The organism is Rhodococcus sp. MTM3W5.2, assembly GCF_001984015.1.
In the GTDB taxonomy this organism is placed as follows: Bacteria; Actinomycetota; Actinomycetes; order Mycobacteriales; family Mycobacteriaceae; genus Rhodococcus_G; species Rhodococcus_G oryzae.
Window position 1 is genome coordinate 3,137,672 of the sequence record NZ_CP019572.1, and the last position, 57,671, is coordinate 3,195,342.

Annotated in this window: 50 protein-coding genes, 1 tRNA gene and 3 pseudogenes (2 of these 54 running past the window's edge); 18 read left to right on the forward strand and 36 right to left on the reverse strand. The window is 68.9% G+C overall.

Going from position 1 to position 57,671, the window contains the following annotated elements; genetic code table 11:
* On the reverse strand, positions 1-349 hold the 5' portion of the coding sequence (locus tag BTZ20_RS14275) for a PIG-L family deacetylase (RefSeq protein WP_077043714.1). It extends 425 nt beyond the left edge of the window; the window shows 349 of its 774 coding nt (coding positions 1-349); the start codon lies at positions 347-349; its stop codon lies off the left edge, out of view.
* 60 nt (positions 350-409) lie between these two features.
* Here BTZ20_RS14275 and BTZ20_RS14280 point away from each other — a divergent pair, with 60 nt between their 5' ends.
* Complete coding sequence (locus tag BTZ20_RS14280) at positions 410-844, forward strand: protein-tyrosine phosphatase family protein (protein ID WP_077041824.1); 435 nt, start codon at positions 410-412, stop codon at positions 842-844.
* A 27-nt stretch (positions 845-871) separates the two neighbouring features.
* On the opposite strand, the gene BTZ20_RS28110 is transcribed toward BTZ20_RS14280, so the two are convergent.
* From BTZ20_RS28110 to BTZ20_RS14320, 9 genes and pseudogenes are all read right to left on the reverse strand, one after another.
* Positions 872-1,300: a hypothetical protein gene (locus tag BTZ20_RS28110; protein ID WP_223263337.1), complete on the reverse strand. Its 429-nt coding sequence runs from the start codon at positions 1,298-1,300 to the stop codon at positions 872-874.
* Entirely contained in the window at positions 1,204-2,061 is an 858-nt protein-coding gene (locus BTZ20_RS14285; RefSeq protein ID WP_223263338.1) for a hypothetical protein, read from the reverse strand. The genes BTZ20_RS28110 and BTZ20_RS14285 overlap by 97 nt, the downstream gene beginning before the upstream one ends.
* A gap of 105 nt (positions 2,062-2,166) precedes the next feature.
* Positions 2,167-4,902, reverse strand: coding sequence for a DNA polymerase I (polA, locus tag BTZ20_RS14290; RefSeq protein ID WP_077041825.1), 2,736 nt, complete (start codon positions 4,900-4,902; stop codon positions 2,167-2,169).
* A 52-nt stretch (positions 4,903-4,954) separates the two neighbouring features.
* Complete coding sequence (locus BTZ20_RS14295; RefSeq protein ID WP_083742680.1) at positions 4,955-5,734, reverse strand: ABC transporter ATP-binding protein; 780 nt, start codon at positions 5,732-5,734, stop codon at positions 4,955-4,957.
* Complete coding sequence (locus BTZ20_RS14300; protein ID WP_077041826.1) at positions 5,721-6,683, reverse strand: ABC transporter ATP-binding protein; 963 nt, start codon at positions 6,681-6,683, stop codon at positions 5,721-5,723. Before BTZ20_RS14300 ends, BTZ20_RS14295 begins: the two co-directional genes overlap by 14 nt.
* Positions 6,680-7,815: pseudogene (locus BTZ20_RS14305) on the reverse strand (branched-chain amino acid ABC transporter permease). The gene BTZ20_RS14300 and the pseudogene BTZ20_RS14305 overlap by 4 nt, the downstream one beginning before the upstream one ends.
* A 119-nt stretch (positions 7,816-7,934) precedes the next feature.
* On the reverse strand, positions 7,935-8,972 hold the full coding sequence (locus BTZ20_RS14310; RefSeq protein ID WP_077041827.1) for a branched-chain amino acid ABC transporter permease: 1,038 nt from the start codon (positions 8,970-8,972) through the stop codon (positions 7,935-7,937).
* A gap of 95 nt (positions 8,973-9,067) precedes the next feature.
* On the reverse strand, positions 9,068-10,267 hold the full coding sequence (locus BTZ20_RS14315; protein WP_223263339.1) for a branched-chain amino acid ABC transporter substrate-binding protein: 1,200 nt from the start codon (positions 10,265-10,267) through the stop codon (positions 9,068-9,070).
* Between the two features lie 318 nt (positions 10,268-10,585).
* A complete protein-coding gene (locus tag BTZ20_RS14320; protein ID WP_077041829.1) occupies positions 10,586-11,197 on the reverse strand; it encodes an ANTAR domain-containing response regulator in 612 nt (203 codons plus the stop codon).
* A gap of 106 nt (positions 11,198-11,303) precedes the next feature.
* Here BTZ20_RS14320 and BTZ20_RS14325 point away from each other — a divergent pair.
* The 3 genes from BTZ20_RS14325 to BTZ20_RS14335 all read left to right on the forward strand — a co-directional run bounded on the left by BTZ20_RS14325 (position 11,304) and on the right by BTZ20_RS14335 (position 12,409).
* A tRNA-Leu gene (locus tag BTZ20_RS14325) sits at positions 11,304-11,380 on the forward strand.
* Between the two features lie 402 nt (positions 11,381-11,782).
* Positions 11,783-12,070 carry a hypothetical protein gene (locus BTZ20_RS14330; protein WP_077041830.1) on the forward strand — a complete coding sequence of 96 codons (288 nt, stop codon included), beginning with the start codon at positions 11,783-11,785 and terminating at the stop codon, positions 12,068-12,070.
* A 99-nt stretch (positions 12,071-12,169) separates the two neighbouring features.
* Positions 12,170-12,409 carry a hypothetical protein gene (locus tag BTZ20_RS14335; protein ID WP_077041831.1) on the forward strand — a complete coding sequence of 80 codons (240 nt, stop codon included), beginning with the start codon at positions 12,170-12,172 and terminating at the stop codon, positions 12,407-12,409.
* Positions 12,410-12,476: 67 nt separating this feature from the next.
* Here BTZ20_RS14335 and BTZ20_RS28115 read toward each other — a convergent pair whose 3' ends face one another.
* From BTZ20_RS28115 to BTZ20_RS14350, 4 genes are all read right to left on the reverse strand, one after another.
* Positions 12,477-12,638 carry a BBE domain-containing protein gene (locus tag BTZ20_RS28115; RefSeq protein WP_223263340.1) on the reverse strand — a complete coding sequence of 54 codons (162 nt, stop codon included), beginning with the start codon at positions 12,636-12,638 and terminating at the stop codon, positions 12,477-12,479.
* The gene (locus BTZ20_RS14340) at positions 12,617-13,873 is read right to left on the reverse strand and encodes an FAD-binding oxidoreductase (protein ID WP_223263341.1); all 1,257 of its coding nucleotides are present in this window, start codon (positions 13,871-13,873) and stop codon (positions 12,617-12,619) included. Before BTZ20_RS14340 ends, BTZ20_RS28115 begins: the two co-directional genes overlap by 22 nt.
* A 63-nt stretch (positions 13,874-13,936) precedes the next feature.
* On the reverse strand, positions 13,937-16,780 hold the full coding sequence (locus BTZ20_RS14345) for an ATP-binding protein (protein ID WP_077041832.1): 2,844 nt from the start codon (positions 16,778-16,780) through the stop codon (positions 13,937-13,939).
* A gap of 76 nt (positions 16,781-16,856) precedes the next feature.
* Positions 16,857-17,948, reverse strand: a complete 1,092-nt coding sequence (locus BTZ20_RS14350; protein WP_077041833.1) for a phosphatidylinositol-specific phospholipase C domain-containing protein — start codon at positions 17,946-17,948, stop codon at positions 16,857-16,859.
* Positions 17,949-17,976: 28 nt separating this feature from the next.
* Here BTZ20_RS14350 and BTZ20_RS14355 point away from each other — a divergent pair, with 28 nt between their 5' ends.
* Positions 17,977-18,525: an SRPBCC family protein gene (locus tag BTZ20_RS14355; RefSeq protein WP_317616038.1), complete on the forward strand. Its 549-nt coding sequence runs from the start codon at positions 17,977-17,979 to the stop codon at positions 18,523-18,525.
* A gap of 15 nt (positions 18,526-18,540) precedes the next feature.
* On the opposite strand, the gene BTZ20_RS14360 is transcribed toward BTZ20_RS14355, so the two are convergent.
* A complete protein-coding gene (locus tag BTZ20_RS14360) occupies positions 18,541-19,473 on the reverse strand; it encodes an alpha/beta hydrolase-fold protein (RefSeq protein ID WP_077043716.1) in 933 nt (310 codons plus the stop codon).
* A 356-nt stretch (positions 19,474-19,829) separates the two neighbouring features.
* Here BTZ20_RS14360 and BTZ20_RS26750 point away from each other — a divergent pair, with 356 nt between their 5' ends.
* A complete protein-coding gene (locus BTZ20_RS26750) occupies positions 19,830-20,021 on the forward strand; it encodes a hypothetical protein (RefSeq protein ID WP_145982298.1) in 192 nt (63 codons plus the stop codon).
* Between the two features lie 9 nt (positions 20,022-20,030).
* Here BTZ20_RS26750 and BTZ20_RS14365 read toward each other — a convergent pair whose 3' ends face one another.
* The 12 genes from BTZ20_RS14365 to BTZ20_RS14420 form a co-directional block, all read right to left on the reverse strand.
* The gene (locus BTZ20_RS14365; RefSeq protein ID WP_077041835.1) at positions 20,031-21,890 is read right to left on the reverse strand and encodes an ABC transporter ATP-binding protein/permease; all 1,860 of its coding nucleotides are present in this window, start codon (positions 21,888-21,890) and stop codon (positions 20,031-20,033) included.
* Between the two features lie 168 nt (positions 21,891-22,058).
* Positions 22,059-22,955, reverse strand: a complete 897-nt coding sequence (locus tag BTZ20_RS14370; protein WP_077041836.1) for an acyl-CoA thioesterase — start codon at positions 22,953-22,955, stop codon at positions 22,059-22,061.
* 4 nt (positions 22,956-22,959) lie between these two features.
* Positions 22,960-24,378 (reverse strand): pyruvate kinase, encoded by a 1,419-nt coding sequence (pyk, locus tag BTZ20_RS14375; RefSeq protein ID WP_077041837.1) that lies wholly within the window; start codon positions 24,376-24,378, stop codon positions 22,960-22,962.
* Between the two features lie 95 nt (positions 24,379-24,473).
* Positions 24,474-25,979 carry a glutamate synthase subunit beta gene (locus BTZ20_RS14380; RefSeq protein WP_077041838.1) on the reverse strand — a complete coding sequence of 502 codons (1,506 nt, stop codon included), beginning with the start codon at positions 25,977-25,979 and terminating at the stop codon, positions 24,474-24,476.
* Complete coding sequence (gltB, locus tag BTZ20_RS14385; RefSeq protein WP_077041839.1) at positions 25,972-30,555, reverse strand: glutamate synthase large subunit; 4,584 nt, start codon at positions 30,553-30,555, stop codon at positions 25,972-25,974. Before gltB ends, BTZ20_RS14380 begins: the two co-directional genes overlap by 8 nt.
* A gap of 268 nt (positions 30,556-30,823) precedes the next feature.
* On the reverse strand, positions 30,824-31,831 hold the full coding sequence (gene lgt, locus BTZ20_RS14390; RefSeq protein WP_077041840.1) for a prolipoprotein diacylglyceryl transferase: 1,008 nt from the start codon (positions 31,829-31,831) through the stop codon (positions 30,824-30,826).
* Positions 31,828-32,649, reverse strand: coding sequence for a tryptophan synthase subunit alpha (gene trpA / locus BTZ20_RS14395; protein ID WP_077041841.1), 822 nt, complete (start codon positions 32,647-32,649; stop codon positions 31,828-31,830). The genes lgt and trpA overlap by 4 nt, the downstream gene beginning before the upstream one ends.
* Positions 32,646-33,905, reverse strand: coding sequence for a tryptophan synthase subunit beta (gene trpB / locus BTZ20_RS14400; RefSeq protein ID WP_077041842.1), 1,260 nt, complete (start codon positions 33,903-33,905; stop codon positions 32,646-32,648). The genes trpA and trpB overlap by 4 nt, the downstream gene beginning before the upstream one ends.
* A gap of 113 nt (positions 33,906-34,018) precedes the next feature.
* Positions 34,019-34,828 (reverse strand): indole-3-glycerol phosphate synthase TrpC, encoded by an 810-nt coding sequence (gene trpC, locus BTZ20_RS14405; RefSeq protein WP_077041843.1) that lies wholly within the window; start codon positions 34,826-34,828, stop codon positions 34,019-34,021.
* Between the two features lie 82 nt (positions 34,829-34,910).
* The gene (locus BTZ20_RS14410; RefSeq protein WP_083742937.1) at positions 34,911-35,621 is read right to left on the reverse strand and encodes a TIGR02234 family membrane protein; all 711 of its coding nucleotides are present in this window, start codon (positions 35,619-35,621) and stop codon (positions 34,911-34,913) included.
* Entirely contained in the window at positions 35,614-37,188 is a 1,575-nt protein-coding gene (locus BTZ20_RS14415) for an anthranilate synthase component I (protein WP_077043717.1), read from the reverse strand. The genes BTZ20_RS14410 and BTZ20_RS14415 overlap by 8 nt, the downstream gene beginning before the upstream one ends.
* Positions 37,189-37,237: 49 nt before the next feature.
* Positions 37,238-37,954 carry a hypothetical protein gene (locus tag BTZ20_RS14420; protein ID WP_077043719.1) on the reverse strand — a complete coding sequence of 239 codons (717 nt, stop codon included), beginning with the start codon at positions 37,952-37,954 and terminating at the stop codon, positions 37,238-37,240.
* An 81-nt stretch (positions 37,955-38,035) separates the two neighbouring features.
* Between BTZ20_RS14420 and BTZ20_RS14425 the strand changes: the two genes are divergently transcribed.
* Positions 38,036-38,509: a peroxiredoxin gene (locus BTZ20_RS14425; RefSeq protein WP_077041844.1), complete on the forward strand. Its 474-nt coding sequence runs from the start codon at positions 38,036-38,038 to the stop codon at positions 38,507-38,509.
* A 6-nt stretch (positions 38,510-38,515) separates the two neighbouring features.
* Here the strand turns inward: BTZ20_RS14425 and BTZ20_RS14430 are convergent, their stop codons facing one another.
* Entirely contained in the window at positions 38,516-39,298 is a 783-nt protein-coding gene (locus tag BTZ20_RS14430; protein ID WP_083742682.1) for a dioxygenase, read from the reverse strand.
* A 77-nt stretch (positions 39,299-39,375) separates the two neighbouring features.
* Between BTZ20_RS14430 and BTZ20_RS14435 the strand changes: the two genes are divergently transcribed.
* Positions 39,376-39,849 carry a MarR family winged helix-turn-helix transcriptional regulator gene (locus tag BTZ20_RS14435; protein ID WP_145982300.1) on the forward strand — a complete coding sequence of 158 codons (474 nt, stop codon included), beginning with the start codon at positions 39,376-39,378 and terminating at the stop codon, positions 39,847-39,849.
* 8 nt (positions 39,850-39,857) lie between these two features.
* Here the strand turns inward: BTZ20_RS14435 and BTZ20_RS14440 are convergent, their stop codons facing one another.
* The 3 genes from BTZ20_RS14440 to BTZ20_RS14450 all read right to left on the reverse strand — a co-directional run bounded on the left by BTZ20_RS14440 (position 39,858) and on the right by BTZ20_RS14450 (position 41,008).
* Positions 39,858-40,037 (reverse strand): tautomerase family protein, encoded by a 180-nt coding sequence (locus BTZ20_RS14440; RefSeq protein WP_027502040.1) that lies wholly within the window; start codon positions 40,035-40,037, stop codon positions 39,858-39,860.
* 66 nt (positions 40,038-40,103) lie between these two features.
* Positions 40,104-40,583 carry a hypothetical protein gene (locus tag BTZ20_RS14445; protein ID WP_077041847.1) on the reverse strand — a complete coding sequence of 160 codons (480 nt, stop codon included), beginning with the start codon at positions 40,581-40,583 and terminating at the stop codon, positions 40,104-40,106.
* A gap of 95 nt (positions 40,584-40,678) precedes the next feature.
* Complete coding sequence (locus BTZ20_RS14450) at positions 40,679-41,008, reverse strand: UBP-type zinc finger domain-containing protein (RefSeq protein ID WP_077041848.1); 330 nt, start codon at positions 41,006-41,008, stop codon at positions 40,679-40,681.
* 66 nt (positions 41,009-41,074) lie between these two features.
* Between BTZ20_RS14450 and BTZ20_RS14455 the strand changes: the two are divergent.
* The 4 genes and pseudogenes from BTZ20_RS14455 (at position 41,075) to BTZ20_RS14470 (ending at position 46,318) form a co-directional block, all read left to right on the forward strand.
* A pseudogene (locus tag BTZ20_RS14455) lies at positions 41,075-42,672 on the forward strand (Na+/H+ antiporter).
* A gap of 178 nt (positions 42,673-42,850) precedes the next feature.
* Positions 42,851-44,509 (forward strand): FAD-dependent oxidoreductase, encoded by a 1,659-nt coding sequence (locus tag BTZ20_RS14460; protein ID WP_077041849.1) that lies wholly within the window; start codon positions 42,851-42,853, stop codon positions 44,507-44,509.
* Positions 44,506-45,993, forward strand: coding sequence for an ATP-binding protein (locus tag BTZ20_RS14465; RefSeq protein WP_077041850.1), 1,488 nt, complete (start codon positions 44,506-44,508; stop codon positions 45,991-45,993). The genes BTZ20_RS14460 and BTZ20_RS14465 overlap by 4 nt, the downstream gene beginning before the upstream one ends.
* Positions 45,956-46,318 (forward strand): nuclear transport factor 2 family protein, encoded by a 363-nt coding sequence (locus BTZ20_RS14470; RefSeq protein WP_223263342.1) that lies wholly within the window; start codon positions 45,956-45,958, stop codon positions 46,316-46,318. The genes BTZ20_RS14465 and BTZ20_RS14470 overlap by 38 nt, the downstream gene beginning before the upstream one ends.
* Positions 46,319-46,361: 43 nt before the next feature.
* On the opposite strand, the gene BTZ20_RS14475 is transcribed toward BTZ20_RS14470, so the two are convergent.
* From BTZ20_RS14475 to BTZ20_RS14485, 3 genes and pseudogenes are all read right to left on the reverse strand, one after another.
* Positions 46,362-46,778 (reverse strand): DoxX family protein, encoded by a 417-nt coding sequence (locus BTZ20_RS14475; RefSeq protein ID WP_077041852.1) that lies wholly within the window; start codon positions 46,776-46,778, stop codon positions 46,362-46,364.
* Positions 46,779-46,983: 205 nt separating this feature from the next.
* Positions 46,984-47,768 (reverse strand): annotated as a pseudogene (locus BTZ20_RS14480) (SDR family NAD(P)-dependent oxidoreductase).
* Between the two features lie 63 nt (positions 47,769-47,831).
* Positions 47,832-48,449: a VOC family protein gene (locus BTZ20_RS14485; RefSeq protein WP_077041853.1), complete on the reverse strand. Its 618-nt coding sequence runs from the start codon at positions 48,447-48,449 to the stop codon at positions 47,832-47,834.
* Positions 48,450-48,847: 398 nt separating this feature from the next.
* Between BTZ20_RS14485 and BTZ20_RS14490 the strand changes: the two genes are divergently transcribed.
* The 4 genes from BTZ20_RS14490 to BTZ20_RS14505 all read left to right on the forward strand — a co-directional run bounded on the left by BTZ20_RS14490 (position 48,848) and on the right by BTZ20_RS14505 (position 54,463).
* Positions 48,848-49,867, forward strand: coding sequence for an alcohol dehydrogenase catalytic domain-containing protein (locus BTZ20_RS14490; protein ID WP_077041854.1), 1,020 nt, complete (start codon positions 48,848-48,850; stop codon positions 49,865-49,867).
* A gap of 98 nt (positions 49,868-49,965) precedes the next feature.
* A complete protein-coding gene (locus BTZ20_RS14495; RefSeq protein WP_223263343.1) occupies positions 49,966-50,628 on the forward strand; it encodes an alpha/beta hydrolase in 663 nt (220 codons plus the stop codon).
* A 173-nt stretch (positions 50,629-50,801) separates the two neighbouring features.
* Entirely contained in the window at positions 50,802-51,686 is an 885-nt protein-coding gene (locus BTZ20_RS14500) for an alpha/beta fold hydrolase (protein WP_077041855.1), read from the forward strand.
* Positions 51,683-54,463, forward strand: coding sequence for an AAA family ATPase (locus BTZ20_RS14505; RefSeq protein ID WP_083742683.1), 2,781 nt, complete (start codon positions 51,683-51,685; stop codon positions 54,461-54,463). Before BTZ20_RS14500 ends, BTZ20_RS14505 begins: the two co-directional genes overlap by 4 nt.
* 85 nt (positions 54,464-54,548) lie before the next feature.
* On the opposite strand, the gene BTZ20_RS14510 is transcribed toward BTZ20_RS14505, so the two are convergent.
* Positions 54,549-54,869 carry a DUF202 domain-containing protein gene (locus tag BTZ20_RS14510; RefSeq protein ID WP_077041857.1) on the reverse strand — a complete coding sequence of 107 codons (321 nt, stop codon included), beginning with the start codon at positions 54,867-54,869 and terminating at the stop codon, positions 54,549-54,551.
* Positions 54,866-55,219: a YidH family protein gene (locus tag BTZ20_RS14515; RefSeq protein WP_077041858.1), complete on the reverse strand. Its 354-nt coding sequence runs from the start codon at positions 55,217-55,219 to the stop codon at positions 54,866-54,868. The genes BTZ20_RS14510 and BTZ20_RS14515 overlap by 4 nt, the downstream gene beginning before the upstream one ends.
* Positions 55,220-55,408: 189 nt before the next feature.
* Here BTZ20_RS14515 and BTZ20_RS14520 point away from each other — a divergent pair, with 189 nt between their 5' ends.
* On the forward strand, positions 55,409-56,611 hold the full coding sequence (locus BTZ20_RS14520; RefSeq protein WP_077041859.1) for a DUF1214 domain-containing protein: 1,203 nt from the start codon (positions 55,409-55,411) through the stop codon (positions 56,609-56,611).
* A gap of 102 nt (positions 56,612-56,713) precedes the next feature.
* Positions 56,714-57,671, forward strand: the 5' portion of a protein-coding gene (locus BTZ20_RS14525; RefSeq protein ID WP_083742684.1) for an MFS transporter. The gene runs 521 nt beyond the window's last position; the window shows 958 of its 1,479 coding nt (coding positions 1-958); its start codon is at positions 56,714-56,716; the stop codon falls past the right edge of the window.

Consider the following 57,671-nt stretch of genomic DNA (forward strand, 5'->3'; position numbering starts at 1 on the left):
CCTCGACGAGGATCGCGGCCAGGCGCGCCGCGGCCTCCTCGACATCGGCGTTGCAGAACGCCGCCGGGTTCGCGTTCTCCGGGGTGCCCGCCATCCCCGAGTCCGCGTAGTGCAGCAGCTCCACCCGATGCGCGCCGAGCACGCTGGTGGACTCCTCCAGCTCCCGGCGCCTGCGATCGGCGAGCGACTCCCCCTCCGCGAGCAGTCCCTCCGGGACCTCACCGAGGGCGCCGTCGGTGGCGGTGACGACGACGACGCGATGGCCGGCGTCGGCGGCCTGACGCATGACTCCGCCGGTGATGAACACCTCGTCGTCGGGGTGGGCATGGAAGCAGACCAGGACGCTCATGCCGCAATGCTTCCACAGCATCGCCGCGCACCCGCACGTGACCCGAGTAACTTCCCGACCATGGACCGACCATGGGACACAGCGGAATCGGGGGTGCTGCGACTTCCGTCGACACGCCTCGTGCGGGGACGCGCGCTACGAAAGCCACTGCCGGACGGCGCTCGTCCCGAGTTCGGCCTCTACCTACTCGGCAGTCCCCCACCTGCCCACGAGTGGGAATCGCGCTGGGTCCGGTGGCCGGATTTCCGTCTGCCGAGCGATCGGGCCGACGCCAGGGACGCGATGCGCGAAGCGTGGGAACGCGCCCGAACGCAGCGGGTGGAGGTCGCGTGCGGCGGCGGCAGAGGCCGCACCGGCACCGCGCTGGCCTGCATCGCCGTGCTCGACGGGGTCCCCGCCGCCGAAGCCGTCGCCTTCGTGCGTAGGCATTTCGACTCCCATGCGGTCGAGACGCCCTGGCAGCGCCGCTACGTCGCCCGATTCACCACCCCGTGACCTGTCGATCACGGGGCGGCGACCCGGTCACGGGTTGTTGAACCTGACCTCCGGATAAGCCGGGCTCGGGCTGTCGAGCAGTGGCTGCGGGACGCCCCGCAGGTGCTGGTCGAAGAAGGCGCCGACATACGCGCGGGTGAGGTCGACCGATCGGCTGCCCGGCAGGGCGGCACTGATCGGCAGGGCGGCCCCGCTCGGCATCCCCAGCCGCTCGGCGAGGGCGGGGATGTCGGTGAACGAGGCGTGACCGGCGCCGGCAACGGTCAGCCATCGCTTCCACCCGACGAGCCGGCTCCATGCCTCATCCCAGGACGCGTCCTGGCCGCCGGGGCGGTGGACCTCGTCGTCGGTGCCCAGCATCAGGAACGGGCGGTCCCCCACCCCGTCCGACTGCATCGAGCTATGGAAGGAGCCATCCATGTTGACGCCCGCGCGAACGCGATCGTCCGACGCCATCGCCTCCGCGGCGCTGGCTCCGCCGATCGAATGGCCCGCCATGCCGATGCGCCCCTGTCGATCAGGCGCGAATGCGGCCAGGCCGAATCGGCCGCTGTGAGCCGGTCCAGGAGAAACGACACGTCCGCCGCCCTGGTGTCGGCGAGGACTCCGAGGGTTCCCTCATTCTCGGTCCGCTCGCAGGCGACGCAGGTGGACATCCGCCCGCCAGGGAACTCGGTGCCGAACGACTCGTTGGCGTGATCGACGGCGGCCACGACGTAGCCGCGGGCGGCCAGCTCCTCGGCCAGGGCGGTGAGCGTGTAGCGGGAGGCGGTGAATCCCGGCGACAGCACCACCAGCGGGTACGAGCCCTCCACCGGCTTCGCGTCGACGACGCTGTGGGTGGCTGTGGCGCCGAGCACCTCGGGGGGCACCAGGCCCGCCAACTCCTGCCCCTCGAGCAGCAGCCGGATCTCCTCGGTGGTCGCGTACCGCGCCCGCGCGCCGGACCCGGGGTGGGCCGGGTAGTACATGCTGACCATCAGCTCGCGCCGGTCCGACGCGACCCAGGGGTCGGGGCGGGACTCGTCGACCAGATGCAGTGTGTCGCGACCAACCGCGAACGCACCTGTGGGAACGGGCAATTGGAGGACGGCGCCGATAGCCGAGGAACCTGTGTCGGCGGCCGCGACCGGGGACGCCACGCTGACGGCGGCCGTAGCAAGCGGTAGCGCCAGCGCGAGGACCACGGCGGGAACGATTCGGGAGATTCTGATCACCCGCCCCACGCTAGGGACGGGGCGACCGTGAGGCATCGCCCCACGGTCGCCCGTTCACTGCAGCCGAATCCGACCACGGGCTGATGCGCCCCGCCGTCGCCCCGACTAGTGGGCGGCCGCGTCCCAGCTGCGACCCGTGCCCACCGAGACCTCCAGCGGGACAGAGAGTTCGATGGCGCCCGCCATCTTCTCCCGGATCAGCGACTCGACCTGCTCGCGCTCGGACTCGACCACCTCGAGCACCAGTTCGTCATGGACCTGGAGCAGCATCCGCGAGCGTAGGCCCGATTCGGCGAGCGCCTTCTGCACGTCGATCATCGCGACCTTGATGATGTCGGCGGCGCTGCCCTGGATCGGGGCGTTGAGCGCGGCCCGCTCGGCGACCTCGCGGCGCTGGCGGTTGTCGCTGTTCAGGTCCGGAAGATAGCGGCGCCTGCCGAACAGGGTGGAGGTGTAGCCGTCCTTGCGGGCCTGCTCGACGACCTCGCGGAGGTAGTCGCGGACCCCGCCGAACCGGGCGAAGTAGGCGTCCATCTGCCCCTTCGCCTCCTCCGTGGAGATCTTCAGCTGCGACGCGAGGCCGAACGCGCTCAGGCCGTATGCCAGCCCGTAGGACATCGCCTTCACCCTGCGACGCAACTCGGGCGTGACCTCCTCGATCGGCACCCCGAACGCCCGCGAACCCACGAAGCTGTGCAGGTCCTCGCCGGTGTTGAACGCCTCGATCAGGCCCTCATCCCCGGACAGATGCGCCATGATCCGCATCTCGATCTGGCTGTAGTCGGCGGTCAGCAGGTAGTCGTAACCCTCCCCGACGACGAAGCCGTCCCGGATCTCCCGGCCCGCGTCGGTGCGCACCGGGATGTTCTGCAGGTTGGGCTCGGTGGACGAGAGCCTGCCGGTGGCGGCCACCGTCTGGTTGAAGGTGGTGTGGATCCGGGCGTCCTCCGCGACGGACTTGAGCAGCCCGTCGACGGTCACCTTGAGCCGGGTGGCGTCGCGGTGCGCGAGCAGGTGCTCGAGGAAGGGGTGCTCGGTCTTCTCGAACAGCGCCTCGAGCGCGGCCGCGTCGGTGGTGTACCCGGTCTTGGTCTTCTTCGTCTTCGGCATGTCGAGGTCCTCGAACAACACCACCTGCAGCTGCTTCGGCGAGCCAAGGTTGATCTGCTTGCCGATCACCTCGTACGCCGCGTTGGCGGCCAGGTTGATGGCGTCGGCGAAGCGACTCTGCAGGTCGTGCAGGTGCGCGGTGTCGACGGCGATGCCGGTGTACTCGATGTCCGCGAGCACGCCGAGCAGCGGCAGCTCCATGTCCGTGAGCAGCCCGGCCGACTCGATGTCGGCGAGCTCGGTGTCCAGCGCGGCGGCCAGATCCACCACCGCCCGTGCCCGCAGGATCTCGCTCTCGGCGACGGCCGCGTCGGCCTGGTCTTCCTCGTCGAGCAGCGAGAGCTGTGCCTCGCCCGAGTCCTCGACCCGCAGCTCGCGCTTGAGGTATCGCAGCGACAGATCGTCGAGGTTGAAGCTGCGCTGCCCCGGCCGAACCAGGTACGCCGCGAGCGCGGTGTCGCTGGTCAGCCCGCCCAGCACCCAGCCGCGACCGCGGAGGGCGTGCATCGCCACCTTGGCCTCGTGCAGCGCCTTCGGCTCGCTCGGGTCGGAAAGCCAAGCGCCGAGCGCCTTCTCGTCCTCGGGGCTCGCGGTGGCGGTGACGATGTACGCGCCCTCGCCGTCCGAGGCCGCGATCGCGATCGCGCTGGCGTCGCCGCCGTACGGCTGCTTCGAGCCGACCACCGACAGCCCGTGCCGCTGACCGGTGCGGGCGTGCTCGGCGAGCCAGTCCGCCACCTCGCCCGGCGCCAGCGCGCCGCCGCGCACCTCGAAGCCCTCCTCGGCCTCGGGTTCGGCGGAGGAGAGGGTGTCGAACAACCGGTCCCGCAGCACCCGGAACTCCAGGTCGTCGAACAGCATGTGGATCCGGTCCCGGTCCCACGGCGCCAGCACCAGCTGGTCCGGCGTGTAGGGCAGCGGCACGTCGCGGACCATCTCGGTGAGGCGACGGTTGAGGATCACGCTGTTGAGGTTCTCGCGCAGCGAGTCGCCCACCTTGCCCTTGACCTTGTCCACGTGCAGCACCAGCTCGTCGAACGAGCCGTACTCCCGGATCCACTTCGCCGCGGTCTTCTCGCCGACGCCGGGGATGCCGGGCAGGTTGTCGCTCGGGTCGCCGCGCAGGGCCGCGTAGTCCGGGTACTGGCTCGGGGTCAGGCCGTACTTGGCCTCGACCTCCTCGGGCGTGAACCGGGTGAGCTCGGAGACGCCCTTCTTCGGGTAGAGCACGGTGACGTCCGGAGTGACCAGCTGCAGCGCGTCCCGGTCGCCGGTGCACACCAGCACCCGGTAACCCAGCTCGGTGGCCTGGGTGGTGAGGGTGGCGATGATGTCATCGGCCTCGAAACCGGCCTCGGCCATCACCGGGATGCCCAGCGCGCCGAGCACGTCCTTGGTGATCTCCACCTGCCCCTTGAACTCGTCCGGGGTCTTGCTGCGGTTCGCCTTGTACTCCGGGAAGGCCTCCGCGCGGAAGGTCTGCCTGGAGACGTCGAACGCGGCTGCCACGTGCGTCGGCTGCTCGTCGCGCAGCAGGTTGATCAGCATCGAGGTGAACCCGTACACCGCGTTGGTGGTCTGTCCGCTGTGCGTCTTGAAGTTCTCGGCGGGCAGCGCGAAGAACGCCCGATAGGCCAGGGAATGGCCGTCGAGCAGCAACAACGTCGGCTTGTCGGCGGTTGCGGCGCCGTCGGGGCGGGCGGAGGACCGTTGATCGGTTGCTGGGCTCACCGCACTGAGTCTAGGGACGTGGACCGACACCCGAGAACCACCCCGACCACCGCTACCCCACCCCGAGGTAGGCGCGCTTGATCGCCGGATCGGCGAGCAGCTCCTTGCCGGTCCCGGTCTTGGTCACCTCGCCGGTCTCCAGGATGTAGGCCCGATCGGTCCGGGTGAGCGCCTGCTGCGCGTTCTGCTCGACGAGCAGGATCGTGGTGCCCTGCGCGTTGATCTCCGCGATGATCCGGAAGATCTGCTGGATCACCATGGGCGCCAACCCCATCGACGGCTCGTCCAGCATCAGCAGGCGAGGCCGCGACATGAGCGAGCGGCCGATGGCCAGCATCTGCTGCTCGCCGCCGGACATGGTCCCGCCGACCTGGGTGCGGCGCTCCTCGAGCCGGGGAAACAGCTCGAACACCCACTCCAGGCGCTCGGAATACGCGGCCTTCGTCTCGAATTTGCGTGCATAGCAACCCATGTCGAGGTTCTCCTGCACGGTCATCCCGGGAAAGACGCCGCGTCCCTCGGGCGCCTGCACCATGCCCATCTTCACCCGCTCGTGCGCCTTCACGTGGGTGATGTCCCTGCCGTCGAACACGATGCGGCCGTGGGTCAGCGGCAGCAGCCCGGACAACGCCCGCATGGTGGTGGACTTGCCCGCCCCGTTCGCCCCCAGCAGGGTCACCAGTTCGCCGCGGTCGACGCGCAGCGAGACCCCGTGCAGGGCCTGGATGCGCCCGTAGCTCACCGCGACGTCGGCCACCTCCAGCAGCGGTCCGTCGGCGGTCGCGACCGAACCGGCCTGGCCGGCCTCGTCGGTCTTCCTATGCGATGGCATCGTCGGGCACCCCCAGGTAGGCAGCGATCACGGCAGGGTTCTCGCGGATCGCGGCGGGCAGGTCGTCGGCGATCTTCTTGCCGAACTCGAGCACCACGATGCGGTCGGTCACGCCCATCACCAGGCGCATGTCGTGCTCGATCAGCAGCACCGTGAAGCCGTCGTCCCTGATCTTGCGGATCAGGTCCATCAAGGCGGACTTCTCGCTCGGGTTGAACCCGGCGGCGGGCTCGTCGAGGCACAACAGTTTGGGCTCGGTGGCCAGCGCCCGGGCGATCTCCAGTCGCCGCTGGTCGCCGTAGGAGAGGTTCTTCGCCTTCTCGACCGCGCGGGGCGCGATGCCGACGAACTCCAGCAGCGCCATCCCGCGTGCCACGGCGTCGTGTTCCTCGCGGCGGTGACGGCGGGTCCGGAAGATCGCGCCTGGGACCGAGGTCCGGTGCCGGGCATCGGTGCCGACCACCACGTTCTCCAGCGCGGTCATCTCGCCGAAGAGCCGGATGTTCTGGAAGGTTCGGGCGATGCCGAGCCTCGTGATCTCGTTGCGCTTCGTCTTGGCCAACGGCTCACCGTCGAACATCACCCGTCCGGCCGACGGCTTGTATACGCCGGTGATGGCGTTGAAACAGGTGGTCTTGCCCGCGCCGTTGGGCCCGATCAGGCCGAGGATCTCGCCGCGCCGGATCTCGAAGGACACGTCGTCGAGCGCGACGAGCCCGCCGAAACGCACGGTCAGGCCCTCCGTTTTCAGCAGCGCCTGGCCCTCGGCGGTCTCGATCTCCCGCTGCGGGGCCACCGCCTCGGCGACCGCCTCGGGGTCGACGAGCGCCGGGTCGATGGCCGCGACGTCCACCACACCCGCGGTCGGCACATCCACCTCGGGTGCGAGGTTCGCGGCCATGTCCTCGTTGTCGAACATCGCGTCGCCCGCGCCAGGTCCCGCCGTCATCCGCCGACCTCCGTCGTCGCTGCGCTCGGCGCCGGACCACTGCCCTGCGCGTCGCTGGGTCTACGTACAGCCTGGTAGATCTGCCTGCCGTAGGCCAGCAGTTTCTGCCGCGCCGGGAAAAGTCCCTGCGGGCGGAAGATCATCAGCACCACCAGCGCCAGGCCGAAGAACAGGTACTTGTAGTCGCCGAGCGACTGCCCGCCGATCTCGATCGACATCGCCCGGTTGGGCAGGTACACGATGATGAACGCGCCGACGATGACGCCGAGCTTGTTGCCCTGACCACCGATGACCACCGCACACAGGAAGAGCATCGAGTTGATGACGTTGAACCCGGTCGGGTTGATGAACTGCACCTGCCCGGCGTAGAGCGCGCCGGAGAGGCCGCCGATCGAGGCGCCGATCGTGAACGCCCACAGCTTGAACTTGAAGGTCGGCACGCCCATGATCTCGGCGGCGTCCTCGTCCTCTCGGATCGCGACCCAGGCGCGGCCGACCCGGCTGCGCTCGAGGTTGCCGACCAGCAGCAGCGCGATGATCACCATCACCATCCCGACCCAGAACCACCACACACCGGAGTTCAGGTTGCCGCCGGTGTTGCCCGCCGAGAACACCCCGTACGGCTTGTCCTCGGTCTCGCCGAGGTGCGGGTACGCGATCTGGGAGAGCCCCTGACCGCCGTTGGTGACGTCGGTGAGGTTGTCGGCCAGCAGCCGGACGATCTCGCCGAAGCCGAGCGTGACAATGGCCAGGTAGTCCCCCGCAGCCGCAGCGTCGGGGTGCCGAGTATCAGTCCGGTGAACGCGGTGATGGCCACCGCGATCGGCAGGCAGGACAGCCACGCCCAGTCCTCCGAGAAGAATCCGCTCTCGGTCATCTTGTTCCACGGGCTGTTCGGGCTGGTGAGCAGCGCGACGGTGTACGCGCCGACGGCGTAGAAGCCGACATAGCCGAGGTCGAGGAGGCCGGCCTGGCCGACAACCACGTTGAGGCCGATGGCGATGAGCGCGTACATCGCGAACTGGGCCATCACCCCGCCGAAGTCGGTGCCAGGCGTGTCCAGGATCGGCGGCCGCCAGACCGGCAGGATCGCGATCAGGGCGATCACCGGGACCCCGAAAAGCCACTGCATCGGCCGAGCCAGGCCGTTCCACCAGCTCCGGATCGCGTCGCCGACACCGTGTTTGTCGGGTTGGGGCCCCTTGAGCAACTCGGTCGGGTCTGGCTGCGCCGCAGCCGGATTCTCGGTACTCATACCCGCGCCCTTCCCAGGCTCTCACCGAGGATCCCGGTGGGCCTGAACATCAGCACGACGACAAGCAGCACGAACGCGACCACGTCGCGCCACTCGGTGCCGAACAGCACCTGGCCGTAGTTCTCCATGACACCGAGCAGCAGGCCGCCGAGCAATGCCCCTCGGAGATTGCCGATTCCGCCGAGCACCGCCGCGGAAAACGCCTTGATCCCGAGGATGAAGCCGCCGTTGAAGATGATCCCGGACGGGATCTTCAGGGTGTACAGCAGCGCCGCCGCACCCGCCAGGATGCCGCCGAGCAGGAAGGTCAGCATGATCACGCGCTCACGCGAGATGCCCATCAGCGTCGCGGTGTCGGGGTCCTGGGCCACGGCCCGGATCCCCCGGCCGAACTTGGTCCGGTTGATGATCATGTCGGTGACCAGGGTGAGCAGCAGCGCGGCCACGATGATCACGATCGTCACGTTGCTCACCGAGGCGCCGAAGATGCTGAACACCTCGACCGGCTGGACCAGTTTGATGGGCTGCTGCGCATTGGTGCCGCCGAGCCCCGGCCAGATCTCGGGGAGCACGTAGTGCACGAATTCCTGCAGCACGAACGACATTCCGATCGCGGTGATGAGGAAGGTCAGTGGTTTCGCCCCGCGCTTGCGCAGCGGCCGATAGGCGACGCGTTCGAGCCCAACCGCCGCGCCGCCCGAGACGGCCATTCCGAACAGCATGGCGAGACCGAGGAACACGACCGTCATGACGACGCCCTCGTTGTACGCGTTGCCGCTCGGCGTGAAGCCGAGCAGCTCCAGCGCCACGTACTGACCGAACATGCCGAGCATGAAGACCTCGGAGTGCGCGAAGTTGATCAGCCGCAGTACGCCGTAGACCAGCGTGTAACCGATCGCCACCAGTGCGTAGATGGCGCCGTAGCTCAGTCCGTCGATGGTCAGTTGCCAGAAGCTCGTCGTGAGCCCCTCGATGTTGAAGTCGATATTGCCCGCGTAGAAGGTTGCCGAGGCGGCGAGGGAAGTCGCGATCATCGATGTCACTTTCAAGGTCGGGAGGCGCTACCGCGCCCCGACGACGCAGCCGGGGCCTGCGCTGGAGCAGGCACCCGGCTGCGAGATCCGTTCTGTCAGTTGACCTTGTAAATCTGGATCAGGGCGTTGGACAGCTCACCCTTGTCGTTCCACTGGTACTTCTTGCCGACGCCCTGGCCGTCGTAGTTCTTGACGTACTCCAGCATCCCGGCGCGGTCCTTCACCCCGGAGTCGATGGCCTTGAGCATGATCGTGGTCAGGTCGTAGCCCTCGACCGAGTAGACGCCGGGCGCCTGGCCGTTGAGCTCCTCGTACTGCTCCGCCAGCGCGGCAGGCGCAGGGACACAGGGGCAGGTGAGGACCGCGCCGTTCGCGGATTCGCCTGCCTGCTTGACGAACTCGGGATCGTTGGTGCCGTCGCCGGAGCTGAACGTCGCGGTCACACCGCCCTCCCGGAGCTGGGTCACGAACGGCGCCGCCTCGGCGTAGTAGCCCGAGTACCAGATCGCGTCGGGCGACTCTGCCTTGATCTGGGACACGGTGGCCGAGAAGTCCTTCTGACCGGTCTTGACGCTGGCCGAACAGGCGGGATCCGCTGCGGCGCCGAGGGTCTCGGTCACCACCCGGGCCAGGCCGACGCCGTAGTCGGAATCGTCCTGCACGACGCACACCTTCTTCGCGTCGAGCGTGCCGGTGAGGTACTTGGCGACGACCGAACCCTGGCTGTTGTCGTTGCCGAGGCCACGGAAGAAGGTGGTCCAGCCGTTCTCGGTCAGCGTGGGGTTGGTGGCCGACGCGGTGAGGAAGGGCAGCCCGCTCTGGTTGAAGATCGGGCCGGTGGCCTTGGTCTCACCGGAGAAGGCCGGTCCCAGCAGGCCGACGATCGACGCGTTGCTCACGATGTTCGGCGCCACCTGGGTCGCCTTCTGCGGGTCACCCTCGGTGTCGAAGGTCTCCATCTCGACCTGGCAGTTCGGGTTGGCTTTGTTGTGCTTGTCGAGGGCGAGCTTGGCCCCGTACAGGATGTTCTGCCCGAGCGCGGCGTTGGCTCCGGTGAGCGCGCCCGCCATCGCAAGCGAGACCCCCGAGCAGGTGGCGTTGCCGCTACCTGCGGGATCGGCCGCGTCTGTGACGTCGGCGCTCGCGACCTCGTTGCCCGCCGAATCGAGCAGCACACCCGGCTGAATGCTGAGCGCGGTCGACTCCCCCGTCCCGCTGGTTTCCGACGATCCGCCGTCGGTCGTCTTGCTGCTACAGCCCGCGACGGCTAGCGCTGCTGCGACTCCAACGATCAACGCGCCTCTCGCTGTACGACGGTGCACGTCCCACCTCCGAAATCTGTGCGCCCGGACAATTCCGGAGGGGCCGTCCGCCAGCCCGGACAAAACATAACCGTGTGGCAATGCCCGTGCATCACATTGAAGTAGTTCGCCGCGCCGCCCTAATTGCGACAGGCTAACTATACGACCGACCAAGAATGGCGCAGCAACGAAGAAACCGCAGGTGCAGGCGATATTTGTGGGGACACTGTTATTTCGTCACCGGATGCCGAAAGGCGGAATCATCGCCGCGAAACACTTCGTTAGCGCAATGGTTACATTGCGTGTCGCGAGCTATTTCGAGTCGAGCGTCTCGATCACGATCTTGGCGACGGCCTTCATGGAGGTCCGCCCGTCCATTGCCGCCCGCTGGATCCAGTTGAACGCCTCCGGCTCGCTCAGCGACTGCGACCGCATCAACGCACCCTTGGCCCGCTCGATGAGCTTGCGCGACTCCAACCGATCGGCCAGCGTCGCGACCTCCCGCTCGAGCGCGGAGATCTCGGCGAACCGGCTCGCTGCCAACTCCACGGCAGGCACCAGATCCGCCTTCGAGAACGGCTTGACCAGATAGGCCATGGCCCCGGCATCGCGGGCCCGCTCGACGAGCTCGCGCTGACTGAAGGCGGTCAGGATCACCACCGGCGCAATGCGCTTGGACGCGATCTCCGATGCCGCATCGATCCCGTCGCGCAGCGGCATCTTCACGTCCATGATCACCAGGTCCGGCTTGAGCGTCTCCGCCAGCTCGACCGCGCGCTGGCCGTCGCCCGCCTCGCCGACCACGTTGTAGCCCTCCTCGCGGAGCATCTCCACCAGGTCCATCCGGATGAGGGTCTCGTCCTCGGCGACCACCACTCGGCGGGCGACGGCGCCGTCACCCTGCGCGGCCGGAGCGTTCGTCATCACCAATCCCCCTCGGTCGTCAGCCTCGCCCGAGTCAGGCGCCGCACCATAGAAGGGTACCGGTGCTTGACGCGTCGACACGATCTTCTACAGTGGACAACCGCCAGCCCTCGTATCCCAATTGGCAGAGGAAACGGATTCAAAACCCGTGCAGTGTGAGTTCGAGTCTCACCGAGGGCACCACGAAGATTCAGGCCGGACCCCGTTTCGAGCTCCCGACGTCGACCCGCATCCCACGTCATGGGACTTGTCCAGGTCGCACTCGTGTCCATACCTGCGACCGGACACCTGCGCGCTCCCGTTCGACGACATGACAACACCGAATCCGATGCGAAATCGCCTGTCCACCAGGCGCCTTCGCTCGAACCTCCGGATTCACCGCGCATCCAGCGGAGCGCGATCTCGTGTGGGCAGCCATGGCTGCGCGCGGGCAACATGCGCACGCCCGTGCACGCACCAACTGACCCCTCGCAATAGGCCAACAGGAAGCGCACGATAAGTGGAGGACTCGGACCCCGATAAGCGGACCGCGACCGCAACCGTGCTCCAGCGCGAGGCCCGAGCCTGCTGCTCTAGGAGGACGTCATGAACACCATCACACTGCGCACGGCGACCGCTGCGGCCCTGATCGCCCCCGCACTTGCACTCGCACTCGGGGCCGGGCCGGCCGGGGCCACGGCGTCAGAGCCTCCCACCGCTCCCCCTGGCGTCACCGAAACGACACCCGTGGCGCCCGATCTGATCACTCCTGTGGTGCTCCTGCCCGGGCAGACGACGTGGCAAGGCGCCCTCGGCACCGTCCTCGCCTGCTCGCCATGGGGACTCATCCCGCTCATCGGGCCGAACGTCGCCTTCCCGATCTGCCTCGCCTGACGGCACCCGCTACGCGCCCCTCATCCACCCCGCATCACCGCCGGGTGCGGTAGCCCTCCGCGGCGGTGAGCCGGGAATCCGCACCGATACGGTTGCACCATGACGAACGCCGGCCTTGCCGACCGCGCCTGCCTCCCGATGAGCGACGGCGACCGCGTCCGCCTGCTGCTCGACATCGTCGAGCTGGCACAGACCCGCGTCGGACCCGACGAGGTCAACGACCTCGCCGGACCCGCACTGGCGACGCACGGAGTCGCTCTCACGCAGGACATGGCACGGGGCTGGAACCTGGCCCTCGAGATCCTGACCCGCACCCTTGAGGCCCGACTTCCGCAGTGACGCCACCCGCCCGCCGGGACGGTTCGGCGCGAACCCCTCGTACGCACCGAACCATCCCAGCGGGCCGTCACCAGCGCGCGGCGGCGGCGAACACCCGGTTCGGGTCGAACCTGTCGCGGATCTCGGACAACCGTCGGCGCTCCTGCGGACCCCAGGCGGCCAGCACCCGGTCGGCGGGGGCACCCTCGGCTGCGCCTGCGAAGTTCATCAGCGCCCCGCCGGTCCCCACGGCTCCATCGCGGCCATCACCGAGTCCAGCGCGCCAGGGACGACGCCCGCGATGGGTGGCACGAGCACGCCGACCGCGAACAGGCTGAACGCCGCGTCCCGGCCCGCCACCGCGTTCGGGACCTCGGCGCCGCGGGCCAGCGCCCCACCCATCGCCCGGATCTCCGCCAGCACCAACGGCAGGCCTCCGGTTGGCCCGACCGTGGCGAGGAACTCGTCGATCGCCTCGGCGGGCAGCCTGCGCAACAGCCTGGACCGCTCGGCACCCGGCATCGGGTCGGTGGGATCGGCGTGGATCGACCCCACATCCGCGTACATGATCTCGGTGACCGTGTCGATGATCGGCTCGGCAAGGGCGCGCAACGGCGCCAGCAGCTCCTCCCCGTCCTCCGTCTCGCTGACGTGCGCATAACGCAGGTGCAGCACGGTGCGGCCGCGCAGGGCCTCGGGCAGGACAGGCAGCGGCGGGAAGTTCACCACCGCGACCGAGGAGCTCACCGACTCGGGAATCCGGTGCACCCAGTCCCGCCAGCCGTGCAGGACCCGCGGCGCGTCGAGGAAGTCGAAGAACATGCCGCCTGCGTACACGGTCTGAATCGGGAAGAGCCGGAACGTGATCTGCGTGACGATCCCGAACGCCGCCCCGCCGCCACGCAGGGCCCAGAACAGGTCCGGTTCGCTGGTCTCGCTGACCCGGCGCAATTGGCCGTCGGCGGTCACCACCTCGATCTCGACGACGTGGTCGGCCGCGAAACCGTATGTCCGGGCCACCGGGCCGATCCCGCCGCCGAGGGTGTATCCGACGACCCCGACCTCCGTCGCGGACCCACACAGTGCGGCCAGCCCGTGTGGCGACGCGGCGTCGAGCACCTGCTGCCACCGCACGCCTGCGCCCACGGTCGCCGTCCTGGCGTGCGGGTCGATGACGATCGAGTCGAGGAGCCGGGTGTTGATCAGGATCGACCCGGGCCCGGTGGCCGCGGCGCCGTGCCCGGTGGCCTGGACCGCGACCGACAACCCGGCGGCGGCCGCGATCCCGACGGCCGCCGCGACGTCCGCGGCGCTGGAGGCGACCAGCACCGCGGCGGGACGGTGCGCGGTGGCGGTGTTGAACGACGCGACGGACAGGTCGAAGCCGCCGTCGCCCGGCGCGTGCACCGGTCCGGCCGTTGCGGCGCCGAGGCGCTCGACCAGTGAGGGCAGGACGGGTGAGGATTCTTCGATGCTGGTGGACACGGGCATCCCTTCGCTCGATCGGAACTGTCCGCCACAGGACAGCCCACCGCTCTTACCGCGCTCTTACGGCCTGCTTGGCGCGCTCTCCCCGACCAGGCTGGACAGCAGCGCGTTGATCTGGGCCCGGTCGAGGTCCGCTCCGCGTGCGGAGTGCAGGGCATAGTCCTGTGCGCTGAGCGCATCGCGCACCGCGGCCGCCTCCCGCGGGCCGTCGATCGGGTCCATCCCCTCGGGCAGGAACCCGATCCGGCCGCCCAGTGAGTGCACGGCCCCCGCGAGCACGGCGGCCTCCACGGGGTGCCCGGCGCCTGCCAGGACGGCGGCGGCAGTGTGCATCAACACCAGCCAGGACGTCACGTCACCGTCCTCCTCGAGCACCGACTGCATGTCCCGTGCCGCCGACATCGCGGCCTCCACGTCACCGGCGTCCATCGCCGACTTCATCAGGGCCCACGTCGAGGAGCCGACCGACCACCTGTTGCCGATGCGTTCGGCGATGGCGATCGCCGTCACCAGCTCCTCGCGCGCCTCGAGCGGGCGGCCGTGGTTGCGCAACAACATCCCCAACACCATCCGGGCGTCCGCCTCGGCGAAGCCGGACCCGAGTGCGCGCGCGGTCGCGGCGCTGTCGCGGACGAGCTCGAGACCCACGTCGTGGCTGCCGTCCATCGACAGGAAGTAGCCGCACCACGCGCTCAATCGGGCTGCCTCGGCACGGTCACCGGCCGCAGCCCACGCGGCGGCGGACTCCCGCGCGGCGTCGGACGCGGCTGCCCTGTTCCCTGTGAGATAGGTCAACGACGCGACGCCTGCCATCGCGCGCGCGAACTGTCGCCGTTCGGGGGCGAGGCGGTCCGCCGCGACCGCGCCGAGGGCCGCGTGCAGGAATCCGAGCCCCTCCCCGATGCGGCCCATCCGATACCAGAACCAGTACAGGCCGCCGGCCAGCCCGAGGGCGTAGTGCGCCTCACCCGCGGCGAGCGCGGACACCAGCGCCGCGCGGTGCTCGGCCTGGTCGGTGGAGAGCTCGCGCATCACCTCCGCCGAATTCGGGCCGTAGAGCGCGGACTGGCGGGCGGCGACCCTGGCCAGCACGTGCGTCCTGTGCCTCGCCTCGGTCCGCCGACGCTCCTCCGGATCGGACTGCTGCCACGCGAAATGCTTGATGGTCCGCAGCATTCGGTAGCGCCGGGGCGAGGTGCCCGGCAGGACGGTGAGCAGCGATCGGCGCACCAGGGCGGTCAGCGGTTGCACCGCGGCGACCGCGGACGGAGCCCCGGTGACGGCCGCGGCTCCATCGATGTCGAAGCTGCCCGCGAACACCGCCACCTGCCTCAGCACCACCGCCTGCTCGTCGTCGAGCAGCCGGTAGCTCCAGTCGATGGTGTCGGCGAGCCTGCGCTGTCGGGGTGGGGCGCTGCGAGACCCACCGCGCAGGAGGGTGAAGCGATCCTCCAACCCGTCGGCGATCTGCTGCTCGGAGAGCACCCGCAGCTGTGCTGTCGCGAGTTCGATGCCGAGCGGGATGCCGTCGAGTTCGGCGCAGATCGTGCGCACCGTCGCGGCATTGGCCTCGTCGAGGGCCCACCCTGGCACCACGCCGCCGGCGCGCGCCGCGAACAGATCACGCGCTTCGTCCGGCGCGAGCGGCGGGACCTCGTGCAGCGCTTCGCCGTCCACCTCGAGGGGTTCGCGGCTGGTGGCGAGCAGCTGCACCCCCGGGCACACGTCGGCGAGCGTGACGGCCAGTGCCGCGGCGTCCGCGACAACGTGCTCGCAGTTGTCGAGGATCATCAGCATCGTTCGCCCGGCCAGCACTCCGGCGAGGTGCTCCACGCCGCCGACCCCTGGCAGTCCGAGCGCCGATGACACTGCGGGCACGATCAGCGCGCCGTCGGTGAGCGTGCCGAGATCCACCATCCACGGGCCGTCCGAGTCACGTCTGCGCCGCGCGACCTCGATCGCGAGTCTGGTCTTGCCCACCCCACCCGGTCCGACGAGGGTGACCAGGGGGTGTTCGCGCAGCGCCGTGGCCACCGATTCGATGTCGGCCGCCCTGCCCACCAACAGGCTCCGTAGAGAAGGCAGGTTCGGCGCCCGCGGCGTATCGGGTTCGGCTGACGGCGGCGCCGCCACCTGACCGTGCAACGCGGCGTCCTGCGCCAACACGGCCGCCTCGAGCTGTCGCAGACCCACTCCTGGGTCGATGCCGAGTTCATCGTCCAGGATCGCCCTGATCCGGCGCAGCGCGGCCAGCGCCTCGGACTGTCGACCGCCGCGGTACAGCGCGAGAACCAGGATCTCCCAGATCCGCTCGTCCAGGGGATGTTCGGCGCACAGGGCCTCCGCCTCCGCGGCCACCTCCGCGAATCGCTCCCGCCGCAGGCCCACCTCGAGCAACGACCTGCGGGTCTCGAGGTGCATCGCGGTCAGCCGGGCGATCTCGGGCGTCGTGAACTCGGAACCGGCGATGTCGGCATACGGCGAGCCCCGCCACAGCGACAGTGCCTCCAGGTAGGCGGCCGCTGCCCCGTCCGCAGAGGTGTCCGCGACCTCGGCGCCGAGCCGGACCAACTCCGCGAACCGCGCGACGTCGACGCTTCCGCGCTCGGCGGACAGCAGGTACCGGCTCCCGTCGCGCACCAGCACCCCGTCCTCGCGCCTTGCCCTGTCCGGACTGAGCAGGTCGCGCAGTTTGGAGATCGCGACATGCAACGAACTGAGCTTGGGCTGATCAAGGTCGTGCCACACCTGGGCCAGGAGTCGGTCGGCGGAGACGGAGTGCGGATAGGCGAGGACGAGCGCCGCGAGCAGCGCGCGCTGACGGGCACCACCGAGGTCGATCGGGCGTCCGTCGCGGAGCGCCGCGACGGGCCCGAGCACCCGTAGTTCCAGGCCGTCCGGCATGGCCCGCCCCCTCCCAGCGCCGCCGATCCCCTTGAGCGCCAGAGGCTACCGGACTCGCCTACCCGCCCGTGCCGTCTCAGCCCCTCGGCACGACCCTCGAGAGCACCCCGGGGAGCGGGTGCCAGTCCGCGGTCACCACGCTCGCGTTGCCTGCCGCGAGTTCGTCGACGCGGGCCCGCGCCGCTTCCTCCGACGGACTTGTGCCGTCGATCGCGGGGGCGACCTGGTGCGCGTCGGTCATCACCAGCAGGTAGCCGCGATCGCGATACCACGCGGTGTCGATGCCTCCGTTGATGAACGCGGCGGCGTCTCCGTCGAAGATCACGAACCACGGCCGGATCGTGGCGTCCGGGTACCGGGCCTGGCGGGGGTCGCCCGCCTCCGCGCGATGCACGGCTGGGAAGGCGACGGCCTCGTCCAGCGCGCCCGCCGCGGCCAGATCCCGGAGATGGGTGGCATATTCGACGTCCGTCCACAGCGGATCGGCCGGGTTCTTCTCCTCCACGGTCCCCGGGATCAGCTCGACGATGAACTTGCCCGCCAGCTCGCCCCGCCCGGGCCAGCCGTCGGCGCGCACGGCCTCGTCGAGGGTGACGGGCGCGCCGCCGGTCAGATCGGACGGTCGGAACAGCGCGGAGCCGAGCCGCTCGTCGAGGAGGGCGTCGAACTCGCGCGGGCCGAGCCCACCGGGGGCGTTGAACCCGTCTTTCATCTCGATCTTGATCATCACCGGCCGATGACCGGGGTTCGCGTCGTGCCAGACCAGGAGATCGGCGAGGCACCCGGCGAGATCCTGATCCCGGGACAGGCCCCGCAACTGCTCCGGCGCGCTCGCGTTCGCGCAGTTGTTGACGTTCGCCAGCGGATTCTCGTGCGAGACCCGCCATGCACTCTTGCCGCCGCCCTTGGCAACCACGTCGAAGCTGTTGGTCCAGACGTCGAGTTCGATCAGGCCCGCTCCCGAGTCCAACGCGTCCGCGAGGTGCTCGTAGGTCTGCTGTTCGTAGGCGTTGTGCACGCCGACCGCTGTGGTCGCCGAGTACGGCGCTGTGGTCGCCGAGTACGGCGATGCGGCCACCGGGCCCGCATGGGCGGGCGCGGCGCAGACCAGCAGGACCACAGCCGTGGCGGCAAGGGCGGCGATGCCTGCCTGTCGAGAAGGATTCACTTGGTGCTGCCTTTACGATGAACGGAGTGTGAACACCCGGCAGCGTACGGGCACCGAGCGCCGCCCGGTTCCGTTCGAGCCGAGCTGGATACCTCCCGAGCGAAGGGCACCGACCTTGTCGAACACCGAGATTCAGCTCACCCGGCACGTGGCGGCGACGCCTGCGAAGGTCTGGGCGGTGCTCACCGACCTCGACGCGGCCGCGACGACGCTCACCGGAGTGATCAGCACGGAGCGGGTCGAGGGCGAGGGCTACGCCGTCGGCACCCGCTGGCGTGAGACCCGCAAGATGCTGGGCAAGGAAGCAACCGAGGAGATGTGGGTCGCCGAGGTGGAGCCCGAGCGCCGGACGGTCGTGAAGGCCAACTCCCGCGGCGCGGACTACACGTCGTCCTTCACACTCGCCCCGAGCGGCGACGGCACCGACCTCTCGATGACCTTCACCGCAGATCCCGGCAAATCCACCGTCCTCGCGAGGCTGCTGATGAAGGTCTTCGGCGGGCTCGGCGCGAAGGCCACCGCGAAGATGATGACGCAGGATCTGCGCGACATCGCGGCCGCCGCCGAGGCGGCCTGACCCGGCCTGACCGGGTCAGGCCCCGATCGAGGCCTTGAGCATCGGCAGCATCGCCCACAGCTGGTCCTGCCAGTACGGCCACGCGTGGGTTCCCGTCGCCGGGAAGTCGAAGTGGGCGGAATCGATGCCCATCGTCATCAACCGCACCTGGAATGCCCTGGTCTGGGCCAGCGACAGCGCCTCGAGTCCCATTCCCGTCGCGGTGTTGACGTAGTCGATCGGGTACACCGGCCGGTTGTGCTGGCCCGGCAGCCCGCTGCCGGCCGCGATCCACATCGGTAGCCCGCGCAGCCCCTCGGCCTGCACGAACGGGTCGTGCCGCAACCAGGCCGGGTCCCAGGGCGGTCCCCACATGCAGTCCGAGTTGTACAGGCCCGCGTCGAGCATCGCGATGCGGATGGCCTCCCGCATCCCCGGCGCCGACAGGTTGAGGTAGCCGGACATGGCGCCTGCGAAGGTGAACTGGTTGCGGTGGTGCGCCGCCAGGATCAGGGCCGCGTTGCCGCCCATCGACAACCCGACGACCGCGTTGCTGGTGCGGCTGATGCCATATCTGGCCGCGAGGTGATCGGGCAGGTTCTGGGTGAGAAACGACTCCCACATGTACTTGTACGGCTGGTTGGTGAAGTTGTTCGGGGCGTACCAGTCCGCGTAGAAGCTGGACTCGCCGCCGACCGGTTCGATCACGTTGACGCCGTGATCCGACAGCCAGGCGGCATTGGTCTCGTGTTCCCAGCCGCTCACATCGTTGGTCGCCCGGATCCCGTCGAGCAGGTAGACGGCCTTGTTGCTGCCGTTGTTCGCCAGCCACATCCGGACCTTGATGTGCCCGACGCCGCCCGGCGCGGACACCCAGTCCTCGTGGAACCTGTCGTACGGATTGGCCGAGGCGGGCGCGGCGGCGCCGAGCGCCAGTCCGAGCGGTAGCACCAGCGCCGCGATCAGCATCAGCACCGCGGTCCGTGCTCCGTCCCGGACACCCCTCGTAGAACCGCGCATCGCCATCGACCTCCGTCGTGACATGAGTCACATTGGCACCACGCTATTCCCCTCAACCGCCCCCGAGTCGCCTGCTCCGCGCAATCGTTACCTGCATGTGGCCCGGAACGACACCGCTCCGCGACCCTGGAACGCCCCGGCGTCTCGGCGAGACCGGCCCAAGAATTACCATCAAACCAACCGATAGGTTTGTCCGATTTGGATACATTGACCGGCGAATGTGGCACGGCCACGAAGATCCTTGGGGAGGGGCGGCATCATGCGGGGAACGTGGTCGATTCGGGGACGCCGGAGGGCGGTAGGTCATGCCTAGGCCAGGCCCGGTCCGACCCCTGGTCGGGGTGAAGATGGACGCGATGCGGATCGAGGAGTACGACGCACAGGCCCAGCAAGAGGGGCTGCTGATGAAGTCCGGCAAGCCCAACCGATCGGAACTGATCCGGATCAAGCTGGCGTTCGCCGACGAGCACATGCCGGACGGCTGGCGCCCCGTCTGACCGCCAGTCCTAGACGGGCACCGGCACCGGGGACAGGTCCCATGGCCCGTCGCCCGCGAGCTGCAGCTGCTGGGCGTGATGCTGATCGACCGTGCTGCGGTGGCTGACGCTCACGAGCATGCAGTCCGGCGCCTCGGTCCGGATCAGGCTGTACAGCGAGTACTCGAGCCCCTCGTCGACGGCGGAGGTGGCCTCGTCGAGGAACACCAGCTCCGGCCGGATCAACAGGATGCGGGCGAACGCGATCCGCTGCTGCTCTCCCGGCGAGAGGATCTTCGCCCAGTCGGCCTCCTCGTCGAGCCGATCGACCAGGTTCGCGAGTTGCACCTTCCGCAGGGCCTCCCGGATCGACTCGTCGTCGAGTTCGTCCGGCGTGCCCGGATAGGCGGCTGCGGTCCGCAGGTCCCCTAGCGGCAGGTACGGCATCTGGGACAGGAACAGCGTCTTGCTTCCAGCGGGCCTCCTGACCTGTCCCTCGGTGAAGGGCCACATCTCGGCGAGGCTGCGCAGCAGGGTGGTCTTGCCACTACCCGACCGCCCCTTGACGACGAGGGTGTCGCCCGGCGCCATCGACAGGTCAAGGTCCGCGATCAGCGAGAACCCGTCCGGCCTGCGCACCTGCACGCCTTCGACCCGGAGCGCGCCCTCGAGCTCCGAGACCGCGATCGCGGGCAGTTCGCGCGAATCCGAGTTGGCGTCCATCAGACCGTTGAGACGGATCAGGCTGGCCCGGTACCCGGCGAAGACGTCATAGGACTCGCGGAAGAACGAGAGCGAGTCGTGCACCTGGCCGAAGGCCGTCGCGGACTGCGTCATGTCGCCGAGGGTGATCGTCCCGTTGAAGAACCGCGGCGCCTGGATGATGAGCGCGAACACCTCGGCGATCTGGTTGACCACCAGGTTCCAGCCGTTGAACTTCAAGGTACGGAAGACGATTCGCCAGTAGTTGCGGATGACGGCAGCGAAGCGGAAGAGCAGCCCGTGCCGCTCGACGCCCTCGCCCCGGTAGAAGGCGACGTTCTCGGCGCTGTCGCGGACCCGGACCAGCGCGTAGCGGAAGTTCGCGGTGAGCCGCTCGTTCCAGAAGTTCAGCTGGATCAACGGCCTGCCGATCCAGAACGCCACGATGGTCGAGAGCAGCACGTACCCGAACGCGAGAAAGACCATGGCGCGGGGAATCTCGGTGCCGAACACCGTCAGCGGCCCGGACAGGTCCCAGAGGATGGTCGTGAACGACACCAGCGAGACGACCGCGCCGACCGCACCCATGGACAGCGAGCGCGAGACTGTCACGAAATCGGTGATGTCGGCCTGGATCCGCTGATCGGGGTTGTCGATTGTCTCGTCGACGAACCGGTCGCGATAGAACGCGCGCCCGTACAGCCAGTCGGTGGTGACGTGCTCGGTCAGCCACACCCGCCAGCGGATATCGAAGGCCTGGCCGATGTAGAAGATCAGCAGCGAACGGGCCACGTGGATAGTGGCCAGCACCACGAAGATCCACAGGCTCCGCCAGAACGCCGCCTTCGCCGCATCCAACGCCCCGACATCGCCCTGGGCGTAGGACTGCGCGGCCATCTGCAGCGCGGTGTACATCTCGTTGCCCTGGTACGAGAACAGCACAGTCATGCGGACCGCGAAGACCGTCATGAACAGCACCACGGCCAGCAGTGCGTACACCGGCGCGCTCTCGCGGCCCTTGAAGTAGCCGCCGCTGATCCGCCAGAACTGCCTGCCCCACCGGGTGGTCCGGAAAAGTATGTAGGCGATCAGGACGAAACACACCGCCGCGATGGCAAATGCCCGGAATGTCCACATCAGGCTGGTGACGACCTCGTGGTCCCAGTCGAGCCCGCCGTCATCCGACATACGCCACCCCATTCACGCGGTCACGGCCGCGAGCGACCAGCACGCCCGCGCCGTAGAGATGGCGAAGTCTAACCCCGATGACACCCGCGCAGCGCGACCAACGGCTCCGCCGTGCCGTTGCTGCACGCCGTCAACGACTTTCGCCCGCAGTGACGAAGGGCAGACCGACTACTTCCGGCTCGGGAAGTGCCGGATCAGGCCCTCCTGCACGACGGTCGCGAGCAACTGCCCCTCGAGCGAAAAGAACCGCCCGGTCGCCAACCCTCGCGAGCCGGCCGCCACCGGCGACTCGGTCGCGTACAGCACCCACTCGTCGAACCGGAACGGCCGGTGGAACCAGATCGAATGGTTCACGGTGGCCGCGACGATCCGGTCCAGGCCCCAGGACAGCCCGTGGGTGGTGATGATCGAGTCGAGCACGGTGGTGTCCGAGGAGTAGCCCATCGTCGCGACGTGGAGCAGCGGGTCGTCGGGCAGCTCGCCGTCCGCCTTCATCCAGACCCGGTTGTGGTTGAGCTTCTCCCCGGTGCCCTTGAGGATCCAGCTCGGGTCGTTCGCGTAGCGCATGTCGATCGGCTTGAGGGCGTTGACGAACATCTGCAGCCGGTCCTCGTACCCGACGAAGTGGTCGCCCAGCGGCGGCAGGGTGTCCGGGTACGGCACGTCCGGGACCTCCACCGCGTGCTCGAGACCCTTGCCCCAGTCCTGGAACGCCACGAGCATCACGAACAGCTCCTGGTCGTCCTGGTAGGCGACGACCTGGCGGTTCGCGAAGGCCCTGCCATCGCGGTGGCGCTGCACCCGGTACTCGATGGGCCGCTTCACATCGCCGCCCCGGATGAAATGGGCGTTGATGGCATGCACCGGCCGGTCACCGGACACCGTGCGCCCGGCCGCGATGATCGCCTGGGACACCAGCTGGCCACCGAACGTCCGGCTGCCGAGCTGGGCCTGGGGCGGGTGCTGCCCGAGGAACACGTCCTCGCCCCGCTGCTCGAGATCGAGCACGCCGAGAAGGATGTCGAGATCCCCGCCCGAACGGGACGGGGCTGTGCCCCAGGTCAGTCACCTAGTGGTCCTCTTCTCCGATGCGGTGCACGTGAATCAGGTTGGTCGAGCCTACGGTGCCCGGGGGCGAACCGGCCACGATCACGACGAGGTCGCCCTTGTTGTACCGGCCGAGGGACAGTAGCGCGGTGTCGACCTGCCCGATCATCTGGTCCGTCGTCGAGACCGGCGACACCAGGAAGGTCTCGGTGCCCCAGGTCAGGGTCAGCTGGCTACGCACCTCCGGCAACGGGGTGAACGCGAGCAGCGGCAGGTGCGTGTGCAGTCGGGCCAGCCTGCGGACCGTGTCGCCGGACTGGGTGAACGCGACCAGCGCCTTGGCGTCCAGGCGCTCGCCGATGTCGCGTGCCGCGTAGGAGATCACGCCGCGCTTGGTCCTCGGGACATGGGTCAGCGGGGGCACCCGGGTGGACTCGGCCTCGACCGCCTCCACGATCCGGGCCATCGTCTGCACGGTCTCCATCGGGAACTTGCCGACCGAGGTCTCGCCGGACAGCATCACCGCGTCTGCGCCGTCGAGGACGGCGTTCGCGACGTCCGAGGCCTCGGCGCGGGTGGGCCGGGAGTTCTCGATCATCGACTCGAGCATCTGCGTCGCGACGATCACGGGCTTGGCGTTCTCCCGCGCGATCTGGATGGCGCGCTTCTGCACCAGCGGCACCTGCTCGAGGGGCAGCTCCACGCCGAGGTCGCCGCGGGCCACCATCACCGCGTCGAAGGCCAGCACCACGGCCTCGAGGTTCTCGATGGCCTCGGGCTTCTCCAGCTTCGCGATCACCGGGACCCGGCGGTCGAGGCGGTCCATGACCGCGTGCACGAGCTCGATGTCCGCGGGCGACCGCACGAAGGACAGTGCGATGAAGTCCACGCCGAGGCGCAGTGCGAACTCGAGGTCCTCGATGTCCTTCTCGGACATGGCAGGCACCGAGACATCCATGCCGGGCAGCGAGACGCCCTTGTTGTTGCTGACCGGACCGCCCTCGGTCACCTCGCAGACGACGTCGTTGCCGTCGACGGCGGTGACCGTCAGTCCGACCTTGCCGTCGTCGACGAGCAGCCGGTCGCCGGGCTTGGCGTCCTTGGCCAGCTCCCGGTAGGTGGTGGAGACGCGGTCGTGGGTGCCGTCGCAGTCCTCGACGGTGATCCGCACCTCCTCGCCGTTCTCCCACACCGTGCTGCCGGTGGCGAAGCGGCCGAGCCGGATCTTCGGGCCCTGGAGGTCGGCGAGGATGCCGACGGCCTTGCCGGTCACGTCCGAGGCCTCGCGGACCCGGCGATAGTTCTCCTCGTGGTCGGCGTGTTCGCCGTGACTGAAGTTCAACCGGGCCACGTCCATGCCGCTCTCGACGAGCTCACGAATGCGATCCCCGGTCGCGGTTGCGGGGCCGAGCGTGCACACAATTTTCGTCCGTCGGGTCACGCGTCGAGCCTAGTCGGTGCCCTCACTCATCTCCATCGCAGGCGGTGAATTGTGCATACATACAAACAATTAGACCCTTTGCGTTTGCCTGCGATTCACACGACGGCGAGCGGCAGCGCCGTCGGGTGTACGGGCGACGGCAGGTCCGAGTGACCCGAGAGGTACACGTCGACGCCGCGCGCCGCCGACCGACCCTCGGCGATCGCCCACACCACCAACGAGGCCCCGCGGTGCGCGTCGCCGCACACGAAGACGCCCGGCGCCGTGGTCTGCCAGTCCGGACCGCAGGACAGCACGCCGCGCCGGGTCAGCGACAGCCCGAGATCGTCGAGCATCCGGCTGTACTCGACACCCTCGAATCCGATCGCGAAGAGCGCCATCTCACAAGGCAGTTCGACCTCCTCGCCGACGGGCCGGACGTGCCTACGTCCCTCCGCGTCCCGGCTGACCTTCACTTCCGCCAGCACCATCGACCGCACGTTGCCCTGCTCGTCACCGAGGAAGCGCTGCACCGCCACCTCGTAGCGCCGGACGCCGCCCTCGGCGTGCGCGGGCGAGGTGCGCAGCACCATCGGCCAGGACGGCCACGGGGAACGCTCGTCGTCGCGTTCGGTGGGCAACTCCGGGTTGTAGTCCAGCTGGGTCACCGACGCCGCGCCCTGACGGTGCGCGGTCCCGAGGCAGTCGGCCCCGGTGTCGCCTCCCCCGATGATCACCACATGCTTGCCCTTCGCGGTGATCGGGCTCGCCCCGTCGCCCTCGCATTCCCGGTTCGACGGCACCAGGTGGTCCATCGCCAGGTGGATGCCCTTGAGCTCGCGACCCTCCACGGTCGTGTTGTCCCGCGCCCGCAGCGCACCGACGGCCAGCACCACGGCGTCGAACCGGGCGCGCAGCTGCTCGACGGTCATGTCGACGCCCACCTCGCAGTCGGTGACGAAATGGGTTCCCTCCGATCGCATCTGGGACAGGCGCCGCTCCAGGATCGACTTGTCCATCTTGAACGCGGGGATGCCGTACCGCAGCAGTCCGCCGAGGCGGTCGTCTCGCTCGAACACCGTCACGTCGTGCCCCGCCCGGGTGAGCTGCTGCGCCGCGGCCAGACCACCGGGTCCCGAGCCGACCACGGCGACCTTCTTGCCCGTGCTGATCACCGGGTGCTGGGGCACGACGATGCCGCCCTCCCACGCCGCGTCCGCGATGGCCTGTTCGATCCGCTTGATCGTCACAGAGCCGCCGGTGTCGTTCTCGGCTATCGACAGCACGCACGCCGCCTCGCAGGGCGCCGGACAGACCCGGCCCGTGAACTCCGGGAAGTTGTTGGTGGCGTGAAGCCGTTCGCTGGCCGCGCCCCACCGGTCACGGCGCACCAGGTCGTTCCAGTCGGGTATGAGGTTGCCCAGCGGGCAGCCAGCGGAACCGGAGTGGCAGAACGGAACCCCGCAGTCCATGCACCGGGTCGCCTGCTCGGCCACCTCCCTGGCCCGCTCCGCGGCGGGCTGCTCCGCATAGACCTCGTCCCAGTCACCGATGCGCTCGGTGACCGGGCGCTTGGGCGCGTCCTTCTTGACCACCTTCATGAAGCCCTGGGGATCAGCCACGAGCCGCCTCCATGATCGCAGTGTCCACGTCCCGGCCCTCGGCGCGAGCGAGTCGGGTCGCGTCGAGCACCCGCTGGTAGTCGACCGGCAGCACCTTGGTGAACAACGCGCTTCGGCGCGGCCAGTCCGCCAGCACCGAGGCCGCCAGCGGCGACCCGGTCCAGTGCCGGTGCTGCGCGACCGCCTCGGACAGCCACGCGAGATCGTCGGCATCGAGCGGCTGCAGCGTGACCATGGCCCGGTTCACCATCTCCGGATCCAGGTCCAGCACGTACGCGATGCCGCCCGACATGCCCGCCGCGAGGTTGCGCCCGGTGCGCCCGAGCACCACGACGCGCCCGCCGGTCATGTACTCGCAGGCGTGGTCCCCGACCCCCTCGACGACCGCGGTGGCGCCGGAATTGCGCACCGAGAACCGCTCACCCACCAGACCGCGCAGGTAGACCTCACCGGACGTGGCGCCGTAGAGGATCGTGTTGCCCGCGATCACCTGGCTCTGCGCCACGAACGTCGCGTCCGGGGACGGCCGCACCACGATCCGGCCACCCGAGAGCCCCTTGCCGACATAGTCATTCGCGTCGCCGATCATGTCGATCGTCACCCCGGGCGGCAGGAAGGCGCCAAGCGACTGGCCCGCCGAGCCGGTCAGCTCCACCCGGATGGTGTCGTCCGGCAAACCCTCCGCGCCGTAGCGGCGCGTCACCTCCGACCCCAGCAGGGTGCCGACCGTGCGGTTGACGTTGCGCACCGGCAGCTCCAGCCGCACGGGGTGCGCGTCCTCCAGTGCGCCCTCGGCGAGCTGGATCAGGGTGCGGTCCAGCGCCAGCTCCAGTCCATGGTCCTGATCGCGCTGCCTGCGGCGCTGGGTCATCGGCGTGCCATCGCGGTCGGTCGGGATCTCGAAGATCGCCGACAGGTCGAGCCCACGGCTCTTCCAGTGCGCGATGCCCTCCGCGGTCTCGAGCACGTCGGCTCGGCCGACCGCCTCGTCGACACTGCGGAACCCGAGCTGCGCCAGGTACTCCCGGACGTCCTGGGCGATGAACCGGAAGAACTCCTCGACGAACTCCGGCTTGCCGTTGTACCGCTTGCGCAGTTCCGGGTTCTGGGTGGCTACCCCGACCGGACAGGTGTCGAGGTGGCAGACCCGCATCATGATGCAGCCGGCCACGATCAACGGTGCCGTGGAGAATCCGAACTCCTCCGCGCCGAGCAGTGCCGCCACCATGACGTCGCGGGCGGTGCGCATGCCACCGTCGCACTGGACGGTGATCCGGTCCCGAAGGCCGTTGAGCACCAACGTCTGCTGCGCGTCGGCCAGACCGATCTCCCATGGCGCGCCCGCATGTTTGAGGGAGGTCAGCGGGGACGCCCCGGTGCCGCCGTCGTGTCCGGAGATGAGCACCACGTCGGCGTGTGCCTTCGACACCCCGGCCGCGACCGTGCCGACGCCGACCGAGCTGACCAGCTTCACGTTCACGCGGGCCTGCTCGTTCGCGTTCTTCAGGTCGTGGATCAGCTGGGCCAGATCCTCGATCGAGTAGATGTCGTGGTGCGGCGGCGGGGAGATCAGTCCGACGCCCGGCGTCGAGTGCCTGGTCTTGGCCACCCACGGGTACACCTTGTAGGCGGGCAACTGACCGCCCTCCCCCGGCTTCGCGCCCTGCGCCATCTTGATCTGGATGTCGGTGCCGTTCACCAGGTAGTCGCTGGTGACGCCGAACCGACCGCTGGCGACCTGCTTGACCGCGCTGCGCCTCCGCGGATCGTAGAGCCGGTCGGTGTCCTCGCCGCCTTCCCCCGAATTCGACCGCCCGCCCAGGTTGTTCATCGCGATCGCCATCGTCTCGTGCGCCTCGGCCGAGATCGAGCCGTAGCTCATCGCGCCGGTGTTGAAGCGCGTGACGATGGACTCCACCGACTCCACCTCGTCGAGGGGGACGGGCTCGCGCAGCCCCTCACGGAACCGGAACAGCCCGCGCAGCGCGCCTCCCGCCGCGGCCAGCCGATTGACCTCCTCGCTGTACCTGGCGAACACCTCGTGCTGGCCCGACCGGGTCGCGTGCTGGAGCAGGAACACCGTCTCCGGGGTGAACAGGTGCAGCTCGCCCTCGCGGCGGAACTGGTATTCGCCGCCCACCTCCAGGCGGCGGTGCGCGCGGTCGGTCGGGTTGTCCGGGTACGCGATCCGCTGCCGGATCCGGACCTCCTCGGCGAGCACGTCGAGACCGACCCCACCGAGCTTGCTGACGGTGCCGGTGAAGTACTCGTCCACCAGTTCACGGTCGAGTCCGATGGCCTCGAAAACCTGTGCCGCCGTGTACGACCCGACGGTCGAGATGCCCATCTTGGACATCACCTTCAGCACGCCCTTGCCCAGCCCGGTCAGGTAGTTGCGGACCGCGATCTGCGGCTCAACGCCGACCAGCTCGCCCTCGCTGACCAGGTCCTCGATGGACTCCATGGCCAGGTACGGGTTGACCGCGGCTGCGCCGAAACCGATCAGCAATGCCAGGTGGTGCACCTCGCGCGCATCGCCGGTCTCGACGACCAGCGCCACCTTGGTGCGCTCCTTCGTCCGCACCAGGTGGTGGTGCACGGCGGAGACCGCGAGCAGCGACGGGATCGGTGCGCGGGCATGGTCCGAATCGCGGTCGGAGATGATCAGCGTCCGGTACCCCGCCGCGATCGCCTCGCTCGCCGCCGACCGCAACTCCTCGATCGCCTCGGCCATGCCCGTGCCGCCGCGCTCGACGTCGTAGAGCGCGCGCAGCACCGTGGCGGCCAGGCCCTGGTTGTCGCCGTCGTCGTTGATGTGGATGATCTTGCCGAGCTCGTCGTTGTCGAGCACCGGCCAGGGCAGCACGATCTGTCTGCACGAGGCGGCGGTCGGTTCGAGCAGGTTCTGCTCCGGTCCCATCACCCGCGAGAGGGACGTGACGACCTCCTCCCGGATCGCGTCCAGCGGCGGGTTGGTCACCTGTGCGAACAGTTCGATGAAGTAGTCGTAGAGCAACCGCGAGCGCTGCGACATGACCGCCACCGGGGTGTCGGTGCCCATCGAGCCCAGCGGCTCACCGGGCGCGGAGGCCATGGGGGCGAGCAGGATCCGGAGGTCCTCCTCGGTGTATCCGAAGACCACCTGCCGCAGCACCACCGACTCGTGCGGATGCTGCATGTGCGCGCGTTCGGGCAGCTCCCTGAGCTCGAGCAGCCCGCTGTGTAGCCACTCCGAGTACGGACGCTCCAAGGCCAGCCGCAGCTTCACGTCGGCGTCCGGCACGATCCGGCCGGCCGCGGTGTCGACGAGGAACATCTGGCCGGGTTCGAGCCTGCCCTTGGCCACCACCTCGGACGGCGGCACGTCGAGCACGCCGCTCTCGCTGGCGAGGATCACCCGCCCGTCCGCCGTCTGCCACCACCGGCCGGGACGCAGGCCGTTGCGGTCGAGCACCGCCCCGACCTCGGTGCCGTCGGTGAAGGTCACGCAGGCGGGACCGTCCCACGGCTCCATCAACGAGGCGTGAAAGCGGTAGAAGTCGCGCCGCTCGGCGTTCATCTGGGCGTCGTTCTCCCACGCCTCCGGGACCATCATCATCACCGCGTGCGCCACGCTGCGGCCGCCGAGATGCAGCAGCTCGAGCACCTCGTCGAAGGACGCGGAGTCCGAGGCCTCGGGCGTGCAGATCGGGAAGAGCCGTGTGAGATCGCCGGGGATCAGCGCGCTGGCGAGCAGCGCCTCCCTGGCGTGCATCCGGTTCCTGTTCCCGCGCACGGTGTTGATCTCGCCGTTGTGCGCGACGAATCGGAACGGATGCGCGAGGGGCCAGGACGGGAAGGTGTTGGTGGAGAACCTGCTGTGCACGATCGCGATCGCGCTGTGGCAGCGGTCGTCGCGCAGGTCGGGGAAGAATGCGGGCAGCTGCGCGGTGGTCAGCATCCCCTTGTAGACGATCGTCCGGCTCGACAACGACGGGAAGTACACCCCCGTGCCATCCGCCTCGACCTGCGGGCTCACCTGCTCGGCACGCTTGCGCAGCCCGTAGACCAGGCGGTCCAGGTCCAGGTCCGCTGGCCGGCCGCCCGGACCCGCCGGTGCCGCGACGAACAGCTGGCTCATGTGCGGCATGCAGTCGTGCGCGGAGCGGCCGATGTCGGCGCCGTCGGGGTCGACCGGCACCTCGCGCCAGCCGAGCACCTCGAGTCCCTCGTCCCGGGCGATCGCACCGATCCGCTCGATGGCCGCGGCGCGTCGATCCGGATCCTGCGGGAGGAAACAGATCCCGGCGGCATAGGTGTTCGCGCCGTCGGCGTTCGGCTCGGGCAGCTCGAACCCGGCCACCTCGGCCAGCAGGGCGGTCGGCAGCTGCAGCAGGATGCCCGCGCCGTCACCGCTGTTCGGCTCGGCGCCGGCGGCCCCGCGGTGTTCGAGGTTCGCCAGGGCGAGGAGCCCGTCCGCGACGATCGAGTGCGAGCGCCTGCCGAGGATGTCGGCCACCATCGCGACACCGCAGGAATCGGCCTCCTGGGCGGGGTCGTACAGACCCTGCGGCGCGGGCGAGCGAGAGAACAGCAACGGGCACCTCCACATCGGCCGGGAAGGCTGCCGGGTGTGGCGCGCGGGGCCATCGCACGGAGCCTCGGCTGGCGGGTCCCACCGGGTCGGGTGGAGATCACACCAGTTCGGGGTTCCGGGACGACTCTGGCCCGAAAAGAAAACTCCGAGCGTCACACTCGGGCGTGCTCAGTTTAGCAGCAGAAACGCCCGAGTATAGGGTCGTAACCAGGACCGATCAGCCCCTGAGCGGCATGCCCTGCGGCAGCCCCACGCCATGGTGAATGAGCTAGCTGTCGGTCTTGCCCGCGTCAGCACCGCCGGATTCAGCGGGCCCCGCGTCGGGTTCTGCTTCCGACCCACCGGTCGCCGATGAACCGGTCACCGATGAACCGGTCACCGAGGCACCCGCCGCCACGGGCTCCCGAGGATGTTCCGGCTGCAGCTCCTCGGGGGCCTCCCGGCCCTTCTTCGCCGCGAGGAAGTAGATCACCGCTCCGATGAACACGATGATCGACGTGAACACGTTGATCCGGATCCCGGCGATGTGGGTCGCGTAGTCGTCGCGCAGGAGTTCGACGAAGAGGCGGCCCATGCAGTACCCGGCGACATAGAGCGCGAACAGTCGGCCGTGGCCGATCTGATAGCGGCGGTCGACCCAGACCAGCAGCACGACGATCAGCAGGTTCCAGACGAGCTCATACAGGAAAGTCGGGTGCACGACCTTCTCCACCACCCCGGTGGAGGTGCCGGCCAGCTGATCCAGCCTGCCGTCCGCATTGACCCGCTCGAAGATCTCCAGGCCCCAGGGCACGGTGGTCTCCCGGCCGTACAGCTCCTGGTTGAAGTAGTTGCCGATCCGTCCGATCGCCTGCGCGAGCAGGATTCCCGGCGCGACGGCGTCACCGAGCGCGGGCAGCGGTACCCCACGCTGTCGGCAGCCGATCCAGGCGCCGATACCGCCGAACAGCACGGCACCCCAGATGCCGAGGCCGCCCTGCCAGATCTTCAGCGCATCGACCGGGTTGCCGCCCTCACCGAAGTAGGTGCTCCAGTCGGTGGCCACGTGGTACAGCCGGCCACCGATCAACCCGAACGGGACGGCCCAGATCGCGATGTCGAGGACCGTGCCCTTCTCACCACCGCGGGCGACCCAGCGCCGGTCGCCCCACACCGCAGCGACGACGATGCCGAGGATGATGAACAGCGCGTAGGCGCGCAGCGGAATCGGGCCGATCGACCACACGCCCTGGGGCGGGCTCGGGATATAGGCCAGGATGTCGGCAGTCGAGGTCACGACGCCACGGTAGCCGAGCGGACTCCCGCGGCGAGTTCGGTGGTGATCGCGCGCAACGCCTCAGGGCCCTCGGCCACAGCCGTCACCAGCGCCGAGCCGACGATGACCGCATCCGCGTAGGCGGCGATCTCGGCGGCCTGCGCGCCGGAGCGCACGCCGAGCCCGACGCCGACCGGGATGTCGGAGTGCTCACGCACCCGCGCCACCAACTCCGGCGCCATGTTGGACACCGCGTCGCGGGCGCCGGTGACGCCCATCGTCGAGGTCGCGTACACGAAGCCGCGGCACAGGTCGACGGTCTTGGCGAGGCGCTCGTTGGTCGAGGAGGGCGCGACCAGGAAGGTCCGGTCCAGTCCGTACTTGTCGGAGGCGGCCAGCCAATCGGCGGCCTCGTCCGGGATCAGGTCGGGGGTGATGATCCCCAGGCCGCCCGCGGCGGCAAGGTCACGGGCGAACTCGTCGACGCCGTACTTGAGGACCAGGTTCCAGTAGGTCATCACGACGGCCTTGCCGCCTGCCTTGCTGATCGCCTCGACGACGGTGAACACGTCCCGGACCCGGAACCCGGCGACAAGGGCCGCGTCCGCGGCGGCCTGGATCGTGGGTCCGTCCATCACCGGGTCGCTGTACGGGATGCCGACCTCGATCAGGTCGCAGCCGGAGGAGACCAGCGTCTCGAACGCCTCGATCGAGCCGGGCAGGTCGGGGTAGCCGGCAGGCAGATACCCGACCAGCGCGGCCCTCTTCTCCTCGCGGCACTGCGCGAAGAGCTCACCAAGGCGGGACGGTGCTGCGGCGTGCGGCTGCGGTGCGGTCACTTCGCCTGGCCTTCCTCGTTGGAGTGGTCGGTGTCGGTGTCCGGCATCAAGCCGAACCACTTCGCGGCGGTGTCGACGTCCTTGTCGCCGCGGCCGGAGATGTTGACCAGCACGATCGCGCCCTCGCCGAGCTCCTTGCCGAGCTTGAGGGCGCCGGCCACGGCGTGCGCCGACTCGATGGCGGGGATGATGCCCTCGGTGCGGCTGAGCAACGCGAACGCGTCCATCGCCTCGGTGTCGGTGATCGGGCGGTACTCGGCCCGGCCGATGTCGTTGAGGAACGAATGCTCGGGTCCGACACCCGGGTAGTCGAGTCCGGCCGAGATCGAGTGCGAGTCGATGGTCTGGCCGTCCTCGTCCTGCAGCAGGTACGAGTAGGCCCCGTGCAGCGCACCCGGGGAGCCACCGGTGATGGTCGCGGCGTGCCTGCCGGTCTCGACGCCGTCGCCTGCGGCCTCGAGGCCGACGAGCCGGACCGACGGGTCGTCGATGAACGCGTGGAAGACGCCGATCGCATTGGATCCACCGCCGACGCAGGCCGCGACCGCGTCGGGCAGCCGACCGGTGTGCGCCAGCACCTGCGCCCGCGCCTCGAGGCCGATGATGCGCTGGAAGTCGCGGACCATCACCGGGAAGGGGTGCGGTCCGGCGGCGGTGCCGAAGCAGTAATAGGTGTTGTGCGCGTTGGTGACCCAGTCACGCAGCGCCTCGTTGATGGCGTCCTTGAGGGTGCGCGAGCCGGTCATCGCCGGGATCACCTCGGCGCCGAGCAGCCGCATCCGGGCGACGTTGAGCGCCTGACGCTTGGTGTCGACCTCACCCATGTACACCACGCAGTCGAGGCCGAGCAGCGCGCAGGCGGTGGCGGTGGCGACGCCGTGCTGGCCGGCGCCCGTCTCGGCGATGACGCGCGTCTTGCCCATCCGCTTGGCCAGCAGCGCCTGCCCGAGAACGTTGTTGATCTTGTGAGAACCGGTGTGGTTCAGGTCTTCCCGCTTGAGCAGCAGCCGGGCGCCGCCAGCGTGCTCGCTGAGCCGGGTTGCCTCGTACACCGGCGACGGACGGCCGGTGTAGTCACGCTGCAGCCGATCCAGCTCGTTCAGGAACGAGTCGTCCCCGCGGGCCTTGTCGTACTCGGCGGTGACCTCCTCGATCACCGCCATCAGCGCCTCGGGGACGTACCGTCCACCGAAGACACCGAAATGGCCGCCCTGATCGGGCTCGTGGGCGCTGCGCTCGGTCACACCGGCACTCATGCGGGGAAGGCCGCGGCCCTTGGCGGAAAGTACGGGATCGTCTGTGCTCACCCGTCCAGTCTGCCTTAGTCGGTGCGACCGAACTCACGTCGGGTCCGACCGCAACGGGTCGGTCAGCGAGCGGGCTTGGGGCAGGACGGGTGCGCCCCCGCGGCCACCAGATCCTTGACTGCCGTGCGCGGATCGCCGCTGGTGACCAAGCCCTCGCCGACGAGGACGGCATCCGCGCCCGCACCCGCGTACGCGAGCAGGTCCGCGGTCCCGCGGACTCCGGACTCGGCGATCTTGACGACCTCGGTCGGCAGCCCGGGGGCGATACGGGCGAACGTGTCGCGGTCCACCTCGAGGGTCTTGAGGTTGCGCGCGTTGATGCCGATGACGCTCGCACCCGCCTCGAGGGCCCGGTCGGCCTCCTCCTCGGTGTGCACCTCCACGAGGGCGGTCATGCCGAGGGACTCGGTGCGGTCGAGCAGCGACGCGAGCGCGTCCTGCTCGAGGGCGGCGACGATCAGCAGGATCACATCGGCGCCGTGCGCCCTGGCCTCGTGGATCTGATACGGGCCGACGATGAAGTCCTTGCGCAGCACCGGAATCGTCACGGCCGCACGCACGGCGTCGAGGTCCGCGAGCGAGCCGCGGAAGCGACGCTCCTCGGTCAGCACGCTGATCACCCGGGCACCGCCCTGCTGGTACGCCAGGGCGAGCTCGGCCGGGTCCGCGATGTCCGAGAGCGCGCCCTTGGACGGACTGGCGCGCTTGACCTCGGCGATGACCCCGATGCCGGAAGCCCGCAGCGCGGCGGCGGCGTCGAGTGCCGCAGGAGCGGCGGCCGCGGCCGCCTTCACTGCTGCGAAGTCCAGAACGGATTCACGGGCTGCGACGTCTGCACGCACCCCGTCGAGAATCGAATCGAGAACCGTCATCGTGTCCCGAGTCCTTTCTGGGCCGTTGCCGTGTGAGCAACCTCATCGGATTGGGCAAGCCTAGAGGGCGCCACCATATTGACTAACGGCGGGTGTCTGTGCCTCCGGCAGGCTCGGGTCCGTCCTGGTCGTTTGGCCCGGCCACGTCGCCCGCGGTCGGGTCCTCCCCCGCGTCCAGTGCGTCCCAGAGCATTCGCTCGCTGAGTGGTTCCTTCGAGGTCGCCGCGCGGCTGCCCGCCTCTTCCCTGCGGGCGGCGGGGGCCGCGTACTTCGACGACAGCCCGGCGCTCACACCCGCCTTGCGGATCAGCGCGACCGCGGCGACGAGGGCCGTGACCCCACCCAGCAGTACGAGGACCGCGGGCAGGGTGAAGGCCTCGGTCGCGGTGACCTCCGCGCGGTCGGGCAGCTCGGCGAGCCGTCCGGCCTTGTCGTCGTCGACCCCGCCGATCAGCAGGGACGCGGCAGGCACGATCGCCGCGACCGCGACCAGCGCGACCAGCAGCCCGACCACCCGCAGGGCCCAGCCGCGCACGGCGAAGGAGGCGGCGATGGCCGCGACCAGCGTCAGGGCCAGCGGGGTCGTCGCGGCCGCCCAGGTACCGCCGATCAGCTCGCTGGTGCGCGCACCGCCGAGGCCGTCGAACGACTCCACCCGGACCCAGGTCATCCGCGAGGACGCCCACAGGCACAGCGCCGCGACCGCGAGCAGCAGCACCGGCACGGCGGCCGCGGACGCCCGCCCCGTTGCGGGCGCGGTGGCCGGGTCCTGGTCCGGTTCCTGCTCAGTCATCCGTGCCACCCACGGCCCGGAGCGTGCCCGCCGCCGCGATCGCGCTGAGCACCGCCATCGCCTTGTTCTTCGCCTCGGTGTCCTCGTACACGGGGTCCGAGTCCGCCACGACGCCCGCACCGGCCTGCACATAGGCCGTGCCGTCCTTGATCAGCGCGGTCCGGATCGCGATCGCGGTGTCGGCGTCGCCCGCGAAGTCGAGGTATCCGACAATTCCCCCGTAGATGCCGCGGCGGGTCGGCTCGAGTTCGTCGATCAGCTCCATCGCGCGCACCTTCGGCGCCCCGGAGAGGGTGCCGGCGGGGAAGCAGGCCGTGACGGCGTCCAGCGCGTGCATGCCCTCGGCCAGTCGGCCGGTGACCGTCGAGACCAGGTGCATGACGTGGCTGTAGCGCTCGATGTGCCGGTAGTCGTGCACCTTGACGGTGCCCGGCTCGCACACCCGGCCGAGGTCGTTGCGGCCCAGGTCCACGAGCATCAGGTGCTCGGAATTCTCCTTCTCGTCCGCGAGCAGGTCCTTCTCGAGGAGGATGTCGTCCTCCTCGCTGGCGCCGCGCCAGCGGGTGCCCGCGATCGGGTGGGTGGTCGCCACGCCCTCGCTCACGGTGACCAGCGCCTCCGGGCTCGATCCGACGATGGAGAACGCGGTCTCGCCGTCCTCGCCGGGGACGTGCACCAGGTACATGTACGGGCTCGGGTTGGACGCCCGCAGCATCCGGTACACGTCGAACGGGTCGGCGTCGGTGTCCATCTCGAAGCGCTGCGAGAGCACCACCTGGAACGCCTCGCCGGCCTCGATCTCCGAGATCAGGCGCTTCACGTCGGCGCCGAAGTCCTCGGTGGTGCGCTGGCGGCGGTAGTCGGGGGCGGTCTTGGTGTAGGTGGACACGGTGGACGGCGCGGGCGCGGTGAGCGCGTGGGTCATCGCGTCGAGCCGGGCGACGGCGTCGTCGTATGCCTCGTCGACCCGCTCGTCGGTGCCGTTCCAGTTGACGGCGTTGGCGATCAGCGTGATGGCGCCCTCGTGGTGGTCGACGGCGGCCAGGTCGGTGGCCAGCATCATCACCATCTCGGGGATCTGCAGGTCGTCCGTCGCGTGGCTGGGCAGCCGCTCGAGCCTGCGGATGATGTCGTAACCGAGGAAGCCGACCATGCCGCCGGTGAGCGGGGGCAGGCCGGGCAGCCGTTCGGTGCGCAGCAGTTCCAGGGTCTGACCGAGCGCGGCGATCGGGTCGCCGCCCGACGGCGCGCCTGCCGGGACGTTGCCGAGCCAGCCGGCCTGCCCGTCGACCACGGTCAGCGCGGCGGGGCTGCCTGCGCCGATGAACGACCAGCGCGACCAGGAGCGGCCGTTCTCCGCGGACTCCAGCAGGAAGGTGCCGGGCCGGTCGCCCGCGAGTTTGCGGTACGCGGACAGCGGGGTTTCGGAGTCCGCCAGCACCTTTCGCGTCACCGGGACCACGCGATGGTCGGCCGCGAGGGCACGGAACTGCGCCCTGGTGGTGGTGTGTTCGTCCGCATCGGCGACGGCGACTGCGGGCTGGACGGTGGTTGACTCGCCGGACATGCCGTCCATCATCGCAGGCGGAGCGACTGGGGACAGGTGGTGGCCCCGCCTACAATGCGGACCGGTCCATCGGTCGGGGCAGCGGCTCGAGTGCGCCCGCTTCGCGCAGTCGTCGGTATGCCCGGACCACGTCGCCGACCTCCCCCGGTGCCGCGATGCGCATCAGCACTCCCCCGGTCGAGCTCTCGCGCACCGCCTGCACGTCGTCCGGCAGCAGAGCCGCGCGGCCTGCGGAGAGGTAGCCGAGACGTCCGACGACCGGATCTCCGATCGCGAAACCCGAGTCCTCCAGCGCGTCGAGCACGTCGTCGTCGGTCACATCGCCGAAGTCCGGCTCCCACGCCCGCGCGACGGCCGCGAGAAGGTCGGTCTCGGGCACCGGGGCCTCGGCAGGCGCATCGACCGCGATCACGATCGACTGCAGCAGGAACTCCGGGGCGCCGCCCGCCAGTGCGCTGACCTCCACCTCCCAGCGCGAGTCGCCCGCGGTGGCAAGCCGCAGTCCGGTGCCGATGACGTCCGACCAATCGTCGGCCGATTGTGCCGCGCGCAGGGCCGCCAGCAGCGAATCCCGGTTCGCCGGGAGGTCGGTCTCGGGGCCGGACCCATGAATGTGCCGCCAGTTCCACGGCGCGCCCGGCCCACACGGTGGACCTGCCGCAGGGAGCATCAGCGCGAGCTGGTCCAGAGTTGTCATCCAACGTGCGGCGAGCGCATCGACCGACTCGGGCCGAGGACCCCAGAAGCCCCGCACCACCCTCCGCATCCGCTCCCCCATGTCCCTGTCGTCCGCCGCACGCAGGCTAGCCCCGAGGCGCCGGGCAGCGCACGTTGTAGCCTCACCCGAATGCAGACCGGACAGCAGGCCCCCGACTTCTCGCTCCCCGATCAGGACGGCACCGTCCGGACCCTGAGCGAACTGGTCGCGGGCGGCCCCCTCGTGCTCTTCTTCTACCCCGCCGCCTCCACCCCCGTGTGCACGGCCGAGGCCTGCCACTTCCGCGATCTGGCGGGTGAGTTCGCCGCGGTCGGCGCGACGCGGGCCGGGATCAGCACCGACACCGTCGACAAGCAGGCCTCGTTCGCGGCGGCGCAGTCCTTCGACTATCCGTTGCTCGCCGACGTCGGCGGCGTGGTCGCCGAGCAGTTCGGCGTGCGCCGCGGGCTGCTCGCGAAGCTGTCGCCGGTCAAGCGCACCACCTTCGTCATCGACACGGACCGGACGGTGCTCAAGGTGATCGCGAGCGAGCTGCGCGCGAACACCCACGGCGACCAGGCCCTGGAGTTCCTGCGCAGCCGCAACACCGCGCTGGAGAGCTGAGCCCGCCTAGGCGACCTGGATGGAGCGCTTGGCCAGGCCCATCCAGAACCCGTCGATCACCTGCGAGGGCACCTGCTCGGGGTCGCTGGACGCACCGAGCGTGACGAACAGCGGGGCGAAGTGCTCGATGGTCGGGTGCGCGTAGGGCATCCCGGGCGCCTTCGCGCGGAAGTCGATCAGCGCGTCCACATCGGCGGCCGCGAAGCGCTCCCCTGCCCAGGCGTCGAACTCGGCGGACCAGCCGGGCGCCTGCGCGGTGGGCGACGGATCGCGCAGGAACGGCAGTCCGTGGGTGGTGAATCCGGATCCGACGATGAGCACGCCCTCTTCGCGCAGCGGACGCAGTCGTTCGCCCAGGTGCATCAGCCGCTCCGGGTCAAGGGTTGGCAGCGAGATCTGCAGCACCGGGACATCGGCATCCGGGTACATGACACTGAGCGGCACGTAGGCGCCGTGGTCGAGACCGCGGCCCTCCCGGTGCGCGACCGGCTCGTTGTCCGGCATCAGCGCGGCGACCTGCCGGGCGAGGTCGGGGGCGCCGGGCGAGCGGTAGGTCGCCTCGTAGTACTTCCGGGGGAACCCACCGAAGTCGTAGGTCAGCGGGGTCCCGGTGGCGGTGGACCCGATGGTGAGCGGAGCCGACTCCCAGTGCGCCGAGACCACCAGGATCGCGGTCGGGCGCGGGAGCCGGCCCGACCAGGCCCCGAGCTGGGAGACCCACAGCTCGTCGTCGACCAGCGGAGGCGCGCCGTGGCTGAGGTAGAGCGCTGGCATAGCGTGATCGCTCATAACGACTCCTAATATTGAAGCTTCAAGTATCTTGAGGAGTCAACGTAGCAGCACGACGAATACCGATGGAGGTCGCGATGACGCGGTGGTTGAGCGCGGAGCAGCAGCAGGCCTGGCGTGAGCTGGTCAACGTGATGACCCGCATGCCCGCGGCGCTGGACACCCAGCTGCAGCGCGACTCCGGGCTGACGCACTTCGAGTACTTCGTGCTCTCGGCGCTCTCCGAGGAACCGAACCGACGACTGCAGCTGAGCGCGCTGGCGAATGCGGCGAACGCCTCACTCTCCCGGCTCTCGCACGTGGTGACCAAGCTGGAGAAGGTCGGCTGGGTGCGTCGCGAGAGCATAATCGGCGCCCGCGGATCGCTGGCCGTACTCACCGACACCGGCCTTCAGAAGGTCGTCGAGGCGGCGCCCGGCCACGCCGAGACGGTGCAGGCGCTGCTTTTCGACGGACTGGACGAGCGGCAGGTGCGCGAGCTCCTCACCCTCGGCACGGCGATGGTCGCGCAGCTCGACCGCGGCCTCGCCGCGGGCAACGGCCAGGCCTGAGAGCGGGGTCAACCCAGCGGGACCCCACCGACGCCCCAGTTCTCCCGCGGCACGTCGGTGAGGGTGACCCACACCTGGGCGGGGTTCTTTCCAGTGGCCTCGGCGTATGCCTTGGTGACGGCCTCGATGGTCGCCTTCTTCTGTTCGGTGGTGAGTCCGGGCGTCTGGCTGATCTGGATCAGTGGCATAGGAAGAACTGTGCCACAGGCTTATTCAGCCATCTATTCGACTCCACGCCGCCAGAAGGCTTTGGTTCACCCTTCTCGCGTCTGCGTGTTCTTTCCAGTCGCGCCGCCGTTGCGAGCTTCGATCGCCTCGACGGACCTCCTGAACGGCTTTCCCAGTACGCGGGTACCAAAGACTCCGAGCACGCCCGCGAGAAGCCGTCCCCTGAGGTTCTTGCCGTCGCGGACAATGACCGCATCCACCTCGGTCTCACCTGTGGGCTGCTGCGTGATCGTGTAGGTGTGGCCCGAGGCACCACCCCACAGGTTGGAGTCCGTTGTCGTCATCACGACGTGATGGGGGTCGGTCCAGTCGTAGTGCAGCGTTTCCCAGATGCCGTTCGAGCCCTCCGTGACGTCGGCGTCATGGGGGCCTTCATGATGCACCTTGAGGTAGCTGTCTGCGCTGTTGCCGAAGATTTCCTCGCGACCCGGCCCGAAGTCGGTGAGGCCGGCGAGGACCTGCTCGGGCGTCGCGGCGGTCGTCTGGTGGAGATGGATCGTGGTCATGGCACCTTCCTTGACACTGGGATGATCCGCTCCGGTCCTGAAGGCCGGGGAGGTGACATCTCCAGCACACCACGCGTCGTGGTGGGCGTCCAGGGTCAGCCCATCTCGGCGTGCTGGTAGCACCACCGCCATGCCTCGCCGGGCTCATGCGATCGCATGACGGGGTGTCCGGTCTGCTCGAAATGCGCGGTCGCGTGCCGGTGAGGGCTCGAGTCGCAGCACCCGACGTGCCCGCAGGTGAGGCACATCCGCAGGTGCGCCCAGTTCTGTTCGCCGAGCGCCGTGCATTCCTCGCAGAGGCCGGGTGTGCGCGGCTCTGGGTCCGGCCCTGTGGCCGCCGCGAGTTCGTCGCAGGACTCGGCTGCGGCCGGATCCGGGGATCCGACACGAATGTGGTCGGCCGCGCGTCGGAGAACTCTCTTCATCACCTCTCATCCTGCATGCTGCAGGGTGGGATATCTACACATCCGACCGCTGGGACGGAGACCGCCGTGAACGTGGCCCTGCTCGCCGTCGCGGTGGCGGCGCTGCTCACCGCCGCCCTCGCGCGCCGCTTGAACTGGTCGGCACCGCTGCTGCTGGTCCCGGTCGGACTGGCCGGGTCGCAGATCCCCGGACTTCCCGACACCGCGCTCGACCCCGATCTCGTGATGTTCGCGGTGCTACCGCCGCTGCTCTACTCGGCCGCACTCGACAGTTCCTCGCTGGCGTTGCGCCGCAACGCGCGTGCAATCGGGCTCCTCGCGGTCGGGTTGCCGCTGGCCACCACCGCCGCCGTCGGGATCGTCGCGTACCTCACCATTCCCGAGTTTCCCCTCGCCGCCGCGCTGGTACTCGGGGCGGTCGTGGCTCCGCCGGACGCGGTGTCCGCCAGCGCGATCGGACGACGCCTCGGCCTGCCCCGACGGATCATGACACTGCTCGGCGGCGAGAGCCTGCTCAACGACGCGACGGCGCTCACCGCCTACCGTGTCGCGCTCGCCGCGGCGGTCGGAACCGGTGTGACCCTGCTGGAGGGAGTGCGCACCTTCCTCGGTGCCGCGGTCGGCGGCACGCTGATCGGCCTCGGGTGGGGATCGTCGTCGCCGTGATCCGTTCGAGGCTCACGGACCCGGTGATGGAGAGTGCCATCGGGCTCGTGGTTCCCTTCGTCGCCTACCTGGCGGCCGAGGAAGTGCACAGTTCCGGGGTCATCGCGGTCGTTGTCGCCGGCCTGTACCTGGGCCAGCGGTCGACCCGCGCCGGATACGCGACCCGTCTGCAGGACACCGCGGTGTGGAAGGCAGTCGATGTCGTCCTCGAATCGTTCGTCTTCCTGCTGATCGGGCTGCAACTGCCGAGCGTTGTCCAGGGGCTCCACGGTCGCAGTGTGGCCGAAGTCATCGGAGCGTCCATTGCAGTGCTGGTCACCGTGATCGCCGTCCGGCTGCTGTGGGTCTACCCCGCGACCTACCTCCCCCGTCTGCTGTCGGCGCGGATCCGCGAGCGGGAGCCGGCGCCGCCTCCCCGCGGGGTGTTCGTGGTCGCGTGGTCCGGCATGCGCGGTGTGGTCTCTCTGGCCGCGGCCTTCGCGATTCCACTCACCGTCAATTCGGGCGCCCCCTTCCCCGGGCGCGACATGATCCTGTTCATCACCTTCGCTGTGGTGGTCGGCACCCTCCTCCTGCACGGGCTGACCCTGCCGTGGCTGATCACCAGACTGGGGGTCGACAACGAGGAAGAGCGCCGTAAGGACGCGCTGGCGCTGGCCGCTGCGCAGGACAAGGCCGCACGGGCCGCGACGGAGCTGCTCGACAGCCTCGTCGCAAACGCCGACGGGGACCCCGCCGCCGTCCGTGAGCGGGCCGCAGAGATCCTGCGTACGTGGAGCGAGCACCGCGCCCACGCGGCATGGGAGCGGCTCGGGCGCAGTGAAGCCGAGTTGGGCGAGAGCCCGTCCGCCGCATTCCGCGCACTGCGCCTGCAGATGCTGGATACAGAGCGAGTCGTCTTCGTCACTGAGCGTGACAACGGACGAATTGACGACGAGGTATTACGACAGGTGCTGCGCGAACTCGACCTCGAGGAGGCAACCCTGAACCGGGAGTAGGACCGGGCTTTCCCGGCTGAAAACGCTGTCGGCGACGGAACCCCAACGCCAGCAGCCTCGGGTCGGGTGGCGCGGGCTGCGATTGGCGCTCTCGGGAAAACAAGGAGCCGCCAACCGCAGGCCCAGGGCGGCATACTGGAAGGCGGTGTGGCGAACGGCAGCCGCGAATGGGAGACCGATGGTACAGCCGGCAATTCTCAGCGTCGATGACGATCCGAGCGTGTCCCGCGCCATCGTGAGGGACCTACGCCGCAACTACGGCGAGAAGTACCGGATCATCCGAGCGCAGTCCGGCGAGGAGGCACTCGCCGCGCTCAAGGAGATGAAGCTGCGGGGCGACCCGGTCGCGGTCCTGCTCGCCGACTACCGGATGCCGAGTATGAGCGGCATCGAGTTCCTCGAACAGGGCATGGACCTGTATCCCGCGGCGAAGCGTGTGCTGCTCACCGCCTATGCCGACACCGATGCCGCGATCGACGCGATCAACGTCGTCGATCTCGATCACTACCTGCTCAAGCCGTGGGATCCGCCAGAGGAGAAGCTGTACCCGGTGCTCGACGCCCTGCTCGACGCCTGGGTGACCTCCGATCGCAAGCCGGTGACCGAGACCAAGGTGGTCGGGCACCGGTGGTCGGCGCGGTCCTCGGAGGTACGGGAGTTCCTGGCGCGCAACCAGCTTCCCTACCGGTGGTACATGTCCGACGAACCGGAGGGTCAGCGTCTGCTCGAGGCCGCGGGGGCTGACGGCATGTGTCTGCCCGTGGTGATCACATGCGACGGGCATGCCCTGGTGGAGCCGAGCGACTCGGAGCTGGCGCATCACGTCGGTCTGGCCACCACCCCCGCGTCGGACTTCTACGACCTCGTCGTCATCGGCGGCGGACCGGCCGGGCTCGGCGCGGCCGTGTACGGGGCATCCGAGGGTCTGCGCACCGTCCTGATCGAACGCACAGCCACCGGTGGGCAGGCCGGGCAGAGTTCCCGGATCGAGAACTACCTGGGATTCCCGGATGGCTTGTCCGGAGCTCAACTGGCCGACCGGGCCCGCAGGCAGGCCGCCAAGTTCGGCGCCGAGGTGATCACCACTCGGGACGTCGTGGCGTTGGAGGTGAACGGGTCCGCGCGCACGGTCCGCTTCGCCGACGGCGCGTCGCTCGACGCGCACACCGTGATCCTGGCGACAGGGGTCTCCTACCGGCAGCTGTCGGTCCCCGGACTGGGCGAGTTCACCGGCCGCGGGGTGTATTACGGATCCGCGGTGACGGAGGCCGCGCGGTGCAGCGACCAGGACGTGTACATCGTCGGCGGCGCGAACTCGGCTGGTCAGGCCGCGGTCTATCTCGCCAGGGGTGCGCGCTCGGTGACGATCGTGGTGCGGGCCCGATCGCTGGACGACTCCATGTCGCACTACCTGATCCAGCAGATCAGACAGAACCCGAGGATCGTGGTCCGGGCGTGCGCGGAGGTGGTTGGTGTCGAGGGTGACGACCATCTGGAGCGGATCACGTTGCGCGACAACACCACGGGCCGCACCGAGACCGTCGACGCGCACTGGCTCTTCCTGTTCATCGGCGCGGCGCCGCGCACCGACTGGCTCGACGGCGTGGTGGTGCGCGACGACCACGGGTACGTCCTCTCCGGTCCGGACCTGGTCGTCGATGGCAAACGGCCGCGCGGTTGGGAACTCGACCGCATGCCCCAGCACTTGGAGACCAGCGTGCCCGGCGTCTTCGCGGCAGGGGACGTGCGCTCGGACTCCGCGAAACGGGTCGCGTCCGCGGTGGGAGAGGGAGCAATGGCAGTGATGCTCGTGCACCGATACCTGGCCAAGCCGTGACCTCCGAACGAGCGTTCACGGCGGAGGAATTGCGGACGCTGTTCCTGTTCGAGAAGCTCGACGACGAGCAGCTCGGGCAGCTGAGCCGCGCCGGGCGACTCGAGGTGCTCGAGCCGGGCCCGGTGTACCGCGAGGGCGACCCGGCCACCTGCTTCTACGTACTCATCGAGGGCGCGGTGGTGCTCACGAAACTCTCGGGCGGTCACGAGGTGGAGATGGTGCGCACCTCTCATCGCGGCTCGTATTCGGGCGCGTGGACCGCCTACATGGGCGACCGGGTACCGCAGCTCTACAGCGCATCAATGGCCGTACCCGAGCGTTCCACCTTCTTCGTCCTGGACGCCGGCGACTTCGCCCGGTTCATGGAGGAATGGTTTCCGATGGCCCTGCATCTACTGGAGGGGCTGTTCTTCGGCAACCAGAACTCCCGCGAGATCCTCGACCAACGGGAGCGGCTACTCGCACTCGGATCCCTGTCCGCCGGACTCACGCACGAGCTCAACAACCCCGCCGCGGCCGCCGTCCGGGCCACGGACTCGCTGCGGGACCGGGTCGCCGGCATGCGGCACAAACTGGGAATGATCGCCTCGGGGGCCTACGAACCCGCCACCCTCCATGCACTCATCGAGATCCAGGAGGAGGCCGTGAGACTGGTCGCCAAGGCTCCCACGCTGAGCCCGATGGAGGAATCGGACCGCGAAGAGGCATTGAGCGAGTGGCTCGAGGAGCACGGCATCGCCGGCGGGTGGAACCTCGCGCCGAACTTCGTGCAAGCCGGCCTCGACGTCGCCTGGCTGGAGCGGGTCGCGGCCGCGACCTCGCCGTCCATCCTCGGGGGCGCCGTCGCCTGGCTGAACTACACGATCGAGACCGAGCTGTTGATGAACGAGATCTCGGACTCCACCACGAGGATCTCCTCGCTCGTCGGCGCCGCCAAGCAGTACTCGCAAATGGACCGCGCCCCGTTCCAGGTCTCGGACGTGCACGAACTGCTCGACAGCACACTGGTCATGCTCAGCCGAAAGATCGGCCGCGACATCGACGTGGTCAAGGAGTACGACCGCACCCTCCCCCGCATTCCCGTGCATGCTGCCGAACTCAATCAGGTCTGGACCAACCTCATCGACAACGCGGTGGACGCCATGGGTGGCCGCGGCACCCTCGCCATCCGCACCTACCGGGACGGCGACTGCCTGGCCGTGGCCATCGGGGACACCGGACCGGGCATCCCCGACGAGGCCCGCGACCGCATCTTCGAGCCGTTCTTCACCACGAAACCGGTTGGGGAAGGCACCGGGCTCGGACTCGACATCTCGTGGCGGATCGTCGACAAACACCGGGGCGACATCCGTGTGGAATCGAGGCCAGGACACACCGAATTCGTCGTCCGCATTCCGCTGGCCGGACCGGAGGGAGAACGCGATGAGCAAGAACATCGTTCGGTTGATGGAGGAGAACCTCCTGGCGGTGTTCAACGAGCGTGACCCGCAACGGCGCCTCACGGTGGTACGCCGAAACTATGCCCCCGACGTGCGCTGGTCGGACCCCGAGGAGACGGTCGTCGGCCAAGATCGACTCCACGAGAAGGCGCAGGAACTGCTCGAGGGTCCTTTGTCGGGCTTGACGTTCACGCAAGCCGGCCCGGTCTACCAGACCGCCAACCTGGGCCTCCTGGCCTTTCACATCGTCCCGCTTGATCGAGCGGGCGCCGGATCGAGTGCGCCACTGATCTCGGGGTACGACGTCGCCATTGTCGAGGACGACGTGATCGCGCAACTGTTCACTGTGATAGCCAACGCACCCCACTGAGCAGACACTGGGAAACGCCGCCGCTGGGGCCACTCGCACCAGATCAGGAGATCGTGAACAGTGGCCCGGTGACGGTCAGTCCGAGATCACCAGTGTGGGCAAAGAAGGCGAACAGCATCAGTGCCGCACCGGCCAACGCGATGTCCTTGTTGAACTGGATCAACTCCATCTGCCGGGCCTGATAGTCGGATTCGGACCAGAAGTTGTGCATGATGGCCGCGGTCGGAACGAGGAAGGCCACCAGCAGGAGCGAGCCGAGATCGGCCCACACGCCGAGGAGCACGCTCAGCGCGCCCACGACCAAGAGCACACCGGAGAGCAGGACGGAGAGCTGCGGCATGGGCACGCCCTTGCCCGCGGCGTACTGCGCCATGGCCTTGGACTGGGTCAGGTGGCCAAGAGCCGATGAGAGGAACAACGCGGAGAAGAGAATTCGGCCGATGAGAACGACGATGTCCATCGTCTACCTCCAGGTGTTTGTGAGGCGGGTCAGTAGTGCGCCGGCGGCGGTTTCAGCCTGCCGACCTCAGCTCACCGACTCGGCGAGGGTGTCGCGTACCTGAGGGATCACCTTGGTGACGCAATACTCGATGTTGGTCGGGCGGTGCGGACCTCCCATCGGATTCGGTAGGCGTACACAGGGGGCGCGCATCGCAGCGCACGCCTCACACAGTCGTGATGAATCCGCCATCGATCGTCATGTCGGCTCCGGTGATGTTCGCGGCCCGGTCGGAGGCCAGGAACAGGGCCAGGTCGGCGACCTCGTCAGATGTGGTGAACCGCCCGGTCGGTGTGTCCGACACGGCGCCGTCCACGACCTCCTGCGGGCTGGCACCGCTGGCCTTGCCGATCACCTCGGCGACACCGCCTTCGCCGAGCCACAGGTCCGTCAGCACCGGGCCCGGGCTGATCGAGTTCGCGCGAATGCCCTTGGGGCCGAACTCCTTGGACAGGGCCTTGGTGAGGTTGGTGACCGCGGCCTTGACTGCGCAGTAGTCGACGATGCCGGGGTCGGGATAGAACGCGTTGACCGAGCCGATCGTGACGATCGCACCGCCACCGCGCCGGATCATCTCCGGGATCGCCGCCCTGGTGGTGCGCACCGCCGCCATCACCCGAGCGACCACGAGGCATCCCAGTCGTCGTCGGTGACCGTGACGAACCCTCCCGGACGCGGGGTGACCGCACCCGCATTGTTGACCAGGATGTCGACACCACCGAGCCGGGCAGCGGCCGCGACCAGGGCGATCGGGCCGTCACTGGTGGTCAGGTCCGCGGCCACGAACGTCGCCCGTCCGTCGGACTCGAGTTCCTCGAGGCGTGGGCTGCGGGTGCGCGATCCCGCGACGACATGTGCCCCCGCATCGGTGAGGCGCTCGGTGATCGCGAGGCCGATGCCCTTGCTCGCGCCGGTGACCACCGCGATCTTCCCATCGAGATGCAGATCCATCGCCAACCCTCTCAAGGGGTGAAACGGATACCCAGACAATGAACGCGCCGTGGTCGCAGCCTGCTATTCGCCGGTCGCCTGAGCGTTCGACTCGTCCGCCATGTATTGCGCGTACCAGTCCGGCCAGTCCGTGTCGTATCGCCCGAGTTGTTCCTCGTACTTGCCGTGTGCGGCGGCCGCACGGCGCATCGCCCCGGCCAGCGCGGCGGCGGAGGCGTAGGCGACCGGCCCCGGCGTGACGCGATCCGGCGCGCGGGTGGTGACCTCCTGCACGAACCAGCTGTTGCCATCGGGGTCGGCGAAAGACAGCCACGACCCGTAGCTCTGGCGGTTCGGGTCCGGGCCGGCGACCCGTGCTGTCGCCCCGGCGTGATGGAACACCCCGTCTGCGTCGTGGAAGACATCGCTGACCGGCGCGCCGCGGCTCGCCAGCTCAGTCCTCGCCGCCTCGATGTCGGTGACCACGAGGTGTGGGCCGTCCGCCGAACCGGGGGCGGCCGAGGTGACTCCGATGCCGAAGATGATCGAACATGGCGAGCCCGGCGGTGTCAGCTGCACCACCCGGAAGTCCGGACCCGTGGCGACGTCCGCATCCTCCCGCCACCCGAGTGCCTGGTAAAAGTCCTTGGCCCGGTCCACGTCGGAGACCGGCAACACCACAATCTCCAGCTTCGTGTCCACGGACTCGACTCCTCCCGTTGATGCCGGTCACCTGCGTCGATGTCACTGAGGTGGGCGCCCTATCCACACTTCCACCACGAATCATCGAAAGTCCATATCCCGTAGCTATGCAAAGGAGATGGCGGCCGACCCGTGCGCACGGACGGTCCGGGAACGCCAACGCGCTGGGCGGATGCGCACTACGCTCGAACCGTCGCCGCCGTTGTCCGGCGGGCCCCGCATGACAGGACGCGCCGCATGGCTGTTCTGCTCGAGACCGAATACCCACCGAAGCGTGACCACGCGGAGGCGGTCCCCGCGGCGCCCGGATTCCGGAGACATCCACAATCCCTGCCGCGCAACATGTTTCCGTGCGCATGCTCGATTCGAGTTCGTCATCCGAGAGGAGACATTTCGCCATGGCCAGCATCCGGTCCGTCCAGGTAGACCATCCCGACGCCGAACTGCGCCTCACCACCCGCGAGATACCGGACCCCGGTCCAGGTCAGGTGCGGGTCACCGTCGAGGCCTGCGGCATCTGCCACTCCGACGACGCGTTCGTCACCAATGCCCTTCCCGGCGTGACGTTCCCAGTGACGCCCGGCCACGAGATCGCCGGCCGCATCGACGCGGTCGGCGACGCCGTCGCCCGCTGGCGTCCAGGAGATCGGGTGGCCGTCGGCTGGTTCTGCGGCGCGTGCCTGTACTGCGACCCCTGCCGCGACGGGGACTTCATGCACTGCGAGAACCTTCAAGTGCCCGGCTGGCACTACCCGGGTGGCTACGCCGATGCCGTGGTCGTGCCCGCCACCGCCATCGCCCGCATCCCCGACGAGTTCACCGCCGCGGACGCCGGCCCCATGGCATGCGCCGGCGTGACCACGTACAACTCGCTGCGCCGAAGCCCGGCCCGCCCAGGTGACCTGGTCGCGATCCTCGGCCTCGGTGGCCTCGGGCACCTCGGCGTCCAGTTCGCGGCGAAGATGGGATTCGACACCGTCGCGATCGCGCGCGGCCCGGACAAGGAACCGCTCGCCACCCAGTTGGGTGCGCGGCACTACATCGACTCCACCACACAGGACGTCGCCGCCGAACTACGCCGCCTTGGCGGCGCCCGGGTCGTCCAGGCCACCGCCGCGAACTCCGCGGCAATGGCCGCCACCATCGACGGGCTCTCGGCGGACGGCGAACTGATCGTCATCGGCGCCGTCCCGGATCCGATCCCGGTCAGCCCGTTCCAATTGATCTTCCAGTCCCGTTCGGTGCACGGGCACCCGGCCGGCACCGCGCGCGACGTCGAACGGACGCTGGACTTCGCGGCCCTCACCGGCATCCGCCCCATGATCGAAGAGGTACCGCTGACCGACGCTCCAGACGCGTACCGGCACGCCCTCAGCGGCAAGGCTCGATTCCGTGTGGTCCTGACCACCGGACTCTGACCGACGACGACATCCTCAGTCATCTGACTGAGGCGCGACCCGCTGGCACGGGCCTACATTTCTGTCAGTGCCCAACCGGGGCGGACGGAAGGTTGATCATGAGCACAGCAGGAAAATCGGTTGTTCTCGTTCACGGTGGATTCGTCGACGGCGCGGGATGGAAGGGGGTGTACGACCTCCTCAAACGCGACGGATTCGACGTCGCCATCGTTCAGAACCCGACCGTCTCCCTGGCGGGTGACGACGCCGCCACGCGGCAGATTCTCGACGAGCAGGACGGGCCCGTCATCCTCGTCGGCCACTCGTACGGCGGTGCGGTGATCAGCGAGGCAGGCACGCACGAGAAGGTAGCGGCGCTGGTCTACATCACCGCGTTCGTCCCGGACGCGGGTGAATCGGTGAACGCCCTCATCGGCGGATTCCCGACGGACGGACCGCAGCCGCCCATCCTTCCTCCCAAGGACGGGTTCCTCTTCCTCGACAAGAGCAAGTTCCACGAGGCGTTCGCCGGTGACGTGTCCGCCGACGAGGCCGGGTTCATGGCCGACTCGCAGGTGCCATGGGGCCTGGACGCGCTCGGCGGCGCGGTCACCACGCCTGCGTGGCGATCCAAGCCCAGCTGGTATCTCGTCGCGAGCGATGACCGAATGATCCCCCGGTCGCCCAGCGCTCGATGGCCCAGCGGGGTGGTGCCGAGGTCACCGAGGTTCCCGGCAGCCACGCGATCTACGTCGCCCGCCCGGAGGCCGTCGTGCAGCTGATCAAGGAAGCCGCACAGAACATCTGACGAGACAGGGTCCGGGCGGAGGCCAGGCCGCCGCCCGGACCCGCGGCGTTTTTCTCAACAGCACTACGTCGATTGACGTACCCCGAACGACACCGTGAACGCTATCCTCGCAAATCAGGTGGGTCGCACGACCCGACGAGGAGTCAGATGAGCGGACCGCTCGCGCTGGGTGTCCACGTGGTCGACGTGCTGGGTGTGCAGCAGCGCTACCACGTTTACGGCTCCGGCCCCGTCTGCCTCGTACACCCCGGTGGACCGGGACTCGGCTGGGACTATCTGAGGACTCCCCTGCTCGAGGCGTATTGCACCGTCGTCTACGTCGAGCCGATCGGCACGGGAGAATCCGGGCGGCTATCTGCACCGGACCTGTACACCCTGCACCGATACGCCGAGCACTTGCGCGCGATCGTCGAGGTGCTCGACACCGACCAGGCCGTCCTGCTCGGCCACGCGCACGGGGGCTCGGTCGTCCAGCAGTTCATGATCGACTACCCGGGCGCCGTCGCGGCCGCCGTTCTCGTCTCGTCCTCGCCGGTGGGGTCCGACGAGCTGCTACGGGAGGGCGCGGACAACCTCGCCCGATTCGCGGAGATCCACTCCGTGCACAGCGAAGCGCAGGATGTCACCGCCGCTTACCTCGACATTCTCACCGCCACCAGCGACGACGGATTGACTCGGGCGGTTCGCCGGCTGTTTCCCGCTTACTTCCGCGACTACTGGGATCCACGGCTGAATCCGGCACTCTTCCAACTCCGCTCGTCGATCCGCACCTGGTCGGAGCCTGCTCGTCGCGGCGGGTTCGTCCGCGTCGACTTCCGGCGGACCCTGTCGCAGCAACGCACCCCTGCGCTGATCATCGCGGGCAGATGGGACCCGATCGTGAGCGCCAGGTGGTCACGGATGATCCAGGCCAGCATGTCCGACGCGGAACTCGTGGAACTCGACAGCAGCGCGCACATGCCCCACCTCGAGCAGCCCGAGGAGTTCGCACGCGCCGTCACCGATTTCGTCGCACGAACGGCCCGACGATGATGTCCCCTACCTCCGATGGCCGTTCGCCCCTGTTCGGCCGCGAACACGAGATCGCCGCGCTGACGGCGTTCCTCACGAACGAGCACCCAGAGGCCGGGGCGATGACCCTGTTCGGCGAAGCCGGACTGGGCAAGTCGGCGCTGCTCGACGAAGCGGCCGGAATCGCGGCCGATCACCGGTACCGAGTGATCCGGGCAGCCGGTATCGAGGCGGAATCAGATATGGGATTCGCCGCCCTCACCACCATCATTCGAGCTGTCCGGCGCCGAGCCCGAAACCTCGATCCCCGCCACGCCGCGGCACTGGAAGCGGCTATGGGCGTGCCCCTTCCGGACCCGATCGGACTCCACGCACTCGGTGACGCGGTTCTCGCCGGCCTCGAGTCGGCGGCAGGGGCGGCGAAACTGCTCCTCCTGGTCGACGACCTCTCAGCCCTCGACCCGTCCAGCGCCGCCGTCCTCGGCTACGTCGCTCGCAGACTGGCCGACACCAATGCGCGGCTGATCGGTGCAAGCCGAACCGACGAAGCGCCCTTGTTCGACCAGCCGGGGATCGACACGCTGCGCGTTCATCCGCTCCCCCGCGCGACGGCCGAGACGCTTCTGGTCACCCGTTTCCCCCAGCTCCCCCGCCGAGTCCGGCAACGCGTTCTCGACCAGGCCGAGGGCAATCCATTGGCGCTGCTGGAACTGCCCGCTGCCATTCGCGACGACAATGGGCACGGGTTGTCCGGAGACGCACTTCCGCTCACTCCCCGACTGCAATCGGTGTTCGCGCGCCGACTCGACGCGTTGTCACCCACCGCACGCGAGATGCTCCTGCTCTGCGCCCTCGAACCCCACCTGTCCCCCGCGACCCTGCAACGCATTGCACACGTTGACGACGCCCTGATGGACCTGGCTCCCGCCGAAGCACTCGACCTCATCGAGATCGACGCCGGGTTCCTCTCGATCGGGTTTCGTCATCCCCTGATCCGCGCGGCAGTGGTCGGCTCCTCGACCGCGAGCGATCGCCGGCTCGCGCACCTCAAGCTCGCAGACGCGGCCGAACACGAGTCATCTGCGCAGGCATGGCATCTCGCACACGCGGCGATCGGACCCGACGAGCTTGTCGCGGCTCGCCTCGAACGCGCGTCCGGGATCAGCGCGCGACGTGGTGACGTGCACGGCGCTGTGGCGGCGATGATCCGCGCCGCAGACCTCTCCGAGGACCAGGCGAATCGAGGACGGCGGATGGCGGCCGCGGCCTACCTGTCGGCGAGCCTCCTCGGTGACCTCGACGATGTGCCGCGGATGCTGGTCTCGCAGCCGTCCAGTGACGAGCCGCTCGTCGCCGCCATCGCGGCGTCGTACCACCTGCTCTCGGCCGCCGGGCACATCGACATCGCGCATCGGCTCCTCGTCACGGCGATCGAGATGACCGACGAGGAGTTCACCGGCACGAACGGCACTCTCCTCGAGGCCTTTTACACGCTCATCCGCATCTGCCACTTCGGCGGCAAGGCGCATCTGTGGGACGACTTCGACGTACACCTCGCGAGGATGACCGACCCTCCGCTCGAGCTGCGCCTGCAGGCCCTGACCCTCCGCGATCCGGTCAGGACCGCTGCCGAGGCCGCCGGCACCTTGGACAACGCCATCGAGGGCCTGCCGAGATCGCATGACCCCCTCTACATCACCCGTGTCTGCCTGTCCGCCGGCTACACGGACCGCCTGCCGGCCTGCCGACCGGCGCTGACCCGCGTGGTCGACGCCGCCCGGGCTGGTGGAGCCCTCCCGCCCGCGCTGGACGCGGTCTTCCAGCTCGGGATCGACGCGTTCCTCACCGGGAGTTGGGACGAGGCCGACCTCTTCATCGAGGACGGCTTGCGATGGAGTCACCGCAACGGATTCCGGCTCCTCGACTCACCGGGGAATTGGATCCGTGCGTGCATCGCGGCCGCCCGCGGCGACTACGACACCGCCACGCAGCTCGCCGCGCGAATCCGGCGGTGGGCGACGCCGCGCGGTGCCCACGCCTTTGTCCGCTATGCCCTGCACGCCGACACCCTGTGCGCACTCAGCAACGGCGATTACGACCTCGCCTTCACCTACGCCTCTGCGATCGACAAACCGGGCGAACTCGCCAGGAACGTGCCGCACGCTCTGTGGAACGTGCTCGACCTCGTCGAGGCGGCCGCCCGCACTGGACGGCACACCGAGGCTCGCGCCCACGTCCGAGCCGCGGTGGATGCCCACATCGCCGACATCTCCCCGCGAATGACCCTCCTGGTCACCGCCGCCCAGGCCCTCGCACGTATCGGCGACCCGCTCGTCCACTATCGCGCCGCGCTCCAAACCGAGGACGCCGACATCTGGGCCTTCGAGACCGCCCGAGTCCGGCTCCTCTACGGTCGCGAACTCCACCGAACCGGACGAATCACGGAGTCCCGGAGCGAGATTCATAAAGCAATGAACCGATTCGCCGACATGCGAGCCGAGCCGTGGGTTGCCAAGGCCCGCCGTGAACTCGCCCGAACCGGACTCAGAGATCCACAGCAAGAGCGGCCCGAAGCCTCCGACACGCTGACCCCGCAGCAGACCGTCATCGCCGACCTCGCCGCGAGCGGACTGACCAACAAGGAGATCGGCGAGCAACTGCACCTGTCGCCGCGAACGGTCTCCACCCACCTCTACCAGATCTTTCCCAAGCTCAACATCACTACCCGCGCCGCGCTACGAGACGCGCTCAGCACCCGAAGTGGAAGTGAAACGAGCACTGGGGAGGAGAATCCGTAGCGCGACCAGGCCACCGCTGGCATAGTCCGCACCCACGACGTCCGATCCCTAGCGGCCCTAACCCCCTGGGTGTCCCGAGCCGATCTCACCGCGGGATACAGGCAACCACAACTCCGACCCACAGCGCGCAACACATCACCGCCGCGGAAACCACGGCAACCGCGCGGGGGCTCGCGCTGACATCGTCGCGCCTGCGCCGCGCCGTCACCAGGCTGACGACCACGACAACCAAGGCCGCGCAGGCCGAGACCGCGAAGGGCAACGCCGCGATGCCCCACTCACGGCCGGCCGCTCCGTGCACCACGACCACCGCCGTGACGGCGGTGGCGGTCAACGCGGTTCGGCGCCAGGCGAGGGCCGTTCGTTCTGCCTGCAGGCCAATGTCTCTCGGCGCTTGCGCACTCACGAGAACACAACCGCCGCGCCCGCCAACGCTGCAACGGCGAATGTCCCCACGGCGAGGACCCGGATGAGCCCGAAATCCGGCAGGGGCGCATCACGCCGCATCGCCTTCTGAACCTTCCGCCAGTGCGAGAACGCACCGCCAGCAAGGGCGATGGAGAGGCCGATGCAACTCAGGGCGAGGGCGATGCGCGCGCCCGGATTGTGGAACGCGACGGCGAGCTGATCGACGGCCACGCCGCCGGCGAGCAGCCCCAGCGACGTACGTATCCACGCCAGAAACGTCCGTTCGTTGGCAAGCGTGAATCGGTAGTCGGGTTCGCGTTCCTCGGTACCCAGTTCTTCCGGCGACACCGTGACCTCCTTCTCTCTACTCCCCCCCGCAAGCGCCTCTACCTGGACCTTCGCCAGGTCCAGGAACCTGTCCCTGCCGGTCCGCGGAGGCGGACAAGGGGGTTGACAATGACGTTTTCAACTCTGAGTATGTCATTTGCACTCGGAGCGTCCGAGTGAGTGGCATCACAGAAACACGGAGGAGGACCCATGACGGAACGCGTGGAATCGGTTCGCTCAGGCGCCCTGTTCGATCAGGTGGGCGAGGCATGGCGTCAGTTCGGGCGCACCATCGTCTTCGATGATCCGGATACCGATACGCCCCTGCTGCGGGCGGAAGGTCTTCGTTTCGCCACCCGGTACCTGGCGGCCGGCGCAGTCCTGAGCATGGAACTGGCCGATCCGGCCTATCCGGAGTTCGGCCGCTGGGCCGACACCACCTGCAGCTGGGGCATCGACAACCCCGACGTGATCTACACCCTCGCCGCGGTCAGCGGCGACCGCACCTACCGGATCCACGGCGACAGGGGAACTGCCCACTACTTCGATATCCAGGTCCACTCGCCGCACTTCTGCGAAGCACCCGATTACCGGATCAACTCCAATATCGACAGTCGCACCCTGACGGCAGGCAGCGACGGGGCGTTCGAGTTGCTCCTCGGTCCCGAGCGGCCGACCGGCTACACCGGAAACTGGCTGACGATCGACGCCGAGGCGGGCTCGCTGTGCGTTCGACAGGTCTTCAGTGATTGGGCGACCGAGCGCCCGGCCAACCTCGTGATCGAGTGCGTGGACGCCGTCTACCCGCCGCCCACCCCGCTGTCGGAGGCCGACGTCGCGGCGCGTGCCGAGCGGCTCGTTCGCTGGCTGGACAAGGCCGGATCCTATTGGGACAACATGTGCAAGCTGTCTCTCACAACTCCCGCCAACTCCCTGGAATTCACTCCGCTCAGCGATAGTGCGTGGGGTGGCTTCCAGAATCAGGCATATGGCATGGGCAATTTCCGGTGCGCCCCCGACGAAGCGGTGATTCTGGAGTTCACTCCTCCGCAGTGCCACTACTGGAGCTTCGGTACGGGGAACTGGTACTGGGAGACCGTCAACTGGTTCTCTCGCCAGTCCTCGCTCAATCATGCCCAGGCCCGCCTCGATGCGGACGGTGTCTTCCGCGCGGTGATTTCCCACCAGGATCCGGGCTTGCCGAACTGGCTGGACACCGGCGGGCACACCCACGGCACCATCAACGGCCGCCTGCTGCTGACCGACAGCGTCCCGAACCCGACCATGCGGCTCGTGCCACTCGAGGACGTCCGGAAGTACCTGCCCTCGGAAACGCCGACCGTGACCCCTGCCGAGCGCACCGAGCAGATTCGGCTCCGCCGCCGGTCCGCACATCTACGCAACAGCCACTAGTACCGACTGCCTCCGGAATCCCCCCAAACCGAAGACCTGCGCGAACCTACACGCCCCTGACAGATCGGGTTATCGGGTCCGCTCTACTGGATCGAGATCAACATGACTGAGACCACGACCAACAGACCTCCCCCACGGCCCGGTGACGATCCGCCGATCAGTCGGCAGCAGCGCTGGCGATATGGTGCGGCGCTCGCGCTCATCGTGCTGATATCTGAGCTCGCGCCGATGGAGATCACCTTGGTGTATCCGGCGATTCCACACATGACGCAGGATTTCCGCACCCTGCACCTCGGCTGGGTTCTGACGATGGTGAGTTTGGTCGCCGTGGTCAGCTTGCCGCTGGTCGGCAAACTCGCCGACACCTATGGCAAGAAGCGGGTGATGCTGAGCCTTGCCGTGCTCTTCTCCGTCGGATCCCTGATCTGCGCGACGGCGGATTCGTTCCCGATGCTGCTGGCAGGCCGTGCCCTCCAGGGCACCGCGGGCGGGATGGTCGCGGTGTCCTACGCGCTGGTCCGCGACACCTTCCCGCGTCGCTGGGTCCCGGTCGCACTCGGCACCGTGGCCGCCGGAATCGGCGTCAGCGCGCTCGCATCACCGTTCGTCGCCGGCTGGTTCATCGACAACCACGGCTGGCAATCGCTGTTCTGGTTCATGTTGGGCTACGCCGTACTGCTGATCCCGGTGGTGGCGGTACTCGTGCCCGAGTCTTCGCTGCGACTCCATCAGCGCCTGGACCTACTCGGCGTCGCACTGCTCGGATCGGGGGTCGGTCTGATCCTGGTCGGTGTCAGTCAGGGACCCAAATGGGGTTGGGTCAGCAGCGGGACGCTCGGGACACTGATCGGCGGAGCTGGACTGCTCATCGCCTTCGTCGTCTGGGAGCTACGCGTCACCGCACCCGCCATCGACCTCCGGCTGCTGGCCAGCGGTGCGCTGCGTTCCACACTGGTGGCCTACCTGTTCATCGGGTTCATGATCGCCGGGTACGGGCTGCTCATGCCGCAGATGCTGCAGACCCCGGCCCAGGTCGGGATCACGTACGGCGTGGGGCTGA

Coding starts and splice junctions, on each gene's coding strand:
- trpB (WP_077041842.1), bottom strand. CDS start 33,905: ATGAGTGCCGGTGTGACCGAGCGCAGCGCCCACGAGCCCGATCAGGGC.
- BTZ20_RS26750 (WP_145982298.1), top strand. CDS start 19,830: ATGCCTAGGCCAGGCCCGGTCCGACCCCTGGTCGGGGTGAAGATGGAC.
- BTZ20_RS14500 (WP_077041855.1), top strand. CDS start 50,802: ATGAGCGGACCGCTCGCGCTGGGTGTCCACGTGGTCGACGTGCTGGGT.
- BTZ20_RS14345 (WP_077041832.1), bottom strand. CDS start 16,780: ATGCCGGACGGCCTGGAACTACGGGTGCTCGGGCCCGTCGCGGCGCTC.
- BTZ20_RS14520 (WP_077041859.1), top strand. CDS start 55,409: ATGACGGAACGCGTGGAATCGGTTCGCTCAGGCGCCCTGTTCGATCAG.
- BTZ20_RS14300 (WP_077041826.1), bottom strand. CDS start 6,683: ATGACGGCGGGACCTGGCGCGGGCGACGCGATGTTCGACAACGAGGAC.
- BTZ20_RS14460 (WP_077041849.1), top strand. CDS start 42,851: ATGGTACAGCCGGCAATTCTCAGCGTCGATGACGATCCGAGCGTGTCC.
- BTZ20_RS14365 (WP_077041835.1), bottom strand. CDS start 21,890: ATGTCGGATGACGGCGGGCTCGACTGGGACCACGAGGTCGTCACCAGC.
- BTZ20_RS14330 (WP_077041830.1), top strand. CDS start 11,783: ATGAACACCATCACACTGCGCACGGCGACCGCTGCGGCCCTGATCGCC.
- BTZ20_RS14280 (WP_077041824.1), top strand. CDS start 410: ATGGACCGACCATGGGACACAGCGGAATCGGGGGTGCTGCGACTTCCG.
- BTZ20_RS14415 (WP_077043717.1), bottom strand. CDS start 37,188: ATGTCCGGCGAGTCAACCACCGTCCAGCCCGCAGTCGCCGTCGCCGAT.
- BTZ20_RS14505 (WP_083742683.1), top strand. CDS start 51,683: ATGATGTCCCCTACCTCCGATGGCCGTTCGCCCCTGTTCGGCCGCGAA.
- BTZ20_RS14420 (WP_077043719.1), bottom strand. CDS start 37,954: ATGCGGAGGGTGGTGCGGGGCTTCTGGGGTCCTCGGCCCGAGTCGGTC.
- BTZ20_RS14430 (WP_083742682.1), bottom strand. CDS start 39,298: ATGAGCGATCACGCTATGCCAGCGCTCTACCTCAGCCACGGCGCGCCT.
- BTZ20_RS14335 (WP_077041831.1), top strand. CDS start 12,170: ATGACGAACGCCGGCCTTGCCGACCGCGCCTGCCTCCCGATGAGCGAC.
- BTZ20_RS14470 (WP_223263342.1), top strand. CDS start 45,956: ATGGAGGAGAACCTCCTGGCGGTGTTCAACGAGCGTGACCCGCAACGG.
- BTZ20_RS14435 (WP_145982300.1), top strand. CDS start 39,376: ATGACGCGGTGGTTGAGCGCGGAGCAGCAGCAGGCCTGGCGTGAGCTG.
- BTZ20_RS14495 (WP_223263343.1), top strand. CDS start 49,966: ATGAGCACAGCAGGAAAATCGGTTGTTCTCGTTCACGGTGGATTCGTC.
- BTZ20_RS14440 (WP_027502040.1), bottom strand. CDS start 40,037: ATGCCACTGATCCAGATCAGCCAGACGCCCGGACTCACCACCGAACAG.
- BTZ20_RS14410 (WP_083742937.1), bottom strand. CDS start 35,621: ATGACTGAGCAGGAACCGGACCAGGACCCGGCCACCGCGCCCGCAACG.
- trpC (WP_077041843.1), bottom strand. CDS start 34,828: ATGACGGTTCTCGATTCGATTCTCGACGGGGTGCGTGCAGACGTCGCA.
- BTZ20_RS14445 (WP_077041847.1), bottom strand. CDS start 40,583: ATGACCACGATCCATCTCCACCAGACGACCGCCGCGACGCCCGAGCAG.
- BTZ20_RS14475 (WP_077041852.1), bottom strand. CDS start 46,778: ATGGACATCGTCGTTCTCATCGGCCGAATTCTCTTCTCCGCGTTGTTC.
- BTZ20_RS14425 (WP_077041844.1), top strand. CDS start 38,036: ATGCAGACCGGACAGCAGGCCCCCGACTTCTCGCTCCCCGATCAGGAC.
- BTZ20_RS14360 (WP_077043716.1), bottom strand. CDS start 19,473: ATGCTGATCGCGGCGCTGGTGCTACCGCTCGGACTGGCGCTCGGCGCC.
- BTZ20_RS14310 (WP_077041827.1), bottom strand. CDS start 8,972: ATGATCGCGACTTCCCTCGCCGCCTCGGCAACCTTCTACGCGGGCAAT.
- BTZ20_RS14320 (WP_077041829.1), bottom strand. CDS start 11,197: ATGACGAACGCTCCGGCCGCGCAGGGTGACGGCGCCGTCGCCCGCCGA.
- BTZ20_RS28110 (WP_223263337.1), bottom strand. CDS start 1,300: ATGGCGTCGGACGATCGCGTTCGCGCGGGCGTCAACATGGATGGCTCC.
- BTZ20_RS14450 (WP_077041848.1), bottom strand. CDS start 41,008: ATGAAGAGAGTTCTCCGACGCGCGGCCGACCACATTCGTGTCGGATCC.
- BTZ20_RS14490 (WP_077041854.1), top strand. CDS start 48,848: ATGGCCAGCATCCGGTCCGTCCAGGTAGACCATCCCGACGCCGAACTG.
- BTZ20_RS14295 (WP_083742680.1), bottom strand. CDS start 5,734: ATGCCATCGCATAGGAAGACCGACGAGGCCGGCCAGGCCGGTTCGGTC.